Genomic DNA, 51784 nt, shown 5'->3' with positions numbered 1-51784 from the left:
TGGCGTTGACTTTTGGCACGCTGTTGAGTTCTCAAGGAACGGAAGCTTCCTTCGAGACCGTTTCACCGGCCCCTCCGGGCTTTCCCTTCGTTGTCACCAGCTTATCAGACTCTTTCGGGCCCGATTCCCGCCGGCGGGGATTCACGCTTTCCTGCTTTTGCGTTCCGGCCTTTCGGCTTTCCCGCACTCCGACTTTAGCAGATGCTTTCCGTCGGATTTACCACCGGATTACGAGCACACACGTTTCCGCGCTCTCTCGTCCCGGGGGTTGTCCCAACCTAGTGGACCCGCCCGGTCGGAGCAAATCCGCTGCCCAGAGGTGTGGCCGCTCCTGAAGGGGTGGCAGACTAAGTGGTCTGGACCACTTGGGAGGCTTCACTATGACGACTGTTTCGGCGCCCCTGAACGGGCGCGTCATCGGACTGGCCGCGGTGCCGGACCCCGTGTTCTCCGGCGCGATGGTCGGCCCCGGTACAGCGGTCGACCCCGTGCGCGAGCCGTCGACGGCGCTGTCCCCCATCGACGGGGTCGTGGTCTCCCTGCACGCGCACGCGTTCGTCGTCGTCGACAGCGAGGGCCACGGGGTGCTGACGCACCTGGGCATCGACACGGTGCAGCTGGGCGGCGAGGGCTTCGAGGTACTCGTCTCCAAGGGCGACACCGTGCTGCGCGGCCAGGAGATGGTGCGCTGGAACCCGGCCGCCGTCGAGGCCGCCGGCAAGTCCCCGGTGTGCCCCGTGGTGGCACTGGAGGCGACGGCCGACGCGCTGTCCGGTCTGCTCGAGGACGGCGACGTGGTCGCCGGCGCCACCCTCTTCTCCTGGACGTAGCCTTTTCGGCAGGGCCACTTCCGACGCAGGTACACGACGCAGTTACAGGGAACGCGGTCGCGTGCGTCCGCGACAACCGGAGACGGGTGAGATGGAGACAACGCTGCGAGGCGTCGGTGTCAGCCACGGTGTGGCGATCGGCGAGGTACGGCACATGGGCACCGCGGTGCTGGAGCCCCCGGCCAAGCAGATTCCGGCCGAGGAGGCGCCGCGGGAGCAGGCGCGGGCGCGGCAGGCCGTGGAAGCGGTCGCCAACGACCTGGTGGCGCGCGGCAATCTGGCCGGCGGCGAGGCGCAGGCGGTGCTGGAGGCCCAGGCGCTGATGGCGCAGGACCCCGAGCTGATGGCCGATGTGGAGCGGCGCATCGCGGTGGGGAGTTCGGCGGAGCGCGCCGTGTACGACGCCTTCGCCTCGTACCGGGCGCTGCTGGCGAACGCGGGCGAGTACCTGGCCGGCCGGGTCGCGGACCTGGACGACGTGCGGAACCGGATCGTGGCGCGGCTGCTCGGTGTGCCCATGCCGGGTGTGCCGGACAGCGACGAGCCGTACGTGCTGATCGCGCGGGACCTGGCCCCGGCGGACACGGCGCTGCTGGACCCGTCGCTGGTGCTGGGGTTCGTGACCGAGGAGGGCGGCCCGACCAGTCACAGCGCGATCCTGGCCCGGGCCCTCGGTGTGCCCGCGGTCGTGGCGCTGCAGGGCGCGACCGAGCTGACCGAGGGCACGGTCATCGCCGTGGACGGCAGCACCGGCGACATCTTCGTCGAGCCGAGCAAGGACCGGCGGGCCGAGCTGGCGAAGGCTGCGGCGGAGCGCAGGGCCGCGCTCGCGGCGTCGTCGGGGCCGGGTGCGACCTCTGACGGCCACAAGGTGCCGTTGCTGGCGAACGTCGGTGGACCGGCCGACGTCCCGGCCGCGGTCGCGGCGGGTGCCGAGGGCGTGGGTCTGTTCCGTACCGAATTCCTGTTCCTGGACGATTCCAAGCAGGCTCCTTCCAAGGAGAAGCAGGTCGAGGCGTACCGGCAGGTGCTGGAAGCCTTTCCCGAGGGCCGGGTCGTGGTGCGGGTGCTGGACGCGGGCGCGGACAAGCCGCTGGACTTCCTGACTCCGGCGGACGAGCCGAACCCGGCGCTGGGCGTGCGGGGTCTGCGCACGCTGCTGGCGCACCCGGAGGTCCTGCGGACGCAGCTGCGCGCGCTCGCCACAGCGGCCGAGGGTCTGCCGGTGTACCTGGAGGTCATGGCGCCGATGGTGGCGGACCGCATCGACGCCAAGGCGTTCGCGGACGCGTGCCGGGAAGCCGGGCTGCGGGCGAAGTTCGGGGCGATGGTGGAGATCCCGTCGGCGGCGCTGCGGGCGCGGTCGATCCTGCAGGAGGTCGAGTTCCTTTCGCTGGGGACCAATGACCTGGCGCAGTACACCTTCGCGGCGGACCGCCAGGTCGGGTCGGTCTCGCGGCTGCAGGACCCGTGGCAGCCGGCGCTGCTGGACCTGGTCGCGGCGGCCGCCGAGGCGGCCCGCGCGGAGGGCAAGAGCTGTGGTGTGTGCGGTGAGGCGGCCTCCGATCCCCTGCTGGCCTGCGTGCTGACGGGTCTGGGCGTGACGAGCCTGTCGATGGGCGCGGCGTCGCTGCCGTACGTGCGGGCGACGCTGGCGAAGTACACGCTGGCGCAGTGCGAGCGTGCCGCCGCGGCGGCACGGGCGACGGACACGGCCGACGAGGCCCGCCGGGCGGCGCAGGCGGTGCTGTCCGGCGAGTGAGGTGAAGCCGCTTTCCCCGAGGGGCGTCCCGCCGGTGTGCGGGGCGCCCCTCGGCGCGCCGGCGCCGCCGTGCGGTCAGTCCTCCGGGGGCGGGAGCGGGAAGCCCGGGCGGTGGACGACGCCGGGCTCGGGCGGGACGGGCTCGCCGGTCTCGGCGTCCGTGCAGTAGGCGTTGAAGACCTCGGCCTCGCTGAGCGGGCTGAGCCAGCCGTCGCGCAGTGTCCAGCCGCGGACCTCGTCGGGGGGTCCGGCTCCGGGGCCGCCCCGTCCCGAGGAGGGGGCGGTACTGCGCACGACGAGGCCTCCTGGGCTGTCCGTCGCCAGTCCGGCGGCGAGGACGGTGCAGCAGACGAGGGCCTCGGCCTCGGCGAGGTGGACCATCCCGTGGTCGTCGCAGCGGGCGTGCATCGCCGCGAGGAGGGTCGTGTCCTCGGTGGGGACGCTGCACACCACGTGGTGGCTGCCGGGACCCGCGGCGTCGAGAAGACGGGTCAGTGCCTGGGAGGCCCGGTCGAAGGAGGTGCGGGCGAGGTCGTCGCCGCAGCACGCGCAGTCCCCGGCGCGCGCGAGGATGTCGCCGGCGAGCTCCCAGGTCGCCTGGCGGGTCGTCTCGTACTCGATCTGCGTGACGAGGTGTTCCAGCGCCTGGCCGGTGTAGGGGACGGTGGGTCCCGAAGCCGTGAGGTCCGCCGCGTAGCGTGCCCGGGCGCGTGAGGTGTCGGGGTCGTTGCCGGTGTCCGCGCAGTACCGGGCGTACTCCTCCGGGTCGAAGGCCCCGACGCGGACGTGGATGCCGCGGGAGGTCAGGGAGCGCAGCAGCCCCTCCGTACGGCGCAGGTAGTCGGTGTGGTCGTGGAACCGGAAGCTGCGGTAGCCGCGCATGACGTCGAAGTCCGCGGCCGCGGTCAGGAGCGCGACGGTGGTCGGGGCCTCGCGGCGCAGGGCGCGCCGCCCGGTCCTGCCGGTGCGCCGGGCCGTCCTGTTCGGGTTCTCGGCACGGTTCGCGGCGCGGTTCGTGGCCCGGTTCGTGGTGTGTGTCATGACTCCCCCTGGGTACGGCGATCAATGCTCACTCACCGTAACCGGAGCCACTGACAGTGACGGACCGTCGGCGGGGGCCGCCCGCCGGCGGGCGGCCCCGGCCGCTCAGCCGCGGGTGCGGGCCAGTTCCTCGTAGAAGGCCAGGAGGCCGATGTCGTCGACGGAGCCGGGGTTGACGGCCTTGGCGAGCGGGGTGCCCTGGAGGAGCTTCTTGACGGGGACCTCGATGCGCTTGCCGGTGAGGGTGTGCGGGATGCCGGGGACCGGGATGATCTCGTCCGGCACGTGCCGGGGGGAGAGCTGCTCGCGGATGGTGCGCTTGACCTTGTCGCGCAGGGCGTCGTCGAGTTCGGCGCCGTCGGCGAGCTGCACGAACAGCGGCATCCAGTAGCCGCCGTCGGGCTGTTCGACGCCGATGACGAGCGACTCGCGGATCTCCGGGAGCCGTTCGACGGCCTCGTAGATGTCGGCGGAGCCCATGCGGACGCCCTGTCGGTTGAGCGTGGAGTCGGAACGGCCGTGGATGATCACCGTGCCGCGCGAGGTGAGGGTGATCCAGTCGCCGTGCCGCCAGACGCCCGGGAACATCTCGAAGTAACTGTCGCGGTACCGGGCGCCGTCCGGGTCGTTCCAGAAGTGGATCGGCATGGACGGCATGGGGTTGGTGACGATCAGCTCGCCGACCTCGTCGGTGACGGGCTTGCCGTACGCGTCCCAGGCCTGCAGATCGGTGCCGAGGCAGGGTGCCTGGAGCTCGCCGATGTACACCGGGAGGGTCGGCACGCCTCCCGCGAAGCAGCTGCAGACGTCGGTGCCGCCGCTGACGGAGGCGATCCAGAGGTCCTCCTTGACCTCGTCGTGGATCCAGCGGAAACCGTCCGGCGGGAGCGGGGAGCCCGTGGTGGCCACGCACTTGACGGCCGACAGGTCGTGGTCGCGGCCGGGGTGCACCCCGGCCTTGCGGCAGGCGATGACATAGGCGGCGGAGGTGCCGAAGACGGTGGTGCCGGTGCGTTCGGCGACGCCCCACTGGGCGCCGGTGTCGGGGAAGCCGGGGCTGCCGTCGTACAGGACGATGGTGGAGCCCGCGAGCAGGCCGCCCACGAGGAAGTTCCACATCATCCAGCCGGTGGAGGTGTACCAGAAGAAGCGGTCCTGCGGCCCGAGGTCCATGTGGAGCCCGGTCTGCTTCAGGTGCTCCAGCAGGATGCCGCCCTGGGACTGGACGATGGCCTTGGGCAGGCCGGTGGTGCCGGAGGAGTACAGCACCCACAGCGCGTGGTCGAACGGGACCTGCTCGTAGACCGGTTCGCGGTCGCCGGAGACCAGGGCGTCCCACTCCAGCGTGCCCTCGGGCGCGGCGGTGCCCAGCAGCGGGATGTGCACGACGGCGCGCAGCGAGGGCAGTTCGTCGCGCAGCTCGGCGACGACGGCGGTGCGATCGTGCTCCTTGCCGCCGTAGCGGTAGCCGTCGACGGTGAACAGGACGACGGGTTCGACCTGCTGGAAGCGGTCCAGGACACTGCGGGCACCGAAGTCCGGGGCGCAGGAGGTCCACACGCCGCCGACCGCCGCGGTGGCAAGCAGCGCGACGACCGCCTGCGGGATGTTCGGGAGGTAGCCGCTGACCCGGTCGCCGGGGCGGACGCCGAGGGCGCGCAGTTCGTGGGCGAGGGAGGCGACCTGGCGGCGCAGTTCGCCCCAGCTCGTCGCGCCGATGTCGTGGCGCTCGTCGAGGTGGAGCAGCGCGGGCGCGTCGGCGCGTGCCGGGTCCCCGGCCGGACGCAGCGCGTGCTCGGCGTAGTTGAGGGTGGCGCCGGGGAACCAGCGCGCTCCCGGCATCGAGGCGTCGGCGAGCACCGTTTCGTACGGGGTGGCGAAGCGCACGTCGAACCACTCCACGACGGCCCGCCAGAAGGCCTCCGGCTCGCGCACCGACCAGCCGTGGAGCGCGGCGTAGCCGGCGACGGGGTCGGCGAGGTCCGCGGCGGGCGCGCCGTGCCGGCCCGCGGCCCAGGTCTGGAAGCGGGTCACCTGGGCGCCGGCGACGCGGTCGGGGCCGGGCCGCCACAGCGGCCGCGCGGTCTCCGCGGGGGTGGCGGGCTCGGACGTGGTGCTCATGGGGCGGCTCCCGGACGGTACGCGGCGCTGCGTCGTGTGCGGTCGGACCGCGGCGGGCGGAATGTCCCGGCGCGCGGATGGGCAGGACGATGCCACGTGATCGTCTTCGGCGCCAGGGCCCACCCCACACATTCGGGGGTGTCACCATGTGCCCGGACCCCGGTGAACAGGGGGCCTGCGGGCGGCGGGGCGTGGCGGGAACGGTGAAAGGGTGGGGTCGATGGATGCTCGGGACCTGGCACGGCAGGTGCGCGCGGTCGGATCGGCGAACGGGCTGCGGTCGGTGCGCGCCGCGTGGCGCCGGCAGCGGACGGACGCGCGGGACCTGCCGCGGAGGGGACCCGAGCGGGCGCGGGTGCCGGGGGCGGCCGAGGGCGCGGACCCGCTGCCGGGCGGCGGCCTGGTCCGGTTCGCCCGGTCGAGCCTGCGGGTGCGGGTCGCGGCGGGCGGCGCGGTCTTCTGCGGCTGGGACGGGGCGGAGCCGGAGCCGTCCTACGCGCTGGCGGGGAGCTGCCCGGACGCGGACGTCCGGGCGGTGATGGAGCCGGACAAGGACGGCTGGCGGGTGGTGTCGGAGCGGGTCACCGTGATGGTGTCGCGGCACGGCGCGGTGGAGTTCCGCACGCCCGGGGGGCTGCTGCTGCGCAAGGACCTGCCGCCGCGCTGGTGGGACCCGCTCGGCTCCCGGGACGGCGCGGAGCCCCGCTGGGTGCAGCGTTCGGAGACGGCGGCGGACGCGGCGGTGTTCGGGCTCGGCGGACGCGCGTCGGGGCCGCGGCTGGGCGAGGGTTCGTACCGGCTGTGGAACACCGACCCGGACGGGACCTTCGAACCGGAGACCGATCCGCTGTACATCACGATGCCGGTGCAACTGGTGGTGGCGGACGCGGGCAGCCACCTGGTCTTCCACGACAACACCTGGGACGGCCGGGTGACGCTGCGCGCCGGAGAGGAGGGCGCGGGCTCGGGGCACGACCGTCCCGGTGGCTGCGAAGTGCGGGTGGACGGCGGTCCGCTGCGCTACTGGGTGATCCCCGGCACGCCGGCGCGCATCCTGACCGCGTGGACGGCCCTGACCGGACGCCCCGCGCTGCCGCCGCGCTGGGCACTGGGGTACCAGCACTCGCGGTGGGGCTTCGGCTCCGCGGCGGAGGTGCGCCGGGTGGCCGCCGGTTACCGGGAGCGCGGGCTGCCGCTGTCGGCGATCCACCTGGACATCGACCACTACGAGGGCCACCGGGTCTTCACCGTGGACCGCGAGCGCTTCCCCGATCTGCCGGGGCTGGCAGAGGAGTTGCGGACCGGGGGTGTGCGCCTGGTGTCCATCGTGGACCCGGCGGTCAAGGAGGAACCCGGGAACCCCGTCCACGACAGCGGGGCGGCCGCGGACGCCTTCGTGCGGGACGCCCACGGCGGGACCGTCCGCGGTGTGGTGTGGCCGGGGGACGCGGTGTTCCCGGACTTCACCGACCCGCGCGTGCGCAAGTGGTGGGGCGGGCTGTACGCGGAGCGCCTGGCGCAGGGCTTCGCCGGGGTGTGGCACGACATGAACGAGCCGGTGTCCTTCGCGGCGTTCGGCGACGCGACGCTCCCCCGCTCGGCCCGGCACGCCCTGGAGGGCCGCGGTGGCGACCACCGCGAGGCGCACAACGTCTACGGCCTCTGCATGGCGCGGGCCGGGTACGAGGGCCTGCGTGAACTGCACCCCGACAACAGGCCGTTCCTCTTCTCCCGCTCGGGCTGGGCGGGCATGCAGCGCTACGGCGGCACGTGGTCCGGCGACGTCTCGACGGGCTGGCCGGGGCTGCGGGCGTCGTTGTCGCTGGTGCTGGGCCTGGGGCTGTGCGGGGTGCCCTACTCGGGGCCGGACGTCGGCGGGTTCACCGGCAGTCCGTCGCCCGAGCTGTATCTGCGCTGGTTCCAGATGGCCGCGTACTTCCCGTTCTTCCGTACGCACTCGGCGATCACCTCGGGCCGCCGCGAGCCGTGGGAGTTCGGGCCGCGGGTGCTGGAGGGCGCGCGGGCCGCGCTGCGCGAGCGGGAGCGGCTGATGCCGTACCTGTACACGCTGGCGCACGGGGCGCGGCAGTCGGGCGCCCCCTATGTGCGGCCGGTGTGGTGGGGCGACCCGGAGGACCGCAAACTGCGCGCGTGCGGGGACGCGTTCCTGCTCGGCGACGCCCTGCTGGTGGCCCCGGTGATGGAGCAGGGCGCGACGGAGCGGGCGGTGCGGCTGCCGCGCGGCCTGTGGTACGACACGGCGACCGGGGAGGCGTACCAGGGGCCGGGGCAGGTGTTGCTGCCCGCGCCGCAGGAGCGCATCCCGGTGCTGGCCCGGGCGGGGTCGGTGGTGCCGGTGGCGGAGGACGACGGTTCGGTGGTCCTTGAGGCGTGGCTGCCCGCGGCCGGGCGTACGGGCGGCGGCCTGCTGGTCACCGACTCCGGCGACGGCTGGGCGGAGCCGCGTACGGAGCGCTTCACGTCCCGGCTCGCGGACGGCACCGTGGTCGTGACCCGGGACGGGCACGACGAGGTGGGCCACGCCGTGCGGGTGCGGGGCGCGGCCGCTCAGTAGCGGCCGTCGAACCAGTTCCGCACGGCCTGCGTGTGCAGCGGGAAGGCCAGTTCGGCGGGGGCGGTGAGGATCTGCCGGGAGTCGGTCTCGTCGGTGGGGACGTCGGGCGGCAGCTCCTCCTCGGCCCGCTCGGGCAGCAGGCCGAAGAGCAGTACGTGGCCGGTGTCGCCGCTGAGGGCGTCGACGAGCCGGACGTCGGAGACGGCGGCCTCGATGCCGGTCTCCTCGTCGAGTTCGCGGACCACGGCCTGCTGCCAGGTCTCGCCGTGGTCGACGAATCCGCCGGGGAGGCCGAGCATGCCGCGCGCCGGCTCGATGGTGCGGCGGACCACGACCAGCCCGGTCGTGCCGTCCGTCCGCACGGGCAGCAGCGCGATCGCGACCGGCAGCGGGTTGCGGTAGGTGACGTTCCCGCAGTCGGGGCAGGTCCGCGGCCACCCGGCGCCGGGGCCGAACTCCGCACCGCAATAGGAGCAGTGGCTGTCCTTCTGACGACTGGTCACCCGCGGACTGTATCCGACGGCGGCGGCGCCGCCGGGTGTCGGGTGCCGATACCTGTCCGTCGCGGCGGGTGACAGGGCAGACTGGCGTCCGTGACACCCGAATCCCTGCGAAAAGGCGCCAATCTCCCGGTGCCCGTGCCCGCCGTGCGGGCCGTGCTGGACTGGTCGCCGGGCCCCGGCGTGCCGGACGTCGACGCCTCGGCGCTGCTGCTGACCGCCGACGGGCGGGTGCGTTCCGACGGCGACCTGGTCTTCTACAACCAGCCGGTGCACGGCTCCGAGGCCGTACGGCACGTCGGGAAGCAGGCCGGTCCCGCACAGGCGACGGACGCGCTCGACGTGGACCTCGCCCGGGTGGAGCCGGCCGTCGAGCGGATCGTGCTCTGCGCCTCCGCGGACGGCGGGACCTTCGGGCAGGTGCCCGGGCTCCGGCTGCGGCTGCTGGACGCCCGCAACGGGGCGGAGATCGCGCGCTTCGACATGCGGGCGGAGATGGAGACGGCGTTCGTCGGCGGGGAGCTGTACCGCCGGGGCGGCGTCTGGAAGTTCCGGGCGGTGGGTCAGGGCTACGCGTCCGGCCTCGCCGGACTGGCCACCGACTTCGGCATCACCGTCGACGCGCCGCCGCCCCCGGTCCCGGCGCCGCCTCCGGTCCCGGCGCCGCCTCCCTCGTACCCGGGGACGGTACCCGCGCCCGCGCCGTTCCCGGCGGCCGCCGCTCCTCCCCCGCCGCCGGTCACACGGCTCACCAAGGGCGAGGAGCATCTGCCGCCCGACATGCGCAAACGCCTGAGCCTGCGCAAGGAGCAGGTGGCCGTCAGCCTGCGCAAGCACGGCGCGGCGGACGTCGTGGCCCGGGTGGTCCTCGTGCTCGACGCGTCGGGGTCGATGAGCGGGCTGTACGCGCGGGGCGTCGTCGCCGGTGTGGTGGAGCGCATGGCGGCGGTCGCGGCGCAGATGGACGACGACGGCGAGATGCAGGCGTGGACCTTCGCCTCCTACCCGGCGCGCCTGCCGGACCTGCGCCTGGCGGAGCTGCCGGAGTGGCTGCGGCTGCACGTGCGGGTCGGCGAGCTCAGCCTGTTCGGCCGTCCCAAGAAGCCGCGTCACGGAATGCAGCCCGGCCAGGTCGACATGCGGCTCGTCGGCATCCAGAACGAGGAGCAGAAGGTCATCGCGGAGGTCCGGGCGTTCGTCCGGGCGAACCCGGCGCCCGTGCCGACGCTCGTGCTGTTCTTCTCCGACGGCGGCGTCTACCGCAACGCGCAGATCGAACAGCAGCTGCGGGAGGCGGTGGAGGAGCCGCTGTTCTGGCAGTTCGTCGGTCTGGGCCGGGCCAACTTCGGTGTGCTGGAGCGGTTCGACACCCTGCCCGGCCGGCGCGTGGACAACGTGGGCTTCTTCGCCGTGGACGACATCGCGACCGTGCCGGACGCCGAGCTCTACGACCGGATCCTCTCCGAGTTCCCCTCCTGGCTGACCGCCGCGCGCCGGGCGGGCATCCTGCGCTGAACCTCCCGCTTGTCGGCCGCGGTCGGCCCGTACGACTCGAGGACGACGGGGGCACCCAGCGCGTCGCCGACGGCCCGTGACCAGGCGGCCGCGTCGGCGCCCGGGGTGTCCCAGCGTGCGGGCCGGGCGGTCGTCAGGCGGGCGGTGAGGGCGGCCTGACCGCTCAGGTCACCGGGGCGGGAGACGGGCAGCCGGCTCTGCCCGGTGTCGTAGCCGCGGACGAGACGGAGCGCGGGGCAGCGGGCGGGGGCGTCGAGGTGGGTCAGCGCGAGGGCGTCCACGCCGCCGCAGACCTCGGCGGCGTAGGCGTGCGCCACGGCGTCGAAGTGGCCGACGCGGAAGTCCCCCTGCCAGGCGCCCGTACCGTTGTGGGGTTCGGGCAGCAGCGGGGCGAGCCCCGGGTCCTCGGTCATGTGGGGGCCGGGGCCGTGCCGCGTGGTGTACGCGCGGACGACTCCGAGGCGCCGGGCGGTACATGACCGATCCGACTCGGCGAGCAGCGCCTCGGCGTTGGCGAAGGTGGTGGTCGACCACGTGGTGTAGGGGTGGAAGCCGTGCCACTCGTCGAGCAGCACCCCCTGGGCGCCCTCGAACACCACGGGTCCGGTGCGCAGGACGCGGGCCAGGTGCGTGCCGTCGGTGAGGGTCACGGCACGGGCGAACGCGGTGAAGGCGTCGGCGCAGTGCTCCGGCGGCGGGGCGGGCAGGGCGCGCCCGAGCTCGTCGGCCAGGCGGTCGTGCAGGAGGCGCAGCTTGCGCAGCAGCCGGGGGCGGGAGACGCAGTCGCCCGCGGTCGGCGCGTCCTCCGGGTGCGCGAGGGCGTAGGCCGCGGTCTCCCCGATCCCCATGCCGCACGAGCCGTGCCGCGCCGCACCGCGCGCCCGCTCGCGCAGGCGGTTGGCGGCGGCGTGGTACGGCGTGGTCAGGCGGGCCTCGCGGTCGACGGTCAGCAGGGCGTACGGCGCCGGGACGCCGAGCGCGGTCAGATGGTCCGCCTCGGCGGCGAGCGCGAGCGGGTCGACGAGCATGAAGCGCGACAGGTGCGTGGGGACGCCGTGCAGGGTGCCGGAACCGAACTGGGCGAAGGTGTGGTGGCGTCCGTCGGCGGTGACGACGTTGTGGGCCGCCTGGGCGCCGCCGTTGAAGCGGACCACGGCGTGGACCGGCCCGGTGGCGCAGAGCCGGTCCACGACGGTGCCCTTGCCGGCGTCGCCGTAGCCGAGGTCGACGACGATGGTGTGCACGGTTCCGGGTCCCTCCGGTGGGATGGGTGCGGCGGCGCGGGGCACCGCTCTTACAGGCGCGTCGTTCCCGTCGAGCCGTCCCCGCCGTGCGCGTCGTGCGTGTCGTCGAGCAGAGGCGTGTCCGTCACCGCCACGGCCGAGCGGTCGCGGTCGAGGGCGGCGAGGGCCCTGCCGACGGTGGCGGTCGCCGCGGAGCCGACGTCGGCGAGGTCGTCCAGGCCCTCGGCGAGGTCGATGGCCTCCTCGCCGAGGCCGATGGTGAGGGCGATGGTCTCGCAGACGGCGTCGAGGTCGTCCAGCTCGATGACGTTCTGGCCGAGCAGCTTGCGCCAGGTGCCGAGGACTTCGGCGTTGCCGACGTAGGAGGAGCCCGCCGGCAGGATGTAGTAGACGTCGAACTTCTGCCGGAGCTCGGCGACGATGCGGGTGACCGGGATGTCCTCGGGGAGGTCGTCGCCGAGGACGTCCTGCACCTCGCGGGCCTTGACCTTGCCGTAGGGCAGCTCGTCACCGATCAGGAACAGGTAGCCCCGGCGGCCGCGCTTCTCGTGGCAGTCGAGGGAGGTGTGGCGGGCCATGGCGTAGAGGGCGAGCTCGTAGGACTCGGTCATCTGACCGCCGCCCCCGCCCTCCAGCAGGATGTTGCCGAGGTCGTCGTCCATGCGGTTGTCCGACTCGAACTGGCCGAGCTGGAGCGGGACCCGGTCGCAGGTGGCGTCGCCGACGGCGCCGAACAGGATCTGCGGGTGCTCGGTGTAGCCCTTGCGCAGCAGCAGGCCGAACAACTCGGGGAGCTTGGTCTGCAGCACCTGCGGGACGGTCCGCATGGAGCCGGTGACGTCGAACAGGACGGCGATGGCGAGCGAGGTGGGGTGCTCGTCGGAGTCGCGGCTCTCGCGGACGCCCAGGTCCTTCGGGTCGAGCGAGGGGTGCGCGGCCCAGGAACCGCGCGGCGCGGACGAGGTGACGCGGTCGCTGTAGGCGAAGGCGCCGGTGCCGGAGGCGGCGCGGTAGCGCGCGGCGGCGTCGTAGACGTTGGTGGACCAGCTTCCGCTGCCCATGGTGTTTCCCCCTTGGTGCGTCAGGTGTGGGTACGGGTGCCCGGCATGGTGAACGGACGGAAGGCGCGCGGGCCGTACAGGCGTTCCAGTGCCTCGTCGAGCTCCGCGAGCAGCCGCCACGCGTCGTGCGGACGGCGTGCCTCGGCGGGCAGCGTGCAACCGCGCAGGAAGGCGCGCAGCGGCTTGGGCGCGCGGTCCCCGATCAGTTGCTCCACACACCGTGAGGCGAGGTGGATGTCGGTGGCCTCGGTGGCGGGACGCCGGCCGGTGACCTCGGGCGGGTAGAGGGCGCGATGCCGCTCGACCAGGGCGGGCACGGTCGTGCCGCGTTCGGTGGACCAGCACCAGTCGACCAGGACGAGGCCGTGCTTCGCGGGATGGATCAGGACGTGCTCGGGCAGGACGGCGCCGTGGACGATCCCGGCGCGGTGCGCCCAGCCGAGGGCGACCAGCAGACGGCGCCACATCCAGGCGGCATCGCGCGGATCGAGGCCGCCGGGGTGCAGAGCGCGGACCTCGGCGAGGGTGTGGAAGCCGCGCAGCCGCTGAAGGGCGTTGACGCGGCGCTCGGTGCCGTCGGGGCCGCGGTGGCGGAACGACTCGACGAGACGGGGCGCGTAGGCGCGGTGCCGGGCGTCGGCCACGGTGTGCAGCCGGGTGAGGGCGTGGGCCTCGCGCTCCATCAGGTCGTTGTCGGCGGGCCGGCGCGGGATCTTCAGCACGGTGTCCGGGCCCGCGCCGCGCAGCACGGCGAGGTCGCCGGTGGCCAGGACCCGGCCCAGCGGGTAGGTGCCGCGGGCGGTGGTGAGCACGGCGCCGTCGCCGGTGTGCCGCCGCCACTGGTCGGTGAGCCGGACGAAGGCCGCCTCCGCCTCCTCCGCGCGGCCGGCGGGCGCCGTGTCGGGGTGCAGCAGGCGGGCGAGCCGGCGGTAGTGGCGGGCGGCCTCGGCGGCGTCGGAGGGGAACGGACGGCCGAGGGCGGCCAGGGCCTCGTCGAAGGTGCGCGGACGGGGGGCGGTCGTGGGGCGCGGGCTCGTGGGGCGGGCCGTGGCGGTCACCGGACGCTCTCTTCCCGGTCGGGGCGGAGCAGTGCGGGATGCAGCAGGCGGGCGTCGCCCGCGCGGTAGAGGCGGGCCCGGGGACCGCCCCTGGAACCGCCGCGCGTGGCGGTGGCGCCGGTGGACTCGACGAACCCGGGGACGGAGAGGATCTTGCGGTGGAAGTTCCCGGCGTGCAGGCTCCGGCCCCATACCGCCTCGTAGACGGAGCGGAGTTCGGTGACGGTGAACTCCTCGCCCAGGAAGGCGGTGGCCAACGGGCTGTACTCGATCTTGGAGCGGGCGCGTTCGAGCCCGTCGGCGAGGATCGTGCCGTGGTCGAAGGCGAGCGCCGTGCCGGCGGTGGACGGGACGGGCTCCGCGGACCGGCGGCCGGGACCACCCCCGTGGATCCCGGCCGGCCGGTCCTGCTCCATGGGACGCGGCGGGACCGCGTCAGGGTTCCCCTCCAGGGCGAGGGACGCCACCGGGACCCACTCGGCCGCGGCCGCGTCGCTGCCGGCGCGCGCCTCGGGGAGGTCCGGGGCGAAGGCGAGGTAGGCCACCGACACCACGTGCATGCGCGGGTCGCGGGCGGGCGCGCCGTAGGAGCCGAGCTGTTCGAGGTGGACGCGGCCGAGGCCGTGCTCCTCGTCCAGCCCGGTCTCCTCGGCGAGTTCACGGGCCGCCGCCCGGTCCAGGGATTCCCGGCCGGCCCGCACGAAGCCGCCGGGCAGCGCCCAGGCGCCCTCGAAGGGCTGCGCGCCGCGCCGCACCAGCAGGACGTGCAGCGCCCCCTGACGCAGCGTCAGTGCGACGACGTCGACGGTCACGGCGATGGGGTCGAAGGCGCGCGGGTCGTAGGCGGCGAGGAAGTCGTCCTCGCCCTGCCGGTCTGCCATCCCCCGCCACCTCTCGGCCAGTTGTTCTCAGTTCGAGTATTTCTCGTTTCGAGAAGAACTTAGCAGCCGTCACTGACACCGTCCACCCGTTTTCGCCACGGACACCGCGCGACCGGGCGCATGACGCACCGCCAGGCCGGCGCCGGGTCGCGCGACGTCCGGGAAGGCCGCGGCCCGGGAGGGAACCCACGAACGCGCACGGCCTGCCGCACCCGCGGGAGCCGAGGGGCGGATTCCGGTCAATCCCCGAGCAGGGCCGACCGCCCCCGGGGAGGCGGCGGCCGCCCGCGCGTCCACCCGGCCGCGCGGGCTGACCTGGAGGTTGCGCGGCCGGGCGGGACACGGCGGGCCGCCGGTGCCCGCGTGGGGGTGACGGCGCGCCGGGCCGGTTCGGGCACGGCTCGTCGGTGGTCGTAATCAGGTGATCTGTCCGATAGCTTGACGCTTCATCACCCCAGGACAACACTGCCGGGTGGCGCGGAAGCCGGGCGGGAGGCGGGACCCTCCGCACCCGTGTCTCCGTGCGATTCCCTGGCCGGCGCATGCCCGACACGTGCGCCCGCAGAAGGAGCCGCCATGTATTCCAACGGACACGTCTTCGTCGGCGAGATCATCGGAACGGCGATCCTGATCCTCTTCGGCGCCGGGGTGGTCGCGGGCGTACTGCTCCACCACTCGAAGGCGAGGGCGTCGGGCTGGATCGTCATCTCCTTCGGCTGGGGACTCGCCGTCCTGGCGGGCGCCTACACCGCGGGACCGCTGTCCGGCGGCCAGCTCAACCCCGCCGTCACCTTCGGGGTCGCCATCAGCTCGGGCAAGTGGGCCCAGGTGCCGTACTACCTGGCCGGGCAGATCATCGGCGCGATGATCGGCGCCGTCCTGTGCTGGCTCGTCTACTACGGGCAGTTCCGGGCCAACGACGAAGAGGAGGCCCGGCAGCCCACCCTGGCGGTGTTCTCGACCATCCCCGAGATCCGCGTCTGGTGGCAGAACCTCCTCACCGAGGCCATCGCCACCATGGGCCTCGTCCTGCCGATCCTGGCCTTCGGGCTGAGCAAGGGCCTGGGCGAGACCGGCACCGGCACCCTCATCGTGGCCCTCCTCGTCACCGGCATCGGCCTGTCGCTCGGCGGGCCCACCGGCTACGCCATCAATCCCGCGCGTGACCTCGGCCCGCGCATCGTCCACTCCGTCCTGCCCATCCCGTTCAAGGGCACCTCGGACTGGACGTACGCGTGGATCCCGGTGGCCGGCCCGCTGATCGGCGGCGCCCTGTCAGGTCTCATCTACAACGCAGCGTTCAAGTGAGGCGGTCATGACCGAAACGTCCGACCAGGCCACGCGATACGTGGCCGCCATCGACCAGGGCACGACCTCCAGCCGGTGCATCGTCTTCGACTCCCGCGGGGCGATCGTGGCGCTCGACCAGCGCGAGCACCGCCAGATCTTCCCCAAGCCGGGCTGGGTGGAGCACGACGCGACCGAGATCTGGTCCAAGGTCCAGGCGGTGGTGGCCGGCGCGCTCGCCAAGGCACGGCTGCGCCCCGACCAGCTCAGCGCCCTCGGCATCACCAACCAGCGCGAGACGACCGTCCTGTGGGACCGCGCCACCGGCCGCCCGGTGCACAACGCGATCGTGTGGCAGGACACCCGGACGGCCGCGCTGTGCGCGCGGCTCGGCGGCAGCGACGGCCAGGACCGCTTCCGCGAGTCCACCGGCCTGCCGCTGGCCAGCTACTTCTCCGGGCCCAAGGCCGCCTGGCTGCTGGACAACGTGCCGGGGCTGCGGCGCCGGGCGGAGAACGGCGAGATCGCCTTCGGCACCATCGACTCCTGGCTGATCTGGAACCTCACCGGCGGCACCGAGGGCGGCGTGCACGTCACGGACGTCACCAACGCCAGCCGGACCATGCTGATGAACCTGGAGACGCTGCAGTGGGACCCGGCGATCCTGGCCGCGATGAACGTCCCCGAGGCGGTCCTGCCGGAGATCCGTTCCTCCTCCGAGGTGTACGGCACGGCGGTCGGCCCGCTCGCCGGGGTACCGGTCGCCTCCGCGCTCGGCGACCAGCAGGCGGCGGTCTTCGGCCAGGCCTGCTACGAGACGGGCGACGCCAAGAACACCTACGGCACGGGCAGCTTCCTGCTGCTCAACACCGGTGAACGCCCGGTGCCCTCCAAGAACGGGCTGCTCACCACAATGGGCTACCGGCTGGGCGGGGAGGCGCCGGTCTACTGCCTGGAGGGGTCCATCGCCATCACCGGCGCCCTCGTCCAGTGGTTCCGCGACAGCCTCGGCATCATCAGGTCCGCCGACGAGATCGAGCCCCTGGCCGCGAGCGTCACCGACAACGGCGGCGCCTACATCGTGCCCGCCTTCTCCGGCCTCTACGCGCCCTACTGGCGCTCCGACGCGCGCGGCGTGATCACCGGCCTCACCCGGTACGTCACCAAGGCGCACCTGGCGAGGGCCGTGCTGGAGGCGACGAGCTGGCAGACGCGCGAGGTCGTGGACGCGATGTACCAGGACTCGGGGGTGCAGCTGACCACCCTCAAGGTGGACGGCGGCATGACGGCCAACGACCTGCTGATGCAGCACCAGGCCGACGTCCTGGGCGTCCCGGTGGTCCGGCCGCGGATCTCGGAGACCACGGCGCTGGGCGCGGCCTACGCGGCGGGGCTCGCCACGGGCGTGTGGGACGACCTGGACACGCTCAAGGCGCACTGGCAGCAGGACGCGGAGTGGCGGCCGCGGATGGACGGGAAGACCCGTGAGGAGGGGTACCGCCGCTGGAAGAAGGCGGTCGAGCGCAGCTTCGGCTGGGAGGACGACACGACCGGTGACGCCGCGGCCACGGGCGTCGCGGACGACGACGACCGCGACGACGACGTGCCCGTGCCGGCCGTCTGACCCGGCCCGCGCGGCTCAGTTGGCGGCGGCCGCCCGCCGGACGCCCGCCAGCTGGGCCGCGTGCTCGACGACGGTGATGAGCACCTTCTTCGCCGAGGCGCGGTCCCGCGCGTCGCACATCACCAGCGGCACCTCGGGGTCGAGGTCGAGCGCGTCGCGGACGGTGGCGGCCTCGTGCTGCTCGGCTCCGTCGAAGCAGTTCACGGCGACGGCGAAGGGGATGCCGCGCCGCTCGAAGTAGTCGACCGCGGAGAAGCAGTCCTCCAGACGCCGGGTGTCGGCCAGCACGACCGCGCCGAGAGCCCCCTGCGCCAGCTCGTCCCACAGGAACCAGAAGCGGTCCTGGCCGGGGGTGCCGAACAGGTAGAGGACCAGGTCCTCGCGGAGGGTGATCCGGCCGAAGTCCATCGCCACGGTGGTGGTGCGCTTGGTCTCGACGCCGGCGAGGTCGTCCACCGGACGGCCCGCCTCGCTCAGCGTCTCCTCGGTGCGCAGCGGCCGGATCTCGCTGACCGCGCCGACGAGCGTGGTCTTGCCGACGCCGAAGCCGCCCGCCACCAGGATCTTGAGGGTGACCGGCTCGACGACGGAAGGACGGCGGTCAGAGCGCCCGAAGACCATCGATCACTCCTGGAATTGTCGGACGGTCGGCTCACGGCACGGGAACCCTACTACGATCCGACCATCCAACTCGCCACGGCCCCCGGGCCGTTGCGGAGCCAGTTCCGCGGGTCGTGCCGCTCCGGCCCCGGCGGGGACCGTCACAATGCGCGCAGGCCGTCGATGACCTCGCGCAGCAGCCCCTCGTCGGGCAGCTCGGCCGGCGGCACCGGACGGGTCACATGGACGAGCCCCGCTTCCAGTACGTCGCCGACGAGCACCCGGACGACACCGACCGGCAGATCGAGGTCGGCCGCGAGTTCCGCGACCGACATCGGCTGCTCCCGGCACCGTTCCACGATGTCGACGTGCTCGGGCGACAGCGTGCGGTCGGTGTCCTCCTCCGCGTCGCCGGAACGGGATTCGCTGATCACCAGGGCGATCAGGTCGAGCCGGCCCTCGGCGGCATGGCTGGTACGCCCACGCGTCATGGCGTAGGGACGCACCACGGGTCCGGCGTCGTCGTCGTACCAGCGGTCCGCTTCGGAACTCATGGCGCGCCCGTCACACCACCCGCGCGTCGTCGTCGCGCGGCGCGGTGGCCAGGTGCACGCCGACCCGCTTCACCAGCAGCGCCATCTCGTAGGCGACCTGGCCGACGTCGGAGTCGGCGTCGGCCAGGACCGCCAGGCAGCTCCCGTCCCCGGCCGCGGTGACGAAGAGGAAGGCCTCGTCGAGCTCCACGAGGGTCTGCCGGACCTGGCCGGCCTCGAAGTGCCGGCCGACGCCCTTGGCGAGGCTGTGGAAGCCGGAGGCTACGGCCGCGAGGTGCTCGGCGTCCTCGCGCGACAGCCCCTCGGACGCGCCCGTGGCCAGGCCGTCGCCGGACAGCACGAGGGCCTTGCGGATGCTGGCGACGCGGCCGACCAGCTCGTCGAGGAGCCAGCTCAGCTCGCGGGTCGGGCTCGATGGTGCGGTCATGGACCGTTCCCCTCCGTGGTGGTTCTGGTTGCGCTGTCTTCCCCCGGCTCGGCCGGGGGGACCCCCGTGCGGGCGGGACCGGGGGCGTCTGGTTCGTCGAGGTGGTCCGCCCGGCCGCGTTCCCAGCCGCGCTGGAGGGACGCCATGCGGTCGCGCACCTCCTCGGGGGTCCGCTCGCGGCCCCCGCCGTCACCGGGGGAGCCCGCGGCGGGCGTACGCGTCTCCGTGGTCCCGTCGGTGCGCAGTTGGGGGGCGAGGCTGGCCTGCCGCACCCGGCGCGGGAGTCCGCCGGAGGCGGACGCTTCGGAAGCCTCGCGCGCCTCGGACGCGGCGGGCGCCTCGGCGGCGGGGGTGCGGCGCTCCCCGGTGCCCGCGGCGACCGGCCGGCCGTTCTCGGCGACCAGCACCGGGGTGCGGCGGCGACGGGGCAGGGCGCCCGGCACGGCCGGTTCCGGCGCGGCCGGGGTCGCCGGCCGGAGCGTGGACGGCCGCGCGGCCTCGGGATCCGGGTCGTGCCTGCGGTGCTCGCGCAGCTCCTCGTCCGGCTCCGGGTTCAGGCCCCAGGTGCGGAAGCCGTGCTCGGTCGCCGCGGCCAGGCGGGCGGCGTCGAGGTCGTCGCGTCCGTCGAGGTCGCCGGGTTCGCCGTCCCCGGCACCGACGCCGGTACCGGCGTCGGCGCTCTCGGTCAGCAGCGCCGTGGGGACGAGCACGACCGCCGTCGTGCCGCCGTACGGCGACTGGCGCAGCGAGACGCGCACGCCCTGGCGCCTGGCCAGCCGGCTGACCACGAAGAGGCCGAGCCGGTCGGTGTCGGAGAGCTCGAACTCGGGGGTCTCGGCGAGCCGGAGATTGGCCTCCAGCATGGCGTCGGGGGTGAGCCCGAGGCCGCGGTCGTCGATCTCGAGGATGAAGCCGTTGGCGACGGCCTCGCCGTGCACCTGGACGTGGGTGTGCGGGGGCGAGAACACCGTGGCGTTCTCGATGAGTTCGGCGATCAGGTGGGTGAGGTCGGCGACGGCCTGGCCGGTGACGGCGAGCCGGGGCAGCCGGCGCACCTCGACCCGCTCGTAGTCCTCGACCTCGGCGACGGCCGCGCGCACCACGTCCATCAGCTGGACCGGCTTGCGCCACTGCCGCGACGGCACCGCGCCGGAGAGGATGACCAGGCCCTCGGCGTGCCGGCGCATGCGGGTGGTCATGTGGTCCAGGCGGAAGAGGTCCGCCAGTTCCTGGGTGTCCTCGGTGCGCCGCTCCATGGCGTCCAGCAGCGTCAGTTGACGGTGCAGCAGGACCTGGCTGCGGCGGGCCAGGTTGACGAAGACCTCGGAGACGCCGCGGCGCATCTCGGACTGGCGCACGGCGGCCTCGACGGCGGCCCGCTGAAGGGTGTTGACGGCCTTGCCGACCTGGCCGACCTCGTCGTCGGAGTAGTCCAGGCGCGGGGCCTCGGTCTCGACGTCCACCTCCTCGCCGGCGGCCAGGCGGCGCATGACGCGCGGCAGTCGTACACCGGAGACCTCCTGGGCCTCCTTGCGGAGCCGGGACAGGTCGCGGATGAGGCCCCGGCCGATGCGGATGGAGACGATGACGGAGGCGATCACCGCGACGAGGCCGAGCCCGCCGGCGATGGCGGCACTGGCCAGCAACCGCATGGCGATGGGTTCCGCGCTCTTCTTGTAGAGGTCGCCGGCCTCGGTGCCGGTGCGGTCCAGGTCGCCCAGCGCGGTGGTCGCCGTGCCCTGCCACGAGGCACGGTCCGCGGCCCGGGGCGCGCCCCCGGCGCCGGCGGCGATCACGGCGTCCTCGGCGGCGCGCAGGGCGCGTCCGGCCCGGCCGTCCCAGTAGGCCCGGTAGACGGCGCTCTCGGCCTCCGTCAGCAGGCCGAGGTTGTCGGCGAAGTAGGCGCGCTGCTGGGCCACGGCGAAGGTGAACGAGCGCATCTCCTGCGGGCTCATGCGGCCGGCCGTGATGGCGGCGGCCATGAGCGCGTCCTCCTGGCTCACCGCCTCGCGGGCCCGGGCGAGCTGGATCAGGGCCCGGCCCTGCTTGTCGATCGCCGCGTTGTTCAGCGGGTTGAGGGTGTCGAGGAAGTCGTAGCAGGGGCGGAACAGTGCGCTGTAGGCGGCGAAGGCCTCGTTGCGGCTCACGGTGCGCCTGACGACCTTGTCGCGCAGCGCGTCGACGGAACCGAACCCGCCGACGACCAGATCGAGACGGCGGCGCGCGTCCTCGGTGAGCGGGGCCCGGTTGCCGGGGGACGCCGCGTTGGAGCGCAGTCGGGCGAGCAGGTCGTCGGTCCGGCGTTCCCTGCTCAGCAGCGCGGCGCGGGCGTCGGACCGGCGAGGATCGGCCAAGTACACCAAAGACGCCCGGCGTTCCTGCTGGAGCGCCTGGACGGTGTCCTCGACGGGGTAGCGGAGTTCGTTGACCGTGCGCTCCACGCCGAACAGGCCCCACACCTGACGGCCCGTCAAGGTAGCGGCAAAAGCCCAGATGGCCGTGAGGGACACCAGCGGAATGAGCAGCAGTGCCACGATCTTCCGCCGGATCGTCGTACCGCGAAAGCGCATGGCCTCCCCAACGTCGGACCCGGTCACGGGACGTCCTGTTCCGGCAATAAACGGCGCGAGCCTACTACTGCAACCTGCCCCGTCCGAAAGCCCACCTTCCTCCCTTGTCCCGGGAAGACCCGATTCGTACGCATGAACGGTGGCCATCACTGGCCGAAATGCAGCGCACAGGGAACCACGGGCACCCGTTGTTCGTGATCCGGGCGGGAGGGGCACTCCGGAATGCGCGGGGGCATTCATCGGCGGAAACCGGGCAGCCACTCTGGAGTCGGACATCGGGGGTCCGGCACCGCACCACCCGGATCCCGCGAGGGAGCAGATGTCATGGACGACCTTGTCGAGGACGCATTGGATCGCGACATTCCGGCGCGGCGGAAGCGGCGCTCGCTGTGGGCCGAGGAGCCGGTCGGACGCCCGCGCATGCCCGACCCGGTCCGCAACTCGGCGGTGCGGGCCGTGCTCATCGTGTCCTTCAGCCTCATCGCGGCGGTGATCGCGACGCTGGGAGCGGCCGGGAACTCCTGGATCGCCGCGCCCGCGACGCTCGCCGCCATCGTCAGCACCGTGGTGGCGACGTGGGCCGTGCTGGACGTGTGGGTCACCCGCCAGGTGTGGAACCAGCGCAACGGCGTGATCTCCAGCCCCAGCAGCGCCGCCCGCGCGCTGCGCCGCGAACGGCGGCGGGAGCGGCGCCGGGCGCGTCGCGGGGCACGTGGTGCGGGCGGCCCCCGGAGCCTGTCCGGGCACGGCGCGCGAGCGGCCTCCTAGGCCCTGTAGGCCCTGCCGCCACGCCGGCTCCCCAGCCGCCCCTGGCAGGTGCCCCCGAACGACTCCCCCCGGGCCGCGGGCCGGGGGGAGTGCCGGAGCCCGGTGGAGTGCGGCGGGCCCGGTCAGCCGCCCTGGGCGGCGGGCTGCTCCGCCGGGCGGCGGAACATCCGGGTCGCGGTGATCTCGCCGTGCACCGGCTCGGACTCCGGGTCCTGCTGCGGCAGTCCGGGCCGCAAGTGCTCCTCGACGCTGATGTACTTCAGCCCCGCCCGCAGGTCGGCGTCATTGCGCAGTCGCACCACCAGCGGGAACTCGGCGAGGGCGGTCGTGTCGAACAGGCCCGTGGTGTAGATCAGCTGCACGCCCAGCGCGTCGGAGACGGCGCGCTGCAACTCCAGCAGGTACGTGGCGTTGGCGCGGCCGATGGGATTGTCCAGGAAGAGCGTGCCGGCGTGCCGGTGCCGGTCGCGGCCGCGGTCATTGCTCCGCAGCGCCGCCATGGTGCAGTAGAGCGCGATGGCGGCGGTGAGCAGCTGGCCGCCGGAGAAGACGTCGCCCATCTGCCCGACGGGCACGCGCTCGGCGCGCAGCACCGCGTCCGGCTTGAGGATCTCCACCGCCACGCCCTTGGGCTCCAGCGCCGCGGCCACCGCGCGCAGCAGCAGGGACATCCCGTCCCTCCGCAGATCGGAGTTCTTGCGGACGGCGGCGCGGGTGGCCTCGTCGATCACCGCGCCGAGCCGCTCGCCGAGTACGGCGTGGTCGGGGTCCTCGAAGCGGATGCGCAGGAACTCCTGCCCCGACCACTCCCCCAGCCCCTCGGGCAGCCGGGAGAGCCGCTGCGCCGAGCGCAGGGTCGCCAGCGAGGACTCCACCAGCCCGCGCAGCCGGTCCACGATGCTGTCGCGGTTGCGCTCCAACTGCTCCAGCTCGTCGGTGAGGACGCGCAGCCGCGGCTCGAACGCCAGGTGCCACGCCGCGGCGTGCTCCGGCAGCGCCGAGGCCGGCAGTTCCCTGATCTGCTGCCGGGCGGGGGTCCTGACCTGTTCGTAGCGGGCGGCGTTGGCGTGCCGGACGAGGACGTCGCCCGCCTCGCGCAGCTGCGACTCGGCGCCCGACAGGTCGGCGGCGCAGCCGCGCAGGCTGCGGCGGGCCTCGGCGGCGGCCGTCCTGGCCTCGTCCAGGGAGCCGGGGTGCGGTTCGGGCTCGTCCTCCTCCTCGTCGGCCTGGCGGTCGCCGTCCCGGAGCAGGTCACGCAGGAGCGCGGCGAGTTCGTCGAAGCCCCCCGCCGCGTCCTCGGCGCCGCGGTGCGCGCGGACGAGGTCGCCGTGGGCGGCGCGGGCCACGTCGAGTGCGTCGTTGCGGGCGGCGAGCTCGACGTTCGCGCCGCGCAGCAGTTCCTGGGCGTGCTCGGCGTCGCGGGGCACCAGTTCCTCGGGCAGCCCGGTGTGCGCCTGGCCGTCCGCGGGGGCGTGCCGCTCGGCCTCGCCGCGCAGCCGGCCCAGGTGTTCGATGGCGGTGGCGGCACGCGAGTCCAGGGTGGCCACGAGCTGTTCGGCACGCGCGGCGGCGGCCTGCCGGGACGGGCCGTCGGCGCCGTCCGGTCCCTCCAGCAACTGGGCCGCACGTGTACGGACCTTGTTGGTCAGGCGTTCCAGCTCGGTGAGGGCCGACTGCTCGCTGCTCTCGGCCCGTGCCTGCTCCGCGCGCAGGTCGGCGCCGACGCCGACCTTCTCGTACAGCTGTGAGGCCGCCCGGTACGCCTCGCGCAGCGCGGGCAGCGCGCCAGCGGGGCCCTCGCCGTCCCCCGCGGCGTCGGGGGCCGCCTCGTCGGGGGCGCCGGTGATCTCGGCCCGCTCGGCGCGCAGGACGCGGGCGGTCCGGCGGGCGTCGTCCGCGGCGCGCTGGGCGGCGCGGCGGTCCTCGTCCGCGGCACGGGCCAGCTGGAGGCAGGCCTCGGCGCGGGTCTCCGCCTCGGCCGCGTCCTCGGTCAGTTCGCGGGTCCTGCGCTGCCAGGTGGCGCGTTCGCGCAGCCGGAACGCGAGGCCGGCCAGGGCGTCGGCGGTTCGGCGGGCCTGCTGCGCAGCCTCCTGCCGCTCGTCGCGCAGCCGGGTCGCCTCGGCGGCGGCCTCGTCGGCCTCCACGCGCCGGCCGCGGGCCTCGGTGAGCTCGTCGCGGGCGGTGCGGGCGGTGTCCCGGGCGGTCTCGACCACTTCGGCGAGCTCGCCGAGCCGGCCCGGCGGGCAGCCGTCGCGCCACGACGAGAGCCGGGCGGCGAGTGTGCGGTCCTCGGCCAGCCGGGCGGCGAGGCCCCGGATGTCCTCCTCGCGGGCGCCGGCACGGGCGCGCAGCGCCTGGCGCTCGCCGTCGGCGGCCAGCTCGTCGTGCATGGCCGGGTTCGGCGGCACGAGGAAGACCTCCGGCTCCGGACCTGCCGGGGCCGGGGGCGCCAGCAGCGCCGAGGAGGTGCCGACCGCCACCGTGGACCGCGGCAGCAGCGCCGCCTGCGCGAGCACCTCGCGGGCCCGTGCGTGGGTGCCGGGGTCCGTGACGACGACGCCGTCCACCAGCTCCGGCCGGGCGGCCAGCACCGCGGCGTGGTCCGCGGGGTCGACGGCCTGCGCGAGGTACCGCCAGCCCGGGAGCGCGGGGATGCCGTGCTCGCCCAGGTACTCCACGGTGGCCAGCACGTCCGGGCTGGGCGGCAGGAGACCGCCGTCGCCGAGGGCGGCCAGGATGCGCGCGTCGTCGGCGGCGGCGGTGCGCAGGTCGAACAGCTGGCGTTCGGCGGACGCGACGGCGCCCTCCAGCATCTCCCGCAACGGCTCGGCGAAGCCGTCGAGTTCGGCGGCGCTCAGCGGGCCGTCAGCGAGGGCGCGGGGAGCGGTGTCCTGCGGGGCGGCACGGCGTGCGCCCGTGGCCTGCGGGGGAATGGCCACGCCCGGTTCAGCGGCGGCACGGCCGGCGTCCGGGGCCGCGGCCGGCGGCAGGCTGAGCAGTTCCGCGAGCCGCGGCTCCGCGGCCAGGGCGTCGGCGACCCGGGTCTCGGCGGCGTGCGCCGTCTCGGCCGCCGCGAGGGCGTCCGCGGCCCGGGCCGCGGCGAGTTCGGCACGGGACTCCGCCGCGGCGGCCACACGGGCGAGGTCGCCGGTGCGGCGGGCGGCCTCACCGGCCGTCCCGGCGGCCGCCGCGGCGGCCTTCTCGGCGTCCGATGCCTCGAGGGCCGCGCGGGCCGGATCGGCGTCCGGGGCGGAGTCGTCGAGCCACCCGGCGCGCACGGCCTCGGCGGTCTCCTGCTCGACCTCGGCGAGGCGCTGCGCCAGGTGGCCGGACTCGCTGCGGGCGCGCTGGGCCGCGGTGGCCGCGTCGGTGGCGTCGCGGTGCGCGGCCTCGGACCTCGCCTGGAGCTCCGCGGACCGCTCCTCCTCCGCGTCCGCGCGCTCGTCGGCGGTGTCGGCGGCGGCGTGCAGGGCGCGTACGAGGTCCCCCGCTGCCCGGGTGCGGGCGGCGAGCGCGGGCGCGGCGTCGCGTTCCGCCTCGCGAATGGCGGCGGTGACCCGCGCGAGCCGGTCGGCGGCGGCGCGGTGCCGCAGGACGATCTCGGCGGCCTGCCAGGCGGACTGGAGCGTACGGGCGTCGTTGAGCTCACGGCGCAGTGCCGCGGCGCTCTTCTCGCCCACGGCCAGCGCCAGCGAGGCGTGCCGGTAGGCGAGTTCGGCGGCGATCAGGGAGCCGCGGCCCCGGGCGGCGTCGGCGTCGGTCACGGCGTGCGCGGCCCGGGCCATGTCCTGGGCGAGGTCGGCGGCCCGGGCGCGCTCCTCGTGGGCGCGGGCCGACAGCCGCCGGGCGAGGCCCCGGGTACGGCGCTCGGACTGGGCGTGCACGGTGCGGGCCCGGTCGCGGGCGGCGGTGGCGTCCACGATGCGGCCGAGCAGTTCCAGGGAGCCCGCGGTGAAGTCGCGTTCTGCGGTGAGTTCGGCGCGGCGGCCCAGCTTCCCGGCGAAGCCGTGCACGAGGTCGGCGAGCCCGTCGGTGTCCCGGGTGTCGGTGACCGCCCGCAGCAGCAGATCGGTGAAGTCGGAGTCCTTCTTGACCGCGAAGAGACCGGCCGCCTCGCCCTCGTCGGCGTTCATCTCCCGCTGGTAGCGGAAGAGTTCGGGGTCGAGGCCGAGCAGCCCCAGATGCTCGTTCCAGCGGTCGTGGATCTCCTCCCACACCACGTCCAGGTGCGGGTAGAAGCGGCCCGCGTCGGTGAGGGCGTCACGGAAGCCCTTCATCGTGCGGCGGCGGCCGCGCGCGCCCGAGGTGCCCTCGGCGGACGGCCGCACGGCGGTGGACTCGGCGACGGGAAGGGAGTCCAGGCTGAGCCCGGGGCCGGGGCGGAAGGAGTACCAGGCCTCGGCGAACCGGCGCGGGTCGGAGGAGACCTGGCGCCCCCGCCACTCGCTGACCTTGCCGACCACGACCAGTTCGCCGGTGACGGTGTGCTGCCACTCCAGCGCGACGTGCCCGCAGTCGTCCGCGAGCAGGAACTTGCGCAGCACGCCGGAGCTCGCGCCGCCGAGGGTGTTGCGGTGGCCGGGCAGCATGACCGAGAAGATCAGCTTCAGCAGGACGGACTTGCCGCCGCCGTTCTCCAGGAAGAGCACGCCCGCGGGCGCCGGGCGGCGCGGCGGCCCGGCCGGCTCCTCCTCGAAGAACTCCGCCTGGGCGGGGGCCGGCTGCGGCACGGGCTCGCCCACTCCGCGCAGGTCCAGCACGGTGTCGGCATAGCGTGCGCCGGCCGGCCCGATGGAGTAGAGGCGGACCCGGGACAGCTCGTACATGGCGGACTCTCGTGGTGGTGGTCAGGGATCGGTGGACAGGAACGGACGCGGGGACGGACGGCATCGGGGTCGGGGCGGCCTCCCGGGCGGACCGGGGAAGCGGGCCGGGCTCAGGAGTGGAAGGGCAGGCCCGCACCGGCGACGAGGTCCAGGTCCTCGCCGTCCTCGGGCGGCAGCAGCGCGGCGGAGTCGTCGGCCACCGGGACGATGCCCAGGTCCAGCAGCTCTGCCATGGCGGCGCTGCCGGCCATGTCGCGGACCTGCAACTGATAGCGGGCGGTGGTACGGAACGTGCCGCCGGACTCGTCGCCCGTGCGCTGCAGGAAGCCGGAGTCGACGAGGAACGCCACCGCCTTGCCGACGATGCCGGTGGTGGAACCGGCCAGCCGGCGGGCGTCCTTGGTGGCACCGGTCGAACTGCGGCGCACGTACACGCGCCAGGCGGCCTCCAGCCCGGGGGCGTCGCTGGCCGGATCGGTGTTCTCGCCCTGCTCCTCGGCGCGTTCCTCCAGCCGGCGGCAGGCCTGGCGCAGGAACCCGTCGATGCCGTTGACCGTGACCCGGCCGATGTAGCCGTCGTCGGCCAGGTCCTCCGGGCGCGGGAACGCCATGGCGGCGGTGGCCAGATGGGCCAGGCCGTGCAGGAAGCGGTCGCCCGCGTCGGAGGCGGCGCGGCGTGAGTAGTCGCCTATGCGGACGGCGAAGACCGAGTCCTCCCCGGCGGCCATCGCCATGCCCGCGCGCGGCGAGACCTCCAGGACCACGAGGCCGAGCCCGGTCGCGACGGCGTCGGCGAGCCGGGCGAAGGGGGGGTCCTCGCGGTAGCGGCGGATCAGCTCGGCGTACTCGGCGTCGCGGGCGGGCAGCAGCTTCGGCTGGAGCCCGAAGGCCACCAGACGGGCGGCGTCCGCGGCGTCGGCGGGGGTGACGCCCGCCGTGCCGGCGGAGGGTGCGGGCTGCGGCGCGCTCTCGCCTTCGCGGTGGTCGTTCACGGGGTGGTCTCCTGGGGACGGACGGTGGTGCGGTGTGCGGTCGGGCGGGCGCCGGTGCGGCGCACGGTGGAGGCGTTCGTCACGCCACCTCCGAGCGTTCCGCCGCCATCCCGGCCGCGTCCAGCCGGGCGGTGCCCACGATGAGGTCGGCACCGCCGAACTCGGGGTCCTCCAGCGCGGTGCCGTCGTCGACGGCGAACAGCAGGCGTCCCTCGCCCTGCCGGTAGGCCGTGCCGACCGGCGGGCTGGCGGCGTGCACGGCCAGCAGGGCGACCAGGTAGGGCAGTTCGGGGTCGCGGCGGCGGGCCTCGGCCAGCAGGCCGGACAGCCGCCGCGGGGCGTCGTGCGGCAGGTCGAGCAGATCCAGCGCGGACTCCAGCTGCTCCTCGCTGAAGCGGCTGTCGTCCGGGGTGGCGATGAGGTCCGGCTCGGGCATCTCGGCGCCCAGGTGCTCGCGTTCCAGCGGCGGGGTGAGGAGCGCGTCCACGAGGTCGGTGACGCGCACGGACGCGGCCGTGCGGAAGCCCGTGCCCCGGGCGAACCAGGCGTCCGTGACGCGCAGCGCCCGTTCCACGGGGAGCGGGAGGACGGGGGCGACCAGTTGCCCGTACAGGTCGAGCACGCCGACGAGGGCACTGCCGCGCGGGGCGGCGAAGGCCTGGCGGTCCTGCTCGGCGCGGAAGATGGGGCCGGCCTCCAGCAGCCGGGACTGGAGCTGGGTGTGGCGGCGGATGCAGTCCTTGACGATGTCGACGAGTTCGGCGGCGCGGCGCTTGTTCTCCGGGTCCTCGGCCTCGTCGCGGGCCTTGCGGATGTTGGTGAGGATCGCGTTCTCGTGCCGGTAGCGGTCGGCGACGTGGCCGAGCGCCTCGTCGATCATGTCGGGCACGGTGCGCAGCCAGTCGACGGCGCGGACGTTGCGGCGGGTGGCGTCCAGGGCGCGGCGCAGCGACTCGGCGTACTGGACGGTGCGGTAGCGGGCCTGCTCGGCGGCGAGCTGGGCGTCGGCCAGGCGGCCGCGGTTGACCAGCACCTCCAGCTTGACCTCGGCGGCGATCTGCGCGCTGGTGACGTCGGTGTCGAGGGCGCCGACAAGGACGTTGACCGCCTCGTCGGTGGTCCGCAGGTAGACCGTTCCGTCGCGGCCGGGGACCTCCTCGACGAGCTTGAAGTCGTAATCCCTGCGGACATACGCCCCGTCCGGCCCGAAAGTGCCGTAAACGGCGCGGAAACCGCGGTCGACGCTGCCGACGTTGATCAGGTTCTCCAGCACCCAGCGGGCCACCCGCTCGTGCTCGGCGACGGAACGGCCCGGTGCCTGGGCGGCGACGCGGGGCATCAGCCGGGAGATTATCTGGTCGTGGTCGGCCCCGGTGTCGAAGTCCATGTTGAGCGTGACCAGGTCGATGGCGGCCAGGGCGACCTCGGCCATCGCGTACACCGAGTACTCGCCCGCGAGGTTGGCCTTGCGCACGTCGAGATCGTGCAGCGGCGCGGTGCAGGCCAGGGCCTTGAGCCGACGGGCCAGGCCCTCATCGGCGGCGGGTCCCGACGCGGGCCGGACACCGCCGCTGAACTGGTGCGGAACGGTGGTGGTCACGACGACAGACTAGGCCGTCCCACCGACATCGGCCGAAACGACGCGGACGGGCCGGTCTGTCCCCCTGCCGTGCTCCGCTGCCCCCGGCTCTCCTCCCCCGCCTCCTGTGCCCCTCCAGGACCCTCGCGAGGCCTTCCGGCCCCGAGCGCGTTCACCGCCGGACCGCCGGATCCGCCCGACGGGGGACGCGGTCCGTGTCACGTCGTCGGCGCCGGGCCGGAAAGGCGTGCGAGCGCCAGCTCGGTGGCGTGCCGGGACCGCAGTTCCAGCAGGCCGTCGGTGCCCGCGAGGCGGTGCCGGGCCTCCTGGCCGGCCAGCCGCATCAGGTCGGGCAGCAGGTCGGTGCAGCGGGCGACGACCCAGCGTGTGCCCTTCGTCGCCATCCACAGCACGCTCGCCGCGGCGCCGGGCCCGGGACCCCCGGGGACCGTTGACGGCGGCTCGCCGACCGGCAGTCCCTCCGCCACCAGCAGGTTGTGGAACTCCCGGGCCAGCAGGCGGTGTCCCAGCTCGCTGGGGTGCAGCCGGTCCGCGCTCCACGACGTGCGGTCGGCGACCCAGGAGTGGCGGGCGGCGTGCAGGTGCACCGCCCCGTACCGCTCCGACAGGGCGTGCACGACCGCGTTCAGCTCGGCCATGCGCCGTCCCAGCGGGCGGGCCAGCGGCCACGGCAGCCCCAGCATGCGTCCGGGGTCGGGCAGGCAGGCGGTGAGCACCACGGCACCGTGGGCGCGGAGTTGACCCACGACCGCGTCGAGCCGCCGGGCGACGGTGACGATGTCGAAGGAGCCGCGGAGGGTGTCGTTCGCGCCGACCACCACGGACGCGATGTGCGGGCGGTGGCTGAGCGCCTCCTTCAGCTGCTCCTCCGCGACGTCCTTGGTGAGCGCGCCGCTGCGGGAGCAGTTGATCATCCGGACGTCCGACGGCTCCGCCGCGAGACCGGAGGCCAGCAGCGCGGCCCAGCCGCGCCATCCGCCGGGGACGGGGTCGCCGAGTCCGGCGGTGAGGGAGTCGCCCAGCGCGGCGAAGCGCACCTCGCGCGCGCCGAGCTTCGACACCAGGGACGGCACGCACGTCCGGGCCGGCTGCGCGGGGGCCGCGGCGGGGACGACGGGCGTGACCGGCACGGCGACCGGCGTGACCGGGGCGGCCGCGACGACCGGCGCGGTGGTCACGGAGGCCACCGGGGCAGCGGGTCCGGGTGTCTCCGCGGCGACGGGTGTGTCGGTGCCCGCCGTGGTCATGTCGCGGCCTCCGGGCTGTACACGGGGGCGGCGTCGTGGGCGGCGAGGAAGGCGTTGACCGCGGTGGGCCAGCCGTACCGCTCGGCCTGGGCGCGGGCGACGGCGCGCCGGACGTGCTCGGGCCGGGACAGCAGGTGCCTGACCGCGTCGGCGAAGGCGGGGCCGTCGTCCGTGGCGGCTGCACCGGCCGGGCCGAGGATGTCGGGCAGGGCGGACAGGGCGCTGGCCACGACCGGGGTGCCGCAGGCCAGGGCCTCCAGGGCGGACAGCCCGAAGGTCTCCACCGGACCGGGCGCCAGGACCACGTCGGCGGTGGCCTGGAGGGCGGAGAGCGAGTGGCGGCCCGAGACGTGGCCCAGGAAGGACACCGGCAGCCGGGCCTCGCGGGCGCGCGCCTCCAGCCGCTCGCGCATCGGGCCCTCGCCGGCGACGACGAGCACCGCGTCCACACCCTGGCTGCGCAGGTACGCCAGTGCCTCCAGAGCGCGGCCGGGACGCTTCTCCGGCGACAGCCGCGAGCACATCACCATCAGGATCTCCGCGCCGCCCGCGTACCGGGCCCGCAACTCCGGGTCGTGGTGCGAGGGGTGGCAGTTCTCCAGGTCGACGCCGAGCGGTGCGCGCACGACGTTGCGGGCGCCGATCCGCTCGAACTCGGCGGCGGCCCAGCCCGTCGTGCACACGATGCGCGAGTAGTGGTGCGCGCTGCGCCGGTTGATGCGGTCGGCGGCGTTCTGTGCCATGGCGCTGGGCATGCCCCAGGTGCGCAGAACACCGTCGACGCTCTCGTGGCTCACCATGACGGCGCGCACCCGCCGGCGGCGGGCCCACTCGCCGGTCCAGCGCAGCGTCGTGCGGTCGGAGACCTCCAGGCGGTCCGGGCGCAGCGAGTCCAGGAGCCGCTCCAGCCGCGGGCGTCCGGTCAGCACGCGGTAGCCGCCGGTGCCGGCGACCAGCGGACCGGGCAGGGTGATGACGCGGCCCTGGGAGGTCATCTCGTCGGAGGCGCCGGCCCCGGGGACGATCAGGACGGATTCGTGGCCGGCCGCGACGTAGCCCTCGCCGAGGTGGCGCAGCGCGGTGCGCAGGCCGCCGGAGGTGGGGGTGACGAAGTTGGCGAGCCGGACGATGCGCAGGGGGCGGTTCACGCGGCCACCGCCGTACGCTCGTTGAGCACCTGCGCGTAGTGGCCGAGGAGCAGGTCGCCGACGGCGTCCCAGGTGCGCGCGGCGACGTCGGCGCGGCCGGCGGCACCGAACTGGTCGCGCACCGCGGGCGCGGAGGCGAGCGTCCGTACGGCCTCGGTGACCGCGTCCATGTCGCCGGGGGGCACCAGCAGGCCGGTGCGGCCGTGCGTCACCAGGTCGAGCGGACCGCCCACGGCGGGTGCGACCACCGGCAGGCCGCTGGCCATGGCCTCCTGCACCGTCTGGCAGAACGTCTCGAACGGGCCGGTGTGGGCGAAGACGTCCAGCGAGGCGTAGATCCGCGCCAGGTCGTGCCCGGTGCGCCGGCCGAGGAAGACCGCGCCGGGCAGTGCCTCGCGCAGGCTCGGAGCGCTCGGCCCGTCACCGACGACGACCACCTTCACGCCGGGCAGCTTGCAGGCACCGGCCAGCAGCTCCACGTGCTTCTCCTGGGCGAGCCGGCCGATGTAGCCGACCAGCACCTCGCCGTCGGGGGCGAGTTCACGGCGCAGCGCCTCGTCGCGGTGCGAGGGGTCGAAGCGCGAGGAGTCCACGCCGCGCGGCCACAGGTGGACCCGCGGCACGCCGTGCGCCTCCAGGTCGTTCAGCGACGCGCTCGACGGGGCGAGCGTGCGGTCCGCGGCGGAGTGCACGGCGCGGATGCGGCGCCACGCGGTGTTCTCGCCGAGGCTGAGGTACGTACGGGCGTAGCCCGCCAGGTCCGTCTGGTAGACGGCCACCGCCGGGATGTGCTGCCGGGTGGCGGCGGCCATGCCGCGCACCCCCAGGATGAACGGGCTGGCCAGGTGGACCAGTTCCGCGCGGTGCGCGGCGATCGCCGCGGCGGTCCTGCGGCTCGGCAGCGCCACCCGGACCTGCGGGTAGCCGGGCAGCGGCAGCGACGGCACGCGGACGACCGGGCAGGGGTCGTCTCCGCGTGGTACGTCGTGCGGTCCTGCTGGCGCGATCACCAGCGGTTCATGGCCCTTGCGGACCAGATGCTCGGCCGTGCGCAGGGCGCAGTGGGCCACTCCGTTGACGTCGGGAGGGAAGGACTCGGTGACGATGGCTACTCGCATACGGACGTTGTCGGCTCTCCGGGCGTGTTCCCGGCCACGTGGATCTTTCACCTGGGGGAACGGGCCATGAGCGTTGGCCCCGCACTGCGCCTTCCGCCCGAAGCGCCGGTCCTGCGCGAACCGGGCCCAAATGATCGACAGCCCCGGAAGACGCCGTCGTGCGACGGTCGAGTGGCGCTGCGAGTGCCGACCGTGGAAAGAGAACGCCGCCGGTCGCCGCCGAGTTCCCACGTCCCGCAAAGGTGTCCGAAAACCGGTACGGGGCACCCCTGTTGCCCCGGCGGCGGGGGACGGACGCCGGTGCACCACCGGGGGGCCGTCCCCCCGGGACGCGGTCAGCGGGCGGGTTCGCCTGAGCTGAGACGGCCGCGGACGGCGGTCTGGACCTCGGCCTCCTCCGCCGGGTCGGCGGCGAGCCGGCGGAGCTGGGCGAGCACGCGGACGTCGGCGGTGGTGGCCGCCCCGGCGGCGAGCTCGCGGGTGGTCTCCTCGCAGTCCCACAGGCACTCGACGGCGAGGCCGGCCCCGAAGGACGGGTCGGTGCACGCCAGGGCGTGCGCGGCGACGCCGCGCAACTGGGACGAGGAGGTCTCGCGGTAGATGTGGCGCAGGACCGGGGCGGCGCAGTCGATCCTGAGGCGGCCGGTGCCCTCGACGAGCTCGGCCAGTCCGTCGGCGTCGGCCCCCTCGTGCTGGACGAGGCGGCGCAGGGCCCCCAGGACCCGGTCGGCGTCCTGGGCGCCGCCGCGGCAGGCGAGCATGCGGGCGGCGGCCGCGCCGAGGGCGTCCTCACGGGCGGACCAGGCGCGGGCACGGGCCACCGCGGCAACGCTGCGCATGCGGGCGAACGATTCGAGCGCGGCGCGGGCGACGATATCGGAGGGACCGGCGGCGGCCGCCTCCACGAGGTCGAGGGCGGCGCGGTCCTGGCGGTCGGCGAGGTGCCGCAGGGCGGCGGCGCGGGCCGCGTCCGGACCGCCGCGGGCGGCGGCGAGGAGCTCGTCGCGGTCCTCGGGTCCGGCGACGGCGGCCAGGCAGCGGGCGGCGGGCGCGTCGCGGTGCTGCGGCGGATCGGCGGCCAGGCCCTCCTCGGCCCAGTCGAGCACGGCGCGGACGCTCCACCCCGGAGTCGGGCCGGCCGGCCGCATCTGGCGCTGCCATCGGTCGAAGGCGGTCTGCTCCGAGGCTTTGCGCACGCGGTCCGAGACGGCGGGGTCCGGGTCCTCGGCCCACAGCCGCCAGGGCCGTGGCTCGTACGCCTCGCGCAGCGCGGCGGCGAGCCGCGCGTCCCCCTCGGGGGTGTGCGGGAAGCGGGCGAGGACGGCGGGGCCGAGCGCGCGCAGCGACTCGTCGTCGTCGCGCACCGCGAGCTCGTCCAGCGCCCATTCCCAGTTGCCGCCCTCGGCGGCGTAGCGGCGGAGCAGCAGCACGGCGTCACGACGGCCGTAGCCGGCGAGGTGGCCGAGCACGGACAGGGCGAGGCCGCAGCGGTGCTCGTCGGGGCCGGCCGTGCCGTCGGGACCGCCGAAGCCGCCGAGGTCGTCCGGGGAGAAGAGGTGCTGTTCGATGCCGTCGAGCGGGCCCTCGAGCTCGGAGTACAAGCGCGCGTAATAAAGGGAGCGTGACTCCACGCGCCAGTCGTGGCGTGGGTCGCGCAGGACGCACTGCTCCAGCGCGGCGAGCGCGTCGGCTCGCCGCGCCGCGAGGGCATGCAGGGTCCCGTCTCCGCGTCCTCGCTGGAGGAGGCCGAGAAGGGTACCGCTGGGCGCTATGTCGGGGTCGAACATGAGGTCAGCATCCGGTGCGGGGGGTAGGTTGGCAACGGGATTTTCCGTTGCCGACTGCGAGGTATCTTCGCAGATCGTCCCGGGTTCAAACCCGGTGACCAGGGCCAGGACGGCCCGCGGGGGCCCCGCGGGCGACCGCCCGAAGCTTACCCGGACCGGGCCATTCCGCGGAGGGTGAACACGTCGCGGGCCGCAAGGCTCCCGGCATATGCCGGAAGCACCACCGGATCGGGTATCGCCGAAACCCTTACAGGCCCTCACGCCTTGTGCAACAGTCGTGACTGGCCCATCCGTACGGCCCCAGATCGGCCGGCGTCCGCATCGGAGACATGTTCGGAGAGCGTCATGCCGCCCCATTTGCATGAGGATCGTGCCACCGCGCAACCGGAACCCGGTGCTGTGGACGCGCTCATCTCCCAGGCACGTCAGTTGCGCGGCAGGGTCGACGCGGTGCGCCGCGACGCGGCCGACGACACGGAGGACCCGCGGCAGCGCTGGCAGCGCGCGCTGTGCGACCTGGCCGTCCACCAGCTGGACGACCTCGGCGAGCACCTCGGCCAGCTCCGCGAGGGGCTGCCCGGCTCGGACGCCGCGGCCGACGCGGATCCGGCGCGCGGCCGTGACACCGCGACCTACCCGCCGCCCGAGACCTTCCTCTCCGTCCCCGCTCCCGGGCGCGCCGCCGTGCAGGCCCTGGGGCGCGCCGGCAGCGCGGAGTGGGATCTGGTCACGGACGGTGTCGAGTGGTCCGACGAGCTGTACCGCATCTTCGGGCGCCAACGGCACGACGGACCGCTGACCCTGGACGAGCTGCCCACCTTCCTCTTCGCCGAGGACCAGCCGGTCCTCAGCACGGCCGTCACCGGCTGCCTGGTGGACGCCCGGCCGATCGACTGCGAGTTCCGCATCGTCCGCCCGGACGGCGCGGTGCGCACGGTGCACATGGTGGGCGAGCCGGTGCTCGACGCCGCCGGCGCCACCGCCTCGATGTGGGCGGTGCTCCGCGACGTCAGCGAACTGCGCCGCAGCCAGCGAACGCTGCGGGAGACCCGTGACTCGCTGCAGCGCGAGCGGCAGATCGCGCAGACCGAGCACCGGCTTGCGGTCGAGCTGCAGGAAGCCGTGCTGCCGCCGTGGCGTGGCTCCCTGCGGTTCCCGCAGGACGGCGGGCCGCCCGCGGTCGACCTGGCCGCGCACTACCTGCCGTCCGCGACCAGCGCCCTCATCGGCGGCGACTGGTACGACGCGCTGCAACTGCCGGACGGCTCGGCGCTGCTGACCGTCGGCGACCTCACCGGGCACGGGGTGTCCGCGACGTCCGGCATGGCGATGCTGCTCGGCGCGCTGCGCGGCATGGCCGTGGCCGGTCTGGAGCCCGGCCCGCTGATGGGCTGGCTCAACCAGATGCTGGACAGCTCGGCCCAGCCCGCCCTGGGCAGCGCGCTGTGCTGCCGGTACCACCCCGCCGATCGCCGCCTGGTCTGGTCGCAGGCCGGCCACCCCGCCCCGTTGCTCTTCCGCGACGGGACGGGGCGGCAGTTGGAGGCGCCGGAGGGGGTGCTCCTCGGCGCCACCGCCGGCGCCCAGTACGGCCAGGCGGCTCTGGACGTGATGCCCGGCGATCTGCTGGTGCTGCACACCGACGGGCTGACGCCGCGCCGCCCGGGTCGCGGGTCGGCGGCGGACGCCTCCGTCGGAGTACGTCACTTGCTGGAGCTCGGCCCGAGGTTCGCCCAGGCCCGCACTCCTCAGGAGTGTGTGCGGATCGTGGTGGAGGAACTCGGCGCCCCCGAGCGCGAGGACGACGCCTGCGTGCTCATCGCCAAGTTCCACTGACCCAGTGACTCGAATGATCGACGTGGGCGCCCGGTAGGGGCGTTCACGCCGCTGCCCCCTGTGCACGCGGCCCGGTCCGAAGGTCCGAAGGTCCGAAGGTCCGAAAGAGCCTCCGGACGCTCGGGAGAGCCGGCTCGTTCGGCGTCGAGTCGGCTGGTCCCGGTGCGGGGCACCCGGTCCGACGGTGCGGGGCGGCACGGCCGGATCAGATGGCGGTGCCCCGGCGCTTCGGGGCGGGCAGTGAGTTCTCGATCTCCTCGCGAAGGTCCTGGATCTTGGTGAAGTCGGCGTAGCGCGCCGTGAGCCGGTACATCTCCCGCAGCCGGTCCCATGTGCGCACCGAGGAGTTCTGCTGGATGGACAGCAGCGCCAGTCGTGCGTAGCGGTCCGCCTGTTCCGGGTCGTCGGCGATGAACAGGGCCGAGGCGAGCGAGATGTAGTCGAAGATGTTGGAACGCTCACGGCCCTTGCCGCGCAGCTCCAGTGCCCGGCTGGCGTGCATCTGGGCCTGCCGGGCCGCGAGCGGCTCGTGCTCGGCGAGGGTGCGGAACGCCAGCGCCTGCATGCCGTGCAGGTCGGCCTCGTCGAACATCTGCATCCAGCTCGGCGGCGGGACGTCGCCCCGGTCGGAGGCGAAGAGGTTCTCCGCCTCGCCGAGGGTGCGGCGCATCGCCTGGCCCCGGCCCATCGACGCCTGTGCCCAGGCCTCGATGGTGCAGAGCATGGCGCGGGTACGGGGCAGGGTCTGCTCCCCCGAGCCCGACTGCGCCAGCTTCATCAGGTCCAGCGCGTCGTCGGGACGGCCCAGGTGCACCATCTGCCGGGCGGCCCGGGACAGTGCCTCGCCGGCTCGCGGCCGGTCGCCTCCCTCGCGGGCGGCGTGCGCCGCGATCACGAAGTACTTCTGGGCGGTGGGTTCCAGGCCCACGTCGTGCGACATCCACCCGGCCAGTACCGCCAGGTTGGCGGCCACGCCCCACAACCGGCGCGTGAGGTGCGTGGGGTGGTGGTAGGCGAGCATGCCGCCCACCTCGTTGAGCTGGCCCACGACCGCCTTGCGCTGCAGCCCGCCGCCGCGGGCCGCGTCCCAGGCGCGGAACACCTCGACCGAGCGCTCCAGCGCCTCGATCTCCTGGGAGCCGATGGGGGCCGCCTCGTACCGGTCGTAGGAGGCTGCTTCGGCGGTGAAGGGGTCACCGGTGGCCTGTGTCCCGGCGGTGCGCGCCGGATCGGTGTGGAGCCAGTCGTACATGGCGTTGCTGATGGCGGAGCCCGCGGCGAGCGCGGCGCCCGCGCCCACCAGACCGCGTCGGTTGAGCATGAGGTCCATTCCCGTGAATTCGGTGAGGACCGCGGCTGTTCGCTCCGGTGGCCAGGGCAGTCCGTCGGCGCTGACGGACTGCTTCTTCTCCGTACGCCGGTGCCGGCCGAACCCGAGATCCTCGATGGTTACGACACGGCCGAGGCGCTCGGTGAACAGCGCTGCCAGTACGGTCGGGACGGGTTCGCGCGGGGATTCCCCGGTCTCGATCCAACGGCGCACGCGCGACGTGTCGGTCGCCAGCTGCGGGTGGCCCATGGCCGCCGCCTGCCGGTTGACCAATCGTGCGAGCTCTCCTTTGGACCATCCGGTGAGTGCGAACAGGTCCGCGAGCCGTGTGTTGGCTTCCTTGTCCATTCAAGCCCCCAGGTTCCTCGGCACTCTTGACACTAATGGCCGGTCACAGCGGCCGCGAGCATTCGCCAGGGTTCGCCAGGGTTCGCCAGATGGTCTGCCACCCGCAATCAGTGGTCAAGTAAGAACGCGCCACCCGGCCCGGCACCAGTCGGCTCGCGAACGGTCGCAAACGAGCATCTTTCGAAAAACGCCGATCAGCGTTGAACACCTTGAGATGCCGCTGCGTACTTGTCCGCGAGGGGCACACGGCGCGTGGAAGGAACGGACCGCCGGCCCGGACCCGCATTCCCCAGGATGCGGGACCGGCCCCGGTTCGGATCCGGCTCCGCTCCACGCGCCGGCCCGCCACCTCGTCAAGAGCTCGTTGGCACACGAAGGGATCTGTCTCCCCCTCATGTATTCAGCATCGTCCTCCGTGTCCGCACCGCCCCGGCCGGCTCAGATCCCGGGGTTCGCCGGGACAGGGACCGCCGTACGTCCGCGACCCGTGCTTCCCGCCCCTCGACGGGGCGCCCCGGGCGGTGTCTCCCATCCGCTCAGCGGGAGGCTCGACTTGACCGGCCCACAGGGCGCGCAGCTGCGCTCGGCCATCGCCTCTGTGCAGCGCATCGCCCCTGAATTCACTCCCGTCCAGATGCTGCGCCGCAGCAGCCGCTCGGTGCTGCTCGTGGGCACCTCCGGGCGGGCGCCGGCCGTCGCCAAGTGCCTGCTCGACCACTCCCCCGGCTGGGTGGAGCGGTACCGGCACGAGATCGCCGCGTACCGGGCGTTCGTGCGGCACCGCCCGCCGGTCCGGGTGCCCCGGCTGATCGCCGCCGACCCCGAGAGCTGCACGCTGGTGCTGGAGCGCATGCCGGGGCGGGTGGCCGCCCTGCAGCGGCACCCCTCCGAGGCCCCGCCGCGCGCCGACGTGCGGATGGCGCTCGGGGCGATCTCCCGGCTCAACATGTGGCGGCCGCCGGCCGGCGTCTTCGACGCGCCCGTGGACTACGCGGCGAGGCTCTCCCGTTACCACGAGCTGGGTCTGCTCACCGACCGCGACATGGGCGACCTGCAGAAGATGCTGCACGGCCTGGCCCACGTCCAGGGGCAGTTCAACCACGGCGACGCGCTGCTGTCGAACGTGCTGCTCTCCCCGGCCGGCCCGGTGCTGGTCGACTGGGAGCACGCGGGCTGGTACCTGCCCGGCTACGACCTCGCGGTGCTGTGGATGATACTGGGCGACGACCCGATGACCCGGCGTCAGATCAGCCAGATGGCGCAGGCCGCGGGACCGATCGCGCGTGACGCCTTTCTGGTGAACCTGATGCTGGTCATCACCCGGGAGATCCGTACGTACGAGACCGCCATGCAGCGCACCATGCGCAGCACCGTCCCGGCCGGTCCGGGCGCGGCGGAGGCCGGCGAGGAGCAGCGCCTGCTGCTGCGCCGGCTGCACGACGACGCCGGGCTCGCGCGACGGGCCGTACGGGCCGCCGTCGGCACGAGGTGATCTGCGGGGCGGTTCTGGGCCGTTCCGCCCCCGCCGGGTGGCCCCGTGCCGTCGCGAGAGGGGGCACACGGCCCGTCGGCCGGGACCGAACGGGCACCAGTGGTCCACTCCACTGACGCACCGCAGGCCACGGCGCCCGTGTCAGGAAAGACGGCGACACGGGCGCTGACATGCACAAACGCACTTCCCTCGGGTAGTTGACGGATGATCGGCCTCGGGATACCTCTGTGGTTTCCGATCGGCCCCGTGCGTCACACAGGAGGCTGCAGTGCGAGGAGTCACCCCCCACCCCGCGAGACGCCGGTACCGGAAGGTCGTCACCGCGGCCACGGCGGGTGTCGCCGTGGGCGCGTTGCTGTCGGCACTCCCGCCCGCACCCGCCGCGGGCGCGACAGCGCCCGCTCGCCGGGCGCCGCTGCAACAGGCCTTCACGGACGCGTCCGCGCGCTACCGGGTACCGGAGAGCGTCCTGCTGGGCGTCTCCTACCTGGAGTCGCGCTGGGACACCCACCACGGGCTGCCCAGCGTCACCGCCGGCTACGGGCCCATGCATCTGACCGACGCCCGCACGGCACTCGCCGACTTCCCCCAGCGGGGTGACGGCGGGGAGGACCCGCGCGGCAACGAGCAACGACCGCTCGATGACGTCGGCCTGACCACCCGGACGGCGCGCGCACTGCCCGCCGCACTGACCACGCTCGACCGCGCGGCCCGGCTCACCGGCCTGCGCGCCGCCGATCTGCGCCGGCACGCCTCCGCGAACGTCCAGGGCGGTGCGGCGCTCCTCGCCCAGGCACAGAAGTCCTCCGGTGCGCCCCTGAGTTCGGACCCCGCCCAGTGGTACGGAGCGGTCGCCCGCTACTCGGGCGCCGACGACACCGCGACCGCGGCCTCCTTCGCCGACGACGTCTTCCTGGTGATCCGGGACGGCATCGCGCGCACCACCGACGACGGCCAGCAGGTGGCCCTGGCGGCGCATCCGGGGCTGACCCCGCACCGCGCCCAGGTTCACACGCTGGGACTGCACGACACCGAGCGGGACGGGACCGAGTGCCCGTGGACGGTGGCGTGCGAGTGGCTGCCCGCGCCGTACACCGAGTACGGCGACAAGAACTACGGCAATCACGACCTCGCCGACCGCCCCCACGACCAGTCGATCGACTACATCGTCGTCCACGACACCGAGGCCACCTGGGACACCTCGCTCCAACTGGTGCAGAAGCCCGACTACCTGGCCTGGCACTACACCGTCCGCTCGGCGGACGGCCACATCGACCAGCATGTGAGGACCAAGGACGTCGGGTGGCACGCCGGCAACTGGTACGTCAACGCCAAGTCGATCGGCGTCGAGCACGAGGGCTTCCTGACCGACCCGGGCACCTGGTACACCGAGGCGATGTACCGGGCGTCGGCGCGCCTCGTGCGCCATCTCGCGCAGCGGTACGGCATCCCGCTCGACCGGCAGCACATCCTCGGTCACGACAACGTCCCGGGGACCACGTCCGCCTACATCGCCGGTATGCACACCGACCCCGGCCCCTACTGGGACTGGGCGCACTGGTTCCGGCTGATGGGCGCGCCCTTCCACGCCACCTCCGGCCCGGCGGGCGGCCTGGTGACCATCGCCCCGGACTACGACGCCAACCGCCCCGCGTACACCGGCTGCACGACCGCGGGCGACACCTGCCCCGTCCGCGGCTCCGAGGCCGTGCGGCTGTACTCCGAGCCGCGCGAGGACGCTCCTCTGGTGAGGGACATCGGCCTGCATCCGGCCGGCGACTCGACGACCGAGGTCAACGACACCGGCGCCCGGGCGTCCACGGGTCAGCAGTACGCCGTCGCGGAGCGCCGCGGCGACTGGACGGCGATCTGGTACCTCGGCCAGGAGGCGTGGTTCCGCAACCCGCCCACCGAGCCGACCGCCCTGTACGGGCACGGCTGGGTGGTCACCCCGAAGGACGGGCGCACCGACGTCCCGGTGTACGGACGGGCCTTCCCGGAGGCGGCCGCGTATCCGGCCGGGGTGCCGGTGCAGCCGGACGCACCGCTGCCGTACAAGCTGCTCGCGGGGCAGCGGTACGTGGTCGGGGAGGCGACGCACGGCGAGTACTTCCGTGCGGTCACCTTCGACGCCGCGCAGCACGTGGTGGTGCGCGGCCGACAGGTCTACTACGAGATCCAGTTCGGCCACCGGGTGGCCTATGTGAAGGCCGAAGACGTGACCGTGCTGCCGTCGGAGGCCGGGTTCAGCCCTGCTGGAACATTTCCGCGGGCAGGGGCTTGAGCAACTGGTAGAGGTCGTCGGTGATCGGCCGGTCCCAGGTGGCGATGGTGACCAGCACACCGTCGCTGCGGTCGAACTGGGTGCAGGACACGCGCCCCTCGGAGAGCTTGATCCTCCGGACGATCAGCAGGTTGTCGCCGTGCATGACCGGGGTGTCCTCGGTGCCGACGACCTCGACCGGCTCCTCGTTGCCGAGTGCGGCGAGCAGCTGGGCGACCTCGAACGGGGGCTGGCCCTCTTCGAGGTCGCGGGCCGGTGAGCCCTCGGGGAGGTTGCCGATCAGCATGGCGGGGCCGCGGCCGCCGAACAGGTCGTAGCGCAGGAAGATGCCCTGGCAGCTGCCGTCCTCCCCGGGCAGCAGCCCGGCGCCCAGTTCGCCCGGCCAGTCGCCCGGGTCCATGGCCAGGACGTCGAATTCCGGCCCTGTGGGCGTTGCGGCACTGCGGCGGCGGAGGAACGACATGCGCCCATCGTACGGTCCCCGGGCGGCGTGCGTGCCCGGGGCCGCAGTCCTAGACCGACAGGGCTCGTGGCAGCCCCGCCCGGTCGGTGCCGATCTTGCGGTAGACCGCGGAGAGCAGGCGGGTGACGGTGTCGCCGTCGACGCCGAGCGCGGCCGCGACGGCGGCCTCGTCCATGCCCTGGGCGGCGTACGCGGCGGCCGCCCGTTCCTGCGCGGAGAGCGCGTCGGTCTCGGTGGCGCGCAGTCGTCGCGGTCGCAGTCCGGCGGCGGCCAGTTCGTCACGGGCGCGCTCGGCGAGGGCGTCGGCGCCGCAGTGGACGGCGGTCTCCAGCCCGCGGTAGAGCTGCTCGGCGGCTTCCTGGAGGTGGGCCTCGCGGCGCAGGGCGGCGCCGTGGTCGACCAGCGCCCTGGCCAGTTCGTAGCCGGCGGGCGAACGCTCCAGATGGCTGACGGCCTCTTGGAGCAGCTTGAGCCGTTCGGGCTCGGGGGCGACCTCGGCGGCGACCCGCAGTGCCTGGCCGATGGCAGAGGGGGTGCCGTACTGGCGAGCGCGTTCGACGGCTTCCGCGGCGGTGGCGCGGGCCCGGTCGGGAGTGTCCTGGGCCTCGGCGAGCGCGAGGTGGAGTTGCCACGGGCTCCACGCGGGGTTGCGCATGCCGCGCGGGTCGAGGCGCCGGCCGACGGTGCTCAGCTGGGTGATGGCGTCCCTGACCAGGCCGCGGGCGAGCAGCAGCTCGCCGTAGACGGTCTGGGCGTCGGGGAAGGTGACGGCCGCGGGGAAGGGCTCCCCGAACTCGTACTCCTCCGCGAGGGCGGTGGCCTCCGTCACCCGGCCCCGGGCCACCAGGATCGTGACGAGGATGGCGACGCTGTACCAGAGCACCGGGGTGCCCCGGCCGACGCGGTCCGCCAGGCGCAGGCCGTCGCGGGCGAAGTCCTCGGCCTCGGCGAGGCGGCCGCGGCGGTAGCGGACGTAGCCGAGCAGGGAGTAGCCGAAGGCGAGGTGGGCGCCGCGCCAGCCTTGGCGCTCGTAGTCGCCGATGCCGACGGCGAACAGCTCCTCCGCGCGGCCCGGCCGGTCGGCGTACATGTAGGTCATGGCGACGAGGACCGGGACCTCGAATCCGAAGTCCTCGTTGGCCCACGGCAGGCTGCCGGTCAGGGCGCGGTCGGAGTGGGCCAGGGCGGTCTCCGCGGGCTCCCCGCGCAGGGTGGCGTCCCAGGCGCGCAGGCCGATGATGTACCGCTCGGTGAGGTCGCGGCCGGTGAGCCGGTCGGCGAGGCGGGCCAGCCGGCGGGAACGGGCCGGCGAGTCCTGCTCGTCGCTGCGGAAGGCGTCCCACATGAACTGCTCTTCCTGCATGCGCAGGCGGGTACGGGCGCTGCTCGCGGTGCGGGCGGCCTGGCCCACGGTGTCGGCGGCCTCGCCCAGCCGGTCGGAGTGGGCGAGGGCCTGGGAGAGCCGGTAGATGATCGCGTCGCGCAGCCCGGCATCGGCGATGGGCTCCTCCAGCGCCGCGCGGAGGTGGTTGACGGTGGTGGCCGGCTCGCTCAGCAGCGAGGAGCAGCCGAGTTCGAAGAGGACCGCGGCCCGGTCGTCGTAGGCGGGGGGTTCGCGCAGGGCGCGGGCCAGGTAGCGGCGGGCCGCGTCCGGGGCACCGGCGCGGGTGGTGTCGCGGGCGGCCTGGCGGAGCTGCGCGACGACCCAGGGGTCGCCCTCCGGGTGGGTCTCCAGCAGGTGCCGGGCCGCGACGGAGGGCCCGAGGCCCGCGTCGACGACCGACCAGGCGGCCTGGCCGTGTAGGGCGACGCGGATCGCGTCGGGGATCGCCCGGTAGACCGCGGTGGCGATCAGCGGGTGGACGAACTCCAGGATGTCGCTGCCGGTGAGGATGCGGGCCTTGCGCAGCCGGTCCGCCGCGTCGGCGGCCTCCTCGCCGCCCAGGCCCGCCACGCTGGCGGCGATCGCCGGGGAGATGGAGGTGCCCAGGACGGCGGCGGCCCAGGCCATGCGTACGGTGGAGGCACCGAGGCGTTCCAGCCGGGCGATGAGCCCGCTGCCCTTGGCGGCGGCCGCCAGGTCGCGCAGCAGGTGGGCGCTGGACTCCTCGGGGTTCAGCCGCCGGTCGACGACCTTGGCGGTGAGTTCCACGGCCTCGAAGGGGTTGCCGGCGGTGACGGCCCAGCACTCGCGGCAGAAGGCGTCGTCCGCGTGGTCGCCGACCGTGGCGCGGACCAACTGCCCGATGGCCGCGGCGCTCAGCGGCTCCAGGCCGAGCGGGCGGCTCCCGGAGCGGTCGGGCAGGCCCCGGAACGCCTCGGCGGTGGCGGGGAGTTCGTCGGGCCGGTAGGCGACGACGACGAGCATGGGCAGCTCCTCTGCGCGGGGCGCGAAGGAGGAGAGCCAGCGCAGGGACTCGGGGTCGGCCCAGTGGGCGTCGTCGAGGACGAGCACCACGGGGGCGCGCCGGACGGCGATGTGGGTGAGGACCCAGTCGAGCCCGTCGCCGATGCCCTGGGGGTCAGGGGGCGCGCCGCCCTCGGCGCTGCACAGGCCGAGCGCGGGACCGACGATGCCGTACCAACTGCCCAGCGTGTTGCGGAGTTCCGCCTCGCCGGCGCCGGCGAGCTGGGGCTGCAGCAACTGGCGGGCGACGTGGAAGGCGACGCCCTGCTCCTGGTCGCCGCCGCGCGCGAAGAGCACGGTGCAGCCGAGCGCGGAGGCCCGGCGGCGGGTCTCGGTGAGCAGGGTCGTCTTGCCCAGTCCGGCCGGGGCGGCGACGGCGAGCAGACCGCCGCGGCGCGGACCGGCGTGCTGCTGGGCGCCGTCGGACCTGATGCCGGTGAGTTCGGCCAACGCCTCGTCGACGGCCACCAGTTCCGCTTCGCGTTCCAGCAGTGGCCGCCGGGACTTCGGCGTGCGCTGTGTCATGTGTGCACCCCCTGGCCCTGATGGCCCTGACCCGGCGCGCGCCGGAGCGCGCCGCAGACATCCGGACGCCTGTCCGGTGACGTCTCAGCGTACGCCCCCGGGGACGCTGGGTGAGTGGATAAATGTGAACTGGTGTCCCCTGTTCGCAATCGTCCGCGCCGTGATCGACTTCGTTCGGCATCGTGCGGAAGAGCGGCCGGAACATTCCGCCGGAGCGGGCGCACGGGCAGGACACTCCGTGTCGCGCTCAACAGCGCGTCGCGCGCCAGCAGTTCAGAGGGAACGCCACGTTGTGAGCGTATCGATGACATGACGACCCGTCAAGAATGATCGAGGCCCTGACGACCGGGCCGGGACGACCGGCGGGGACGACCCTGCGGGGGCCGCCCGGGCCGGCGGCCTGCCGGCCCGGGGGCGTCCGCTCTCGGGGACCCGGATGGCCCTGGGGCGGGCGACCGCGAGGCGCGCGCCGCACCCGCCCGGATGACGCGGGGGGCGGCCCGCTACGTCAGGTCGAACTCGCCGTCGCGGGCGCCGAGGACGAAGGCGCGCCACTCGGCGGGCGTGAAGACCAGGGAGGGCCCCTCGGGGTTGCGGCCGTCCCTCATCGCGATGTAGCCCTCGACGAAGGCGATCTGGACATCGCCCGTCCCCTGGCTGCTCGACTGCCACTCGGCGTTCGCCAGATCCAGCTGCGGCTTCGTTCCGCCCGCCAGCGGCGATCCGATCGTGCTCTCGGCCACGTCCGTGCTCCTCCCGACTGCGTCGTCCGGGCCAGCCTAGCGAGGGTGCCGTGGCCCGGACAGGTCATGGGAGAACCTGCCCGGCCCCGGTACGGGTTCATGCCCGCGTCACCCTCCGGGGTGGCCGGACCGGACCGGTCCTCCGCCGGGTGCGCCCCCGTCCGCGCCCCGGGCGGGCGTCGGCGCGCGCGATGTCCCGCCCGCGCAGATGGGCGTACGGTCCGTCGGCGTACCGTCGGGAGAAGCTCGACGCGGCACTCTGGGCGCGGCCGTCGTCCCGGTCCGCGAGGAGCGGCCTTGTGCCCGCCACCACGGAATACGCGCCTCCGGCCGCCGATTTCCGCTTCACCGGGGCGCGTCACGGCGCGGGTGCCTAGGGTGTGCCCATGACGCGTCTCGACCCGCAGCGCACGGCACTTGTCGTGATCGACCTGATGGACCGCATCGTGGGCCTGCCGTTGGCCCCGCACTCCGGGCAGGAGGTCGTCGCCGCGTCCTCGGCGCTCGCCGCGGCGTTCCGCAAGGCGGGGGCGCCGGTCTTCCTCGTGCGGGTCGAACGCCCCGGGGTCGACGAGCAGCCGCCCGGCAGCGACCTGGTGGAAGGCCTGGCCGAGGACGGCGACACCGTGGTCGTCAAGCGCACGGTCGGCGCGTTCCACCGCACCGGCCTGGACGAACTGCTGCGCGGGCAGGGCATCGACACCCTGGTGCTGTGCGGCGTCGCCACCAACATGGGCGTGGAGTCCACCGCGCGGGCCGCCGCCGACCACGACTACGAACTCCACTTCGCCGAGGACGCGATGGCCGCCCTGACAGCCGAGGAGCACAGCGCCGCCGTCGCGCAGGACCTCCCGCGCTTCGGGAAGGTCGCCACGGCCGCCGGGCTCGCCGCCGCGCTGTGGAACTGATCGGCCGCGGCCGGGACGCCGACGTCTTCGCCCTGGACGGCTCCCGTGTGCTGCGCCGCTACCGGGACGGTGGCCCGGTGCGCGAGGAGGCCCGCCTCATGGCGTACCTCGCCGCACGGGGCTGCCCGGTGCCGCGCGTCCACGACGTGACCGACACCGACATCGTCATGGACAGGCTCACCGGCCCCACCATGGCTCAGGACCTCGGGCGCCGCCCCTGGCTCGCCCATGCGCACGGGCGCACGCTGGGCCGCCTGCAGTCCGCGCTGCACCGCGTCCCGGCCCCCGGCTGGCTGCCGCGGCGCTTCCCCACCGGCCGCGAGGGCGCCGACCGCGTCCTTCACCTGGACCTGCACCCCGAGAACGTGGTCCTCACCCCCGGCGGACCGGTGCTCATCGACTGGCGCACCGCCGCGGCCGGCGATCCGGCCGCGGACGCCGCGCTGACCGTGGCCATACTGCGCGGGGTGGTGCTCGGCAGGATGCAGCGCGCCGGAGTCCGGGTCCTGCTGCGCGGATTCCTCAAGGACTGCGCCGTGGACCCGGCCCCGCGCCTGGCCGAGGCGGTCGCCGCCCGGTTCACCAACCCCAACCTGCTGCCGCAGGAGGCGGAACGGCTGCGCCGGTTCTCCCGCCGGGTGCCCGGCGGCAATTGAGTCGCGTGCCGTGGCGGCGGGCACCTGGCCTGACACGGTGGCTCCCCGCGTGATCGTTCTGAACGGCGGCTCCAGTTCCGGCAAGTCCGGCATCGCGCGCTGCCCCCAGGCGCTGCTGCTCCCGGACACCTGGCTCACCTTCGGCGTCGACACCCTGATCGAGGCGATGCCGGCCGCGCTGCGCGGCTCGGACTCCGGACTCGGCATCGCCTTCGGCGCGGACGGCGAGGTCGCGGTCGGAGCGGGTTCCGGGCGCTGGACGAGGCGTGGGCCCGCGGCATCGGGGAGATGGCACGTTCGGGGGCCCGGGTGATCGTGGACGAGGGGTTCCTCGGCGGTGCGGCGTCGCAGGACCGCTGGCGGCGTGCCCTGGCTGGGCTGGACGTCCTGTGGGTCGGGGTGCGTTGCGACCCCGGGGTCGCCGCGGGGCGCGAGACCGCGCGCGGCGACCGCCTGCCCGGCATGGCGGCCGCGCAGGCCCCCCTGGTGCACCGCGGAGTGATCTACGACCTCGAAGTGGACACGACACACACGGAGTCCATGGACTGCGCACGGACGATCGCCGGTCGTGTTTCGCCCGTGTGACGAGTGCGATCAGGGGCGCGACGCGGGACGCGTCCTGTGGTTTCATGGGCTCATGCGCACGAACATCTGGAACTTGGGGCCGCTGTGGCCCGGCCGCCGTGCGCATCACTTCGACCAGAGCTGTCGCCGGGGCTGACGTCCGCCTCGTCCCGACCGACCCTCGCGACGGCCCCCCGATGTGTCCGGGGCGTCGAGCGATCACTGCTCCGGAGCGATTCCCATGGCCCTGCACGACAGGGCGGGCGGTCCCACCCCGCTCGTCCTCCCCCAGTTGCGCGCCCTGGTGCGCGGCTACGCGGAAGCCGTCGCGAACGGCACCCACCAGCCCGTCCACCTGGCGGAGGGCCGCTGGTACACGCGACTGCACCAAGATCCCTACGTCGACGTCTGGCTGATCACCTGGCCCCGCGACACCTCCACCGAACTCCACGACCATGCGGGGTCGCTCGGCGCGCTCACCGTGGTCAGCGGCGCCCTGACCGAGCACCGCTGGACGTACGACCGCGAGGGCCGCGGCCGGATCACCGGACGCGAGCTCGCGGCGGGGCGCGGCGCCGGCTTCCCCCTCGGGCACGTGCACGACGTCGTCAACGCCTCCGCCGCGCCGGCGGTGAGCGTGCACGCCTACTCGCCGCCGCTGACCGCGATGGCCTACTACGCGGTCGACGACACCGGCTCGCTGCGCCGTACGCGCACGGTGCTGACCGACGCTCCGGAACCGGCGGCCGTGCCGGCTTCGCCCCCGCCACCGCCGCCGTCCCTGTCACCGTCACCGTCCGCAGTCCTCCCGGAGGTGGTCCGATGACCGGGCCCGCCGCAGCCCCCGTCCCGTCCGGCATCGACCGGATGCTCGCCCGGGCCCGGGAACGGCTGCGCAGGATCGGCCCCCACGAGGCGGCGGCCGAACTCGCCGCGGGCGAGGCGCTGCTCGTCGACATCCGGCCGGCCGCGCAGCGGGCACGGGAGGGCGAGTTCGCCGACGCGCTGGTCATCGAGCGCAATGTGCTGGAGTGGCGGCTCGACCCGCTCAGCGACGCGCGCATCCCCGAGGCGACCGGGCACGAGGTGCGCTGGATCGTCGCCTGCTCGGAGGGCTACACCTCCAGCCTCGCCGCCGCCTCCCTGCACGACATCGGGCTGCCGCGCGCCACCGACCTCGAAGGCGGCTTCCAGGCCTGGCGGGCCGCCGGGCTGCCGGTCACGGGCGGCGAGGACCAGCCAGGAACGCGCTGACCTCCTCGAGGAAGCGCTCCGGGTCGTCCTCGTGGACCAGGTGCCCGGCCCCGGTCGCCACCAGTCGTGCTCCGGGGATGCGGGCGGCGATCCGCTCGATCCCGTCCTGGGAGACGTGACTGGCCGGACCTCCGGCGATCACGAGCGTGGGGCAGGTGATCCGGCCCAGCAGGTCCCACCAACCGGGATCGGGGGCGTTGATCCACCGGTTGACGGCCGCGACGACCCTCCAGTCGAACCTCTCCCCGCCCTCCGGACCAGTGGGCACCGTCCGCGGCGGCACCGCGGGGTCCGGCGGCACGGGCTCCTCCAGGACGAGTGCGGTCAGCCGCTCCGGACGGGCGGCGGCCAGCAGGTACGCCACGACCCCGCCCATGGAGTGCCCGGCCAACGCCGCCTTCTCCAGACCGAGCGCGTCGAGGAGGCCCACGACGTCGTCGCGCATGGCCTCGAAGGCGTACTCCCCCGGCCGCTCGCTGGCACCGTGTCCCCGCAGATCGGGCGCGAGCACCCGGTGCGTCCGGGCCAGCGCGGGGACGACCGGCGCCCAGTCCGCGCCGTCCGAACCGCGCCCGTGCAGCAGGACCAGGGGCGGGGCGCCGGGATCGCCCCAGGTGCGGTAGGCCAGCCGGATGCCGTTCACGTGCGTTGTCAGAAGATCGTCCACGCGCCGGACGCTACCCCGCCGCCGCGGGGGTCACTCGTACGGGACCACGGCGACCGGGCAGGGAGCGTGGTGCAGCACGGCGTGCGCCGTCGGCCCGAGGCAGGCGGGCAGGTGGGTGTGACGGCCGATGACCAGCAGACCCGCGCCGGCCGCGGCACGCACGAGCGCTTGCGCGGCATTGCCCGCGACGACCTCCTGGGTGATCTCCACACCGGGCGCCTTCTCCCGCCAGGGGTCCAGCGCGGCCGCGACGGCGTGCTTCTCGCCGGCCCCGATCTCCGCGCCGCAGGCGGGGTCCATCGCCGCCGGGGCGTACCGGTAGGTCGGCGGATACGACCAGGTGTGAACCGCCCGCAGGGGCGTGCCACCGCGCTGCGCGGTCTCCACGGCGAAGGCGGTCACATCGGCGGCCCCCTGCCGCAGCGCCAGACCGAGCACGACCGGCCGGGGGTCCCGCACCTCGGGCGCGCAGTCACCCTCGCGGACGACCACGACCGGGCGCGTCGCCCGGGCCAGCGTGGCCTGGCCGACCGAACCCACGACGTAACCCGACAGCCCGCTCAGTCCCTGCGAACCCAGCGCCAGCAGCTCGCTCCGCCCGGCCTCCGCGACCAGCAGCTCGGCCGGCGGGGCGTCCGCCACGTCCGTGGTCACCGCCAGCCCGGGATGGCTGGACGTGAGCTCGTCCGCGGCCTCGCGCAGCATCGCGTCCCCGTACGGGTGGCCGCCCGCGTGCACCACACGCAGCGGCACGTTCCGCCGCACCGCCTCGCACGCCGCCCAGCGCATCGCCGCGCGGCTCTCCGGCGACCTGTCCAGGCCCACGGTCACGGGTCGGATCATCGGACGCGCCTCCCTCCACCGACCACCACCCCCACAGTAGGCGCCCCCGCCCCGCGGGGCGCCCCGGCGACCCCCCGATCAGGTCACCCGCAGCTCCCCCGCCCGGCTCTCGCACCGCACCCGTCCGGTGGCGAACGCGATCTCGGCCGCGACGCGCCCCGTGTGCCCGTCGTACTCCTCGCCGACCGCCGTCACGAGCTGCCCGAGATGGGGCCCGAACGGCGTCCCGTCCGCGAGCGGCCCGACCTCGACCCGGCCGTGCGCTCCCATGTCCCAGCCCGTGTGCGGCTGCCCCCCGGCCACGATCAGGCACCAGTCGGAGCCGGTG

Annotated in this window: 39 protein-coding genes and 1 pseudogene (1 of these 40 cut by a window edge); 15 read left to right on the top strand and 25 right to left on the bottom strand. The window is 74.5% G+C overall.

The features are described 5' to 3' along the window. Positions 1-380 precede the first annotated feature (380 nt). Together ACIP98_RS22075 and ptsP are read left to right on the top strand one after the other, a co-directional pair. Positions 381-830, top strand: coding sequence for a PTS glucose transporter subunit IIA (locus ACIP98_RS22075; protein WP_319665883.1), 450 nt, complete (start codon positions 381-383; stop codon positions 828-830). 91 nt (positions 831-921) lie between these two features. Then, a complete protein-coding gene (gene ptsP, locus ACIP98_RS22070; protein ID WP_401977563.1) occupies positions 922-2592 on the top strand; it encodes a phosphoenolpyruvate--protein phosphotransferase in 1671 nt (556 codons plus the stop codon). 75 nt (positions 2593-2667) lie between these two features. Here ptsP and ACIP98_RS22065 read toward each other — a convergent pair whose 3' ends face one another. Beyond that, positions 2668-3633 carry a hypothetical protein gene (locus ACIP98_RS22065; RefSeq protein ID WP_401977561.1) on the bottom strand — a complete coding sequence of 322 codons (966 nt, stop codon included), beginning with the start codon at positions 3631-3633 and terminating at the stop codon, positions 2668-2670. A 105-nt stretch (positions 3634-3738) separates the two neighbouring features. Continuing rightward, entirely contained in the window at positions 3739-5754 is a 2016-nt protein-coding gene (locus tag ACIP98_RS22060; protein WP_319665886.1) for an acetoacetate--CoA ligase, read from the bottom strand. Between the two features lie 220 nt (positions 5755-5974). Here ACIP98_RS22060 and ACIP98_RS22055 point away from each other — a divergent pair, with 220 nt between their 5' ends. Next, positions 5975-8329, top strand: coding sequence for a glycoside hydrolase family 31 protein (locus ACIP98_RS22055; RefSeq protein WP_401977559.1), 2355 nt, complete (start codon positions 5975-5977; stop codon positions 8327-8329). Here the strand turns inward: ACIP98_RS22055 and ACIP98_RS22050 are convergent. Continuing rightward, the gene (locus ACIP98_RS22050) at positions 8323-8832 is read right to left on the bottom strand and encodes an NUDIX domain-containing protein (RefSeq protein WP_401977557.1); all 510 of its coding nucleotides are present in this window, start codon (positions 8830-8832) and stop codon (positions 8323-8325) included. The genes ACIP98_RS22055 and ACIP98_RS22050 overlap by 7 nt on opposite strands. A gap of 90 nt (positions 8833-8922) precedes the next feature. Between ACIP98_RS22050 and ACIP98_RS22045 the strand changes: the two genes are divergently transcribed. After that, positions 8923-10344 (top strand): VWA domain-containing protein, encoded by a 1422-nt coding sequence (locus ACIP98_RS22045; protein ID WP_401977555.1) that lies wholly within the window; start codon positions 8923-8925, stop codon positions 10342-10344. Here ACIP98_RS22045 and ACIP98_RS22040 read toward each other — a convergent pair. From ACIP98_RS22040 to ACIP98_RS22025, 4 genes are read right to left on the bottom strand one after another with little or no spacing between them, the layout of a single operon-like run. Then, on the bottom strand, positions 10275-11588 hold the full coding sequence (locus tag ACIP98_RS22040; protein ID WP_401977553.1) for an adenylosuccinate synthetase: 1314 nt from the start codon (positions 11586-11588) through the stop codon (positions 10275-10277). The genes ACIP98_RS22045 and ACIP98_RS22040 overlap by 70 nt on opposite strands. A gap of 50 nt (positions 11589-11638) precedes the next feature. Continuing rightward, positions 11639-12649: a hypothetical protein gene (locus tag ACIP98_RS22035; protein WP_401977551.1), complete on the bottom strand. Its 1011-nt coding sequence runs from the start codon at positions 12647-12649 to the stop codon at positions 11639-11641. A gap of 20 nt (positions 12650-12669) precedes the next feature. Then, positions 12670-13707, bottom strand: a complete 1038-nt coding sequence (locus ACIP98_RS22030) for a molecular chaperone DnaJ (RefSeq protein WP_401977549.1) — start codon at positions 13705-13707, stop codon at positions 12670-12672. Next, positions 13704-14588, bottom strand: a complete 885-nt coding sequence (locus ACIP98_RS22025; RefSeq protein ID WP_319665893.1) for an NUDIX domain-containing protein — start codon at positions 14586-14588, stop codon at positions 13704-13706. The genes ACIP98_RS22030 and ACIP98_RS22025 overlap by 4 nt, the downstream gene beginning before the upstream one ends. 576 nt (positions 14589-15164) lie before the next feature. On the opposite strand from ACIP98_RS22025, the gene ACIP98_RS22020 reads away from it, so the two are divergent. Together ACIP98_RS22020 and glpK are read left to right on the top strand one after the other, a co-directional pair. Next, complete coding sequence (locus ACIP98_RS22020) at positions 15165-15896, top strand: MIP/aquaporin family protein (protein WP_319665894.1); 732 nt, start codon at positions 15165-15167, stop codon at positions 15894-15896. A gap of 7 nt (positions 15897-15903) precedes the next feature. Continuing rightward, complete coding sequence (glpK, locus tag ACIP98_RS22015) at positions 15904-17499, top strand: glycerol kinase GlpK (RefSeq protein WP_319665895.1); 1596 nt, start codon at positions 15904-15906, stop codon at positions 17497-17499. A 15-nt stretch (positions 17500-17514) separates the two neighbouring features. Here the strand turns inward: glpK and ACIP98_RS22010 are convergent, their stop codons facing one another. The 4 genes from ACIP98_RS22010 to ACIP98_RS21995 all read right to left on the bottom strand — a co-directional run bounded on the left by ACIP98_RS22010 (position 17515) and on the right by ACIP98_RS21995 (position 21677). Further along, positions 17515-18120: an ATP/GTP-binding protein gene (locus tag ACIP98_RS22010; RefSeq protein WP_319665896.1), complete on the bottom strand. Its 606-nt coding sequence runs from the start codon at positions 18118-18120 to the stop codon at positions 17515-17517. 140 nt (positions 18121-18260) lie between these two features. Next, entirely contained in the window at positions 18261-18653 is a 393-nt protein-coding gene (locus tag ACIP98_RS22005; RefSeq protein ID WP_319665897.1) for a DUF742 domain-containing protein, read from the bottom strand. 10 nt (positions 18654-18663) lie between these two features. After that, positions 18664-19080 carry a roadblock/LC7 domain-containing protein gene (locus ACIP98_RS22000; RefSeq protein WP_319665898.1) on the bottom strand — a complete coding sequence of 139 codons (417 nt, stop codon included), beginning with the start codon at positions 19078-19080 and terminating at the stop codon, positions 18664-18666. Continuing rightward, the gene (locus ACIP98_RS21995) at positions 19077-21677 is read right to left on the bottom strand and encodes a nitrate- and nitrite sensing domain-containing protein (RefSeq protein ID WP_401977545.1); all 2601 of its coding nucleotides are present in this window, start codon (positions 21675-21677) and stop codon (positions 19077-19079) included. Before ACIP98_RS21995 ends, ACIP98_RS22000 begins: the two co-directional genes overlap by 4 nt. Positions 21678-21974: 297 nt before the next feature. On the opposite strand from ACIP98_RS21995, the gene ACIP98_RS21990 reads away from it, so the two are divergent. Next, the gene (locus ACIP98_RS21990) at positions 21975-22418 is read left to right on the top strand and encodes a hypothetical protein (protein WP_319665900.1); all 444 of its coding nucleotides are present in this window, start codon (positions 21975-21977) and stop codon (positions 22416-22418) included. A gap of 122 nt (positions 22419-22540) precedes the next feature. Here ACIP98_RS21990 and ACIP98_RS21985 read toward each other — a convergent pair whose 3' ends face one another. The 7 genes from ACIP98_RS21985 to ACIP98_RS21955 all read right to left on the bottom strand — a co-directional run bounded on the left by ACIP98_RS21985 (position 22541) and on the right by ACIP98_RS21955 (position 35136). Then, on the bottom strand, positions 22541-27244 hold the full coding sequence (locus ACIP98_RS21985; protein WP_401977543.1) for a hypothetical protein: 4704 nt from the start codon (positions 27242-27244) through the stop codon (positions 22541-22543). Between the two features lie 110 nt (positions 27245-27354). Further along, entirely contained in the window at positions 27355-28236 is an 882-nt protein-coding gene (locus ACIP98_RS21980) for a hypothetical protein (protein ID WP_319665882.1), read from the bottom strand. 79 nt (positions 28237-28315) lie between these two features. Beyond that, positions 28316-29836, bottom strand: a complete 1521-nt coding sequence (locus ACIP98_RS21975; RefSeq protein WP_401977541.1) for a hypothetical protein — start codon at positions 29834-29836, stop codon at positions 28316-28318. A 197-nt stretch (positions 29837-30033) separates the two neighbouring features. Further along, positions 30034-31083: an SGNH/GDSL hydrolase family protein gene (locus ACIP98_RS21970; RefSeq protein ID WP_401977539.1), complete on the bottom strand. Its 1050-nt coding sequence runs from the start codon at positions 31081-31083 to the stop codon at positions 30034-30036. Beyond that, a complete protein-coding gene (locus ACIP98_RS21965; protein ID WP_401977537.1) occupies positions 31080-32231 on the bottom strand; it encodes a glycosyltransferase in 1152 nt (383 codons plus the stop codon). Before ACIP98_RS21965 ends, ACIP98_RS21970 begins: the two co-directional genes overlap by 4 nt. Further along, the gene (locus ACIP98_RS21960; protein ID WP_319665878.1) at positions 32228-33349 is read right to left on the bottom strand and encodes a glycosyltransferase family 1 protein; all 1122 of its coding nucleotides are present in this window, start codon (positions 33347-33349) and stop codon (positions 32228-32230) included. Before ACIP98_RS21960 ends, ACIP98_RS21965 begins: the two co-directional genes overlap by 4 nt. Positions 33350-33684: 335 nt before the next feature. After that, the gene (locus ACIP98_RS21955) at positions 33685-35136 is read right to left on the bottom strand and encodes a HEAT repeat domain-containing protein (protein WP_319665877.1); all 1452 of its coding nucleotides are present in this window, start codon (positions 35134-35136) and stop codon (positions 33685-33687) included. Positions 35137-35481: 345 nt separating this feature from the next. On the opposite strand from ACIP98_RS21955, the gene ACIP98_RS21950 reads away from it, so the two are divergent. Further along, positions 35482-36972, top strand: coding sequence for a PP2C family protein-serine/threonine phosphatase (locus ACIP98_RS21950; protein WP_401977535.1), 1491 nt, complete (start codon positions 35482-35484; stop codon positions 36970-36972). A gap of 205 nt (positions 36973-37177) precedes the next feature. Here ACIP98_RS21950 and ACIP98_RS21945 read toward each other — a convergent pair whose 3' ends face one another. Further along, positions 37178-38650: a hypothetical protein gene (locus ACIP98_RS21945; protein WP_319665875.1), complete on the bottom strand. Its 1473-nt coding sequence runs from the start codon at positions 38648-38650 to the stop codon at positions 37178-37180. A 394-nt stretch (positions 38651-39044) separates the two neighbouring features. Here ACIP98_RS21945 and ACIP98_RS21940 point away from each other — a divergent pair, with 394 nt between their 5' ends. Together ACIP98_RS21940 and ACIP98_RS21935 are read left to right on the top strand one after the other, a co-directional pair. Then, a complete protein-coding gene (locus tag ACIP98_RS21940) occupies positions 39045-40142 on the top strand; it encodes an aminoglycoside phosphotransferase family protein (protein ID WP_319665874.1) in 1098 nt (365 codons plus the stop codon). 268 nt (positions 40143-40410) lie between these two features. After that, positions 40411-42426 (top strand): N-acetylmuramoyl-L-alanine amidase, encoded by a 2016-nt coding sequence (locus ACIP98_RS21935; RefSeq protein WP_401977533.1) that lies wholly within the window; start codon positions 40411-40413, stop codon positions 42424-42426. On the opposite strand, the gene ACIP98_RS21930 is transcribed toward ACIP98_RS21935, so the two are convergent. The 3 genes from ACIP98_RS21930 to ACIP98_RS21920 all read right to left on the bottom strand — a co-directional run bounded on the left by ACIP98_RS21930 (position 42389) and on the right by ACIP98_RS21920 (position 46564). Then, complete coding sequence (locus ACIP98_RS21930; RefSeq protein ID WP_319665872.1) at positions 42389-42889, bottom strand: hypothetical protein; 501 nt, start codon at positions 42887-42889, stop codon at positions 42389-42391. The two genes, ACIP98_RS21935 and ACIP98_RS21930, sit on opposite strands and share 38 nt — an antisense overlap. 49 nt (positions 42890-42938) lie before the next feature. Continuing rightward, positions 42939-45821: an AAA family ATPase gene (locus ACIP98_RS21925; RefSeq protein ID WP_319665871.1), complete on the bottom strand. Its 2883-nt coding sequence runs from the start codon at positions 45819-45821 to the stop codon at positions 42939-42941. A 503-nt stretch (positions 45822-46324) separates the two neighbouring features. Beyond that, the gene (locus tag ACIP98_RS21920) at positions 46325-46564 is read right to left on the bottom strand and encodes a DUF397 domain-containing protein (protein ID WP_319665870.1); all 240 of its coding nucleotides are present in this window, start codon (positions 46562-46564) and stop codon (positions 46325-46327) included. Between the two features lie 386 nt (positions 46565-46950). Here ACIP98_RS21920 and ACIP98_RS21915 point away from each other — a divergent pair, with 386 nt between their 5' ends. From ACIP98_RS21915 to ACIP98_RS21895, 5 genes and pseudogenes are all read left to right on the top strand, one after another. Further along, positions 46951-47472, top strand: a complete 522-nt coding sequence (locus ACIP98_RS21915) for an isochorismatase family protein (protein WP_319665869.1) — start codon at positions 46951-46953, stop codon at positions 47470-47472. Continuing rightward, complete coding sequence (locus ACIP98_RS21910) at positions 47463-48128, top strand: phosphotransferase (RefSeq protein WP_401977530.1); 666 nt, start codon at positions 47463-47465, stop codon at positions 48126-48128. The genes ACIP98_RS21915 and ACIP98_RS21910 overlap by 10 nt, the downstream gene beginning before the upstream one ends. Positions 48129-48177: 49 nt before the next feature. Beyond that, positions 48178-48713 (top strand): annotated as a pseudogene (gene cpt, locus ACIP98_RS21905) (chloramphenicol phosphotransferase CPT). A 220-nt stretch (positions 48714-48933) separates the two neighbouring features. After that, the gene (locus tag ACIP98_RS21900) at positions 48934-49518 is read left to right on the top strand and encodes a cysteine dioxygenase family protein (RefSeq protein WP_319665867.1); all 585 of its coding nucleotides are present in this window, start codon (positions 48934-48936) and stop codon (positions 49516-49518) included. Beyond that, positions 49515-49946 carry a rhodanese-like domain-containing protein gene (locus ACIP98_RS21895; protein ID WP_319665866.1) on the top strand — a complete coding sequence of 144 codons (432 nt, stop codon included), beginning with the start codon at positions 49515-49517 and terminating at the stop codon, positions 49944-49946. The genes ACIP98_RS21900 and ACIP98_RS21895 overlap by 4 nt, the downstream gene beginning before the upstream one ends. On the opposite strand, the gene ACIP98_RS21890 is transcribed toward ACIP98_RS21895, so the two are convergent. The 3 genes from ACIP98_RS21890 to ACIP98_RS21880 all read right to left on the bottom strand — a co-directional run. Further along, positions 49912-50613: an alpha/beta fold hydrolase gene (locus tag ACIP98_RS21890; RefSeq protein ID WP_319665865.1), complete on the bottom strand. Its 702-nt coding sequence runs from the start codon at positions 50611-50613 to the stop codon at positions 49912-49914. The genes ACIP98_RS21895 and ACIP98_RS21890 overlap by 35 nt on opposite strands. A 30-nt stretch (positions 50614-50643) precedes the next feature. After that, complete coding sequence (locus ACIP98_RS21885) at positions 50644-51456, bottom strand: universal stress protein (protein ID WP_319665864.1); 813 nt, start codon at positions 51454-51456, stop codon at positions 50644-50646. 78 nt (positions 51457-51534) lie between these two features. After that, positions 51535-51784, bottom strand: partial view of a hypothetical protein gene (locus ACIP98_RS21880; protein WP_401977527.1) — the 3' portion only. Its footprint extends 182 nt past the window's final position; 250 of the gene's 432 nt are visible here — the last part of the coding sequence; its start codon lies off the right edge, out of view; it ends in the stop codon at positions 51535-51537.

The organism is Streptomyces sp. NPDC088354 (assembly GCF_044753585.1).
GTDB lineage: Bacteria > Actinomycetota > Actinomycetes > Streptomycetales > Streptomycetaceae > Actinacidiphila.
The sequence above is the reverse complement of the archived record's forward strand: the minus strand, read 5'-3'. Positions and strand labels throughout refer to the sequence as shown.

What these genes read in the sequence shown, in the direction of transcription:
- ACIP98_RS22075 (WP_319665883.1), top strand. Translation starts at nt 381, where the DNA reads ATGACGACTGTTTCGGCGCCCCTGAACGGGCGCGTCATCGGACTGGCC.
- ptsP (WP_401977563.1), top strand. Translation starts at nt 922, where the DNA reads ATGGAGACAACGCTGCGAGGCGTCGGTGTCAGCCACGGTGTGGCGATC.
- ACIP98_RS22065 (WP_401977561.1), bottom strand. Translation starts at nt 3,633, where the DNA reads ATGACACACACCACGAACCGGGCCACGAACCGCGCCGCGAACCGTGCC.
- ACIP98_RS22060 (WP_319665886.1), bottom strand. Translation starts at nt 5,754, where the DNA reads ATGAGCACCACGTCCGAGCCCGCCACCCCCGCGGAGACCGCGCGGCCG.
- ACIP98_RS22055 (WP_401977559.1), top strand. Translation starts at nt 5,975, where the DNA reads ATGGATGCTCGGGACCTGGCACGGCAGGTGCGCGCGGTCGGATCGGCG.
- ACIP98_RS22035 (WP_401977551.1), bottom strand. Translation starts at nt 12,649, where the DNA reads ATGGGCAGCGGAAGCTGGTCCACCAACGTCTACGACGCCGCCGCGCGC.
- ACIP98_RS22025 (WP_319665893.1), bottom strand. Translation starts at nt 14,588, where the DNA reads ATGGCAGACCGGCAGGGCGAGGACGACTTCCTCGCCGCCTACGACCCG.
- ACIP98_RS22020 (WP_319665894.1), top strand. Translation starts at nt 15,165, where the DNA reads ATGTATTCCAACGGACACGTCTTCGTCGGCGAGATCATCGGAACGGCG.
- glpK (WP_319665895.1), top strand. Translation starts at nt 15,904, where the DNA reads ATGACCGAAACGTCCGACCAGGCCACGCGATACGTGGCCGCCATCGAC.
- ACIP98_RS22010 (WP_319665896.1), bottom strand. Translation starts at nt 18,120, where the DNA reads ATGGTCTTCGGGCGCTCTGACCGCCGTCCTTCCGTCGTCGAGCCGGTC.
- ACIP98_RS22005 (WP_319665897.1), bottom strand. Translation starts at nt 18,653, where the DNA reads ATGAGTTCCGAAGCGGACCGCTGGTACGACGACGACGCCGGACCCGTG.
- ACIP98_RS22000 (WP_319665898.1), bottom strand. Translation starts at nt 19,080, where the DNA reads ATGACCGCACCATCGAGCCCGACCCGCGAGCTGAGCTGGCTCCTCGAC.
- ACIP98_RS21990 (WP_319665900.1), top strand. Translation starts at nt 21,975, where the DNA reads ATGGACGACCTTGTCGAGGACGCATTGGATCGCGACATTCCGGCGCGG.
- ACIP98_RS21985 (WP_401977543.1), bottom strand. Translation starts at nt 27,244, where the DNA reads ATGTACGAGCTGTCCCGGGTCCGCCTCTACTCCATCGGGCCGGCCGGC.
- ACIP98_RS21970 (WP_401977539.1), bottom strand. Translation starts at nt 31,083, where the DNA reads ATGACCACGGCGGGCACCGACACACCCGTCGCCGCGGAGACACCCGGA.
- ACIP98_RS21960 (WP_319665878.1), bottom strand. Translation starts at nt 33,349, where the DNA reads ATGCGAGTAGCCATCGTCACCGAGTCCTTCCCTCCCGACGTCAACGGA.
- ACIP98_RS21955 (WP_319665877.1), bottom strand. Translation starts at nt 35,136, where the DNA reads ATGTTCGACCCCGACATAGCGCCCAGCGGTACCCTTCTCGGCCTCCTC.
- ACIP98_RS21950 (WP_401977535.1), top strand. Translation starts at nt 35,482, where the DNA reads ATGCCGCCCCATTTGCATGAGGATCGTGCCACCGCGCAACCGGAACCC.
- ACIP98_RS21945 (WP_319665875.1), bottom strand. Translation starts at nt 38,650, where the DNA reads ATGGACAAGGAAGCCAACACACGGCTCGCGGACCTGTTCGCACTCACC.
- ACIP98_RS21940 (WP_319665874.1), top strand. Translation starts at nt 39,045, where the DNA reads ATGTATTCAGCATCGTCCTCCGTGTCCGCACCGCCCCGGCCGGCTCAG.
- ACIP98_RS21930 (WP_319665872.1), bottom strand. Translation starts at nt 42,889, where the DNA reads ATGTCGTTCCTCCGCCGCCGCAGTGCCGCAACGCCCACAGGGCCGGAA.
- ACIP98_RS21925 (WP_319665871.1), bottom strand. Translation starts at nt 45,821, where the DNA reads ATGACACAGCGCACGCCGAAGTCCCGGCGGCCACTGCTGGAACGCGAA.
- ACIP98_RS21915 (WP_319665869.1), top strand. Translation starts at nt 46,951, where the DNA reads ATGACGCGTCTCGACCCGCAGCGCACGGCACTTGTCGTGATCGACCTG.
- ACIP98_RS21900 (WP_319665867.1), top strand. Translation starts at nt 48,934, where the DNA reads ATGGCCCTGCACGACAGGGCGGGCGGTCCCACCCCGCTCGTCCTCCCC.
- ACIP98_RS21895 (WP_319665866.1), top strand. Translation starts at nt 49,515, where the DNA reads ATGACCGGGCCCGCCGCAGCCCCCGTCCCGTCCGGCATCGACCGGATG.
- ACIP98_RS21885 (WP_319665864.1), bottom strand. Translation starts at nt 51,456, where the DNA reads ATGATCCGACCCGTGACCGTGGGCCTGGACAGGTCGCCGGAGAGCCGC.